Below are 43,032 nucleotides of genomic sequence, written 5' to 3'. Positions count from 1 at the left end.
TGAAATATAAGTTTTCAACTGTGAGGGATGGCGAGGCCGTCTATTCTTGAAATATAGGAAAGTATAAGTTTTCATCTTATATTTGATCCTATATTTCACCGTGATATGGCACATCCTTAGCCAAGGACGCGCAGCGTTTCTTCTTGTATGGGCTGAAATCTAACGAAGCGTGGCAGTGTTATTATGCGAAAAATGCCTTTTTTGAAAATTTTAACGAATCTATATGTTCTTATTGAGGATAAAAGGTCCTCTAAACAAGTGTTTATTCACACATAGAGCATCTGATCTGCGTTAGAAATTAATATCAACGAAATTTGCTTAAATAGCGCTATCAGTCTACATTTTCAGTTCGTACAGTCGGCGCCGTTAGGCGTTTTTGTTGTGCAGAAAATAAAAAAACGTTCTAATAGGCAGCGGATATGAATATGATCCATTCCATCTATCACTTACTTAATCCCTGTCAGGGATACACCTTCTATAAAGCGTTTTTGAGCAAGGAAAAAAACGATTAAAATCGGTAAAGCGGACACAACCGAAGCTGCCATAATGAGATGCCATGAAGTGCCGTTAATATTGGAAAACATCGATAAACCAATAGGCAATGTAAACAGCCGATCGGAGTTTACGTAAATAAGCGGACTAAGGAAATCATTCCAGCTGTTTAAAAAGGTGAAAATGGATAAAGTCGCTATTGCCGGCAGGCACATAGGCAGCATGATCGTATGGAAGATGCGCCATGGTGTGCAGCCATCGATTTTTGCTGCTTCATCGATTTCTTTTGGCACTGTAATAAAGAACTGCCTCATTAAAAAAACGCCGAATGCGCCTCCTGCTCCCAGCATAGGGGGAACGATTAGCGGGAAATGAGAATTAGACAGCTTCAGCTTTGCGAACGTAGTGAATAGAGGGATAATGGTTACTTCTACCGGAATCATCAGTCCGCTTAACAACAACAAAAACAGTCCGTTTTTTAAGGGGAATGATATTTTAGCAAAAGCATAACCAGCCAGTGCGGAAAGAACACAGGTACCCGCAGTAACAATTACTCCAATGTATAAGCTGTTCCAAAAATAGAGAAGGAACGGCTGCTGTTTAAAAACCTCGATATAATTTTCCCAAACAATCGGATTAGGAATCCACTGAGGAGGAAACATAAAAACTTTTGTCTGATCCTTCAATGAGGTGATTACCATCCACAAGAAGGGGATCATGATGAAAACGGAAACGATGATTAGGACCAAGTACACGAAAAGCTTATTCATTAAATTAGCTTTAGTTTTCAAAATGCACCCACCTTTTCCTCATGTACCACTGTATAATAGTAAGGGCCAAGATGATGGCGAACAGTACACACGCAATCGCAGATGCGTAACCAAATTCATATAAATTAAAGGCCTGCTGATAAATGTAGTACACTAATACCATCGTACTGTTTGCAGGACCCCCGCCAGTCATGACATAGACTTGTCCAAATACTTGCAAGGAGCCAATTAAGGTTATGATCAATGCTAAAAAGATAGATGGAGAAATTTGCGGCAGTGTAATATGAAGCAGTGTTTTCCATTTAGAAGCGCCGTCAATGCTTGCGGCCTCATAATATAATCGGGGAACGTCCTGCAGCCCTGCCAAAAATATAACCATATTGAGCCCCACATTTTTCAGTACACTAATCACAATTACAACTGGCATAGTCAAATGCATATCATAAAGCCATACAGGACCATCTATACCGAATAAAGATAAAATGCTGTTAATAAGCCCGTCTGTAGCAAAAATATATTTCCATACAATCGCCCATACCACGATGGAAACGACGACAGGTGTGAAAATCGCCGTTCTGAACAAGCCGATTCCTTTAATGTTCCTGTTTAACAGTAAAGCCAGAGAGAGGGCGAGCAAAATGTTTAACGGCACTAATCCAACTGAAAAATATAAAGTATTAAATAAAGATTTTTTGAAAATGGCATCTTGATTCAAAAGCTTGTCATAATTGCTCCAGCCAACCCAGGACAGTTCTCTTGTAAACGACCAATCTGAAAAACTCATTACCATTGCAGTAATGATAGGAATTAAAAGAAATATTATATATCCTGCAACCATAGGCAGTACAAAGGCATAACCATACCACATATCGCGTCGTGACAGCTTCAATATAGGCCTCCTCTCGCATTGCGAATTTCACCAAGCCAAGGCTTGGTGAAATTCGCTGTTTTATTTAGTTTGTAAGTGATTATTAAGGCGTAATTAGAGCGTTGAGTGCAGTCTCCAATTCAATAAGCACATCTTTAACCGTTGCTTGCTGGGTGTTCAATTTATCAATAATAGATTGAGCGGTAACATTAATTTGCTGCCATTTTACATGAGATGGGCTGACGCGGGCATCCTTCATCTGATCCAATACAGCAATTTGAATACTTTCTGGTGAGGGCTGCTGATCTGGTTTCATAAAAATCTCGGATTCAAGAATAGATTTACGCCCTGGCACGAAATATTGTGCAGTTACGCTCATGGAGTCCTTGCTGCTTAGAAACTTTAAAAATTGTGCGGCTTCTTCTGGATGCTCTGTATCGGAAAAAACACCAATGCCCGCATAGCCCATAAGTGTGCCTCTTCCTTTAGGACCTTCTGGCAAAGGAGCGACATCCCATTCGAAATCAGTAATTTTTCTAGCTTTTGTTACGAAGCTGTACATATCCTTGAACATGGCAACCTGTCCGGATTCAAACGTAGATTGGCTGTCGCCTGGCTTAGGATGCACCTTATCCTTGAACAGCATGTCATAGTAAAATTGAATCGCTTGTTCGGATTCAGGAGAATTAATAGCAATCGCTGATTTGTCATCGTTAAACAAATCTCCGCCATATGCCCAAACTAGCGGCAATAAAGTAGAAGACCAGTACTGCCAGGCATGCAAGTAATCCGCCCCATAAATTCCTTTTGATGAATCTGTCAACGCTTGAGCTGCTTTTAAATATTCTTCAAGTGTCCAATTGCCTTCGGCATAAAGCTCTGATGGCGTTTTCAATCCTTTTTCTTTAAACATTGTTTTGTTGTAAAAAATCATCGTTGTCGGAGTAGAAAATGGCACACCGTAGTTTTTTCCCTCGTTAGTCAGCAATTCCAAAGTGGCCGGATAAAAATCATTAAAGTCATATTCCTTATCCGCTTTTAATGCTTCTGTTACATCCAAGAGTTGGCCAGCTTGAAATAATGTTGGAATAGTACTTTCGAACACCCAGCCCAAATCAGGTGCTTCACGGGAAGCCATCATAATAGAAAGCTTACGATCGTAATCTTCATTTACAACATTCATGACCTCAACTGTCACGTTAGGATGAAGCGTAGTAAATTTTGCTGCTAAATCTTCGTACATTTTTTTGTGCTCATCACTGCCAGCAATACTGAACGTAAGATTAACCTTTTTTCCAGTAGACTGATCAGGCTTCTCCGAGTCTTGTCCATTGTTTTCATTGCTGCATCCGAGTACAGCAGTGAACGCGAGAACAATTACAAGAATGCCTCCTATCCATTTTTTCATACCTATATCCCCCTTATAAACAGTCGTGTCCTGTGGACAAATTAAGTATAAAAGATATGTCTTACCGGCTAAAATCCAACAGAATCGATAAAAGGTATAAAATTTCGAGGGATTATAATTCTCGATATTGAGAAGGAGTTACACCTGCATGCTGTTTAAACACACTCATAAAATATTTTTCATGTGTATAGCCGCACATAACTGAAATTTCCCTAATTTTCAAGTTAGTATCTTTTAAAAGCAGTTTTGCTTTACCGATTCTTTCTTCAGTTACAAACTCACCGTAATTTTGACCGGTTTCACACTTGAATAAATAGGATAAATATTGTGCATTCAAATAAACCTTTTCAGCTACTTCCTGTAGCGTAATATTCTGGTCAAGATGTTGCTGGACGTATTCCTTAACTTCGCGTATGATCTTACGGCTGCTTCGGCTGGCGCCAGCTTTACCATCTCTATTTTCTGTACCTGCTGTACGTTCTTCCTCCTGGATATGCTGCGCTTGTCTTTTTTCTTTATAACGCTCAAGTGTTTGCGCAAGCTCAATTCTGCTTATCGGCTTAAGCAAGTAATCGGTCACCCGGTAGCGCAGCGCTTGCTTTGCATATTCAAATTCCTCATATCCGCTTAAAATGTAAATATCAACGTCAGCGAATTGCTCGCGAATGCTTGAAATCATTTCAAGCCCATCCATAACAGGCATGCGAATATCGGTAATAATAATGTCGGGCCGTAATGCTCTGGCCAGCTCCAGGCCTTCCTTGCCATTAACGGCGACACCGGCAATTTTAAATCCGCCAATTAAATTTTCGATTAACTGACGGAGGCCTTCCCGTATTTGCTTTTCATCCTCAACGATCAATACGCGATACATCCTGATCCTCCTCTCGATGATGCCTTTGATTAGGCAGCTCCCAACTAAGCGGCAATCTTAAATAAACAAGGCTGCCTTGCTGGACTTTGCTATCAATGTATAATCCATAAGGCTCCCCATAAAGCAGCTGTATTCTATGAAATAAATTGTACAGAGCATATCCCCCGCGTCGTGTGCCGAAGGCTGAAGTTTCCTGCTTGTTTTTGCTGTGTTCCTCATAAAGTCCGGCATAGATCTTTTTTATATCCTCTGGCGTCATGCCTTTGCCATTGTCCTCGATTGCGAGGATCAGATCGCCGTTCTCGACTTCTGCGCGCACTCGAATTTGCCCGCCGCTATCGCCGACGCCGTGTTGAATTGCATTTTCGATAATAGGCTGGAGTATGAGTTTGGGTACCCAGCATTGCTCGAGCTCAGGATGCAAATCGATGGAGTACACGATGCTGTCGCCGAATCGGAATGACTGAATTTGCATATAAGCTTCTACAAAGCGGAATTCATCAATTAAGCGGACTGGCATGCGCTCCTTGTCTACCGTATATCGCAGCAGTTTTCCAAAGCTCGACGTTACATCTGAAATTTCCAAGCTGCCTTGCTGCAGCGCCATCATATTAATCAGTTCAAGCGTATTGTACATAAAATGTGGATTGATTTGACTTTGAAGCGCAGTAATTTCGGACTCGCGCTCCTTTACTCTGGTTTCATAAACTTCATGCACAAGTCGCTCAATTTCGCTGACCATTAGGTTGAAGCCTACCGCAAGCTGACCCATTTCATCCGTTGCAGAAACCGCCACCCGCTCAGTAAAAGAGCCGCGCGCAATCCGCTTCATAGACATTTGCAGCTTGCGAATAGGCTTGACCAGCTGATTTGAAAACAAAGCAGCGATAATATAAGCAACCACCAATGATAAAATAGATAAATACAATGTGGAGAGCACCAGCTTCTCGGCATCCTTATGCAGCTCATTTTTAGAAATACTCCCAACAATGAAAAGATTAGAATAGCTGGAAAAGGCCTTTTCAATTAAATCTCCCGTGTCACCGGCAAACGGGGTGACCTGATTGTTTTGCTGTGATATTTCACCACTTAGCTCTGGGTAAAACATTCTGCCATCCTTGTCCATAATCTGCACCTTGCTTCCATTGCCTAATTTAACAGTTTCCAAAAATTCCAAAAATGCTTTTTCATTTAAATCAATTTTTATCGTGCCCAGCGGTTTATTGGTCCCTGGTTCCCGTATTAAACGGGCAACAGAAAAGACATGTGCCGGGCGTTTATAATAATAAGCGATATGTGGCGGCAGAATAACCAGTTTCCCATCGGCTTGATTGACAGTGTCAACAGCTGCGGCATCTAGCAAGGACCACTTTGAAGCGCTGATGTCGTTGGAATCGCTGAAGAGGCTTCCGTCATTAGCTAACAAAACGAGCCCGACAAAATTTTTTCTGCTTTGCGAAGAAAGATAGAGGTTCATATTAAGCTGCTCTTCCTTGACAGCATATACATTTTCGCTCCAAGGCTTATTATGCTTGGCCAATGTGGCAATAACCGCATTCTGGTAATAAGGTGTCAACGTAATTTTGTCCAGCTCATCGATATAGTTGTCCAGATTCATACGAATTTGATCTGTAATCTGCACGACATAGTTTCTTGTATCCTTTTCTACAAAACTGATATATTGCTTATACGTAATTAATCCGCTGATCATAAAAGGAACGGTAATCACCAGCACGCATACTAAAAAATATTTTAAACGCAATGACATAAGATCACCTGCTGTTCATAACTTATTTTTACAGGGAAGCCGCTACCGCAGCTGGTGCTAAAATCGAAAGTTAGTTATTCAATATTGTGGGAGCGCTCACAAGTGTGCTATGTTTAATTATTATATCCCCTTATAAAGTCAACGCAAGATTTAATTTATTAAAGATGAGGAGAATAAGCATGAATTCTGATGCAATTGAAGTTCGCAGCGTTGAAAATCGCGAGGAACTGGAAGGCGTTTACGACATATTGGACAAGGTGTTTCCTAACGGCAAGCACTTTTTTCAGCAGCGTCTGGATTATGATCAGACATATTCATTTTCGACGACCTGGATAGCGAAATGCGATGGGCAGCTTGCTTCAACTGTACAAATTTTCCCATTCCACTGCCGAATTGAGGATGTGGAAATAAAAGTTGGAGGATTAGGCAGTGTCGCTACTCTTCCTGAATATAGAGGGAGAAGGCTTTGTCAAAAGATTTTAAACCGTCAAACGGAGTGGATGTCGGAGCAGGGCTTTGACCTGTCCTTGCTATTTGCTGTAATTACACCATTTTATGAGAAATTAGGCTGGAATGTTGTTCCTGAGCCTGTCTATGCAATAAAAAGCGCGTTAGTTCCGCCTGTACAGCTGCAAACAGAATACGAAATCATTTCATTCCATTCAGATTATATTGAAGCGATGTCAGATATGTATGCGGCTTTTAACCGAAATCGATCGTATTCAGTGGCAAGGCCGGAATCTTTTTGGCGCGATCAATTGCAATGGCCAAGATGGGAAACGTCCGCTTGCTTGATCGCTTTGAAAAATGGCCGGCCAGCAGCTTATGGACAAATCAGCAAGACGATGGAAGGCAGAGCTCATATCGAAGAGCTGATCTATTTGGCAGGGGATGAGAAGGCAGCAGTGCCATTATTTCAATCTTTAATGCAGCTGCGTCCGGATGCAGTCGACATTCATGCGAAGCTGCCTAGCGATCATGTGCTGATTAACGCTCTAACTGAGTGGGGCGCGCAGCAGCAGCTCATTCAATACGCGATGTGGAAGGTTATAGGGTTATATCCGCTTCTTAAAAAAATGACGGGAGTTTTTACAAGAAGGCTGCAGCAAAGCGGGGAGTATGGAAATAAAAACTGCTGTTTACGTATAACATGCGGTTCGCAGCACGCATACCTTAATATTGCCAGTGGAACGGTCAGTGTAGAGCTGCATGCTCAGTCCCATATTGCATATAACGAGCTTGAGCTTAGCCAGGAGAAATTTATTACGTATCTTTTTCAGGGAGCAGACGAAGCTTCATCTATGACATCCCATTCAAAGCTGCTGCAGGCGCTGTTTCCGAAGCAGCCTTTCGTTTTTTATGTTACAGATAAGTTTTAATTTTGCAGAACGGTTAGAAATAGTGGTAAAATAGCGGGGGAAATAGAATGCAACCAGTATGGATGAAAAAAAATTCAAAAAATGATCGAATATCCTTGACATTGATGGTAGCAAGATGTTAATATATCGAAGTGTGCCTAATGACAAGGCTAAAGGTGTGCTTTTGTTCATTTATGAACCGCCTGGCTCTGTGGGCTTAAATAAGGGTTAAATGTCTACCACATAAAGACATGAATTGGGGAAGGAGGTGGCATTATGCCAACAATTAACCAGCTCGTTCGCAAAGGTCGTCAAGCGAAAGTAGTTAAGACTAAATCGCCAGCCTTGCAAAGAGGTTATAACGCTCTAAAACGTGAAATTACAAGCATTAGTGCTCCGCAAAAACGCGGTGTTTGTACTCGTGTAGGAACAATGACTCCGAAAAAACCGAACTCAGCTCTTCGTAAGTATGCCCGTGTGCGTCTTACTAACCGTGTTGAGGTTACAGCTTACATTCCGGGTATCGGTCACAACCTGCAGGAACACAGTGTTGTTCTAATCCGTGGTGGACGTGTTAAAGACCTTCCGGGGGTTCGTTACCATATCGTTCGTGGTGCTCTTGACACTGCAGGTGTTAATAACCGCAACCAAGCTCGTTCTAAGTATGGAACTAAACGTCCAAAAGCTAAAAAATAATAAACCCCTCATGTATAACAGCTAAGGGGATTCTACTCTAAAAGGAAGGGGGATTTTTCATGCCACGTAAAGGTCCTGTTACAAAACGTGATGTATTGCCGGATCCGGTTTACAATAGTAAATTGGTTACTCGTCTGATCAACCGCATTATGATCGACGGTAAAAGAGGCGTTGCACAAACATTGCTATATGATGCATTCAAGCTAATTCAAGAGCGTACTGGCAAAGAGCCAATGGAAGTTTTTGAAGCAGCTTTGAAAAATATTATGCCAGTGCTTGAAGTTAAAGCTCGTCGTGTCGGCGGTGCGAACTATCAAGTACCTATCGAAGTTAAACCTGAGCGTCGTACAGCTCTTGGTCTTCGTTGGTTGGTTAACTACTCGCGTAACCGCGGGGAGAAAACAATGGAGGAGCGTCTAGCAGCAGAAATTATCGACGCATCCAACAACACTGGTGCTTCCGTTAAGAAACGTGAAGACACTCACAAAATGGCTGAAGCTAACAAAGCTTTTGCTCACTACCGCTGGTAGGATTAAGAGAAACGAAAGGAGACATAATTATGGCAAGAGAGTTCTCCTTGAAAAATACGCGTAACATCGGGATTATGGCGCATATTGACGCTGGTAAAACCACAACAACTGAACGGATCTTGTTCTTTACGGGGCGTACTCACAAAATTGGGGAAACTCATGAAGGTTCTGCTACAATGGACTGGATGGAGCAAGAGCAAGAACGCGGTATTACAATTACGTCTGCCGCTACGACCGCTCAATGGAAGGGTCACCGCATTAATATTATCGACACCCCGGGACACGTTGACTTCACAGTAGAGGTTGAACGTTCCCTGCGCGTATTGGACGGGGCCGTTGGTGTTTTCAGTGCTAAAGAAGGCGTTGAGCCACAGTCTGAGACTGTATGGCGTCAAGCTGACCGTTATGGTGTTCCTCGTATCGCTTACATTAACAAGATGGACATTATCGGTGCAGACTATCTGAATGTTATTAAAGACATGCGTGAGCGTCTGCAAGCTAATGCTGTTGCGATTCAACTGCCGATGGGCGCTGAATCTGACTTCATCGGTGTTATCGATTTGATCGAGCGTGTAGCTTACACTTACAAAGATGATCTTGGTAAAGATCCTGAGCAGGGACCAATTCCTGCTGAGTACGCTGATCAAGTAGAAGAGCTTCGTCAAGATCTTGTTGAGCGTGTAGCTGAACTTGATGAAGAACTAATGATGAAATATCTCGAGGGAGAAGAAATCTCCGTCGCAGAAATTAAATCAGTACTTCGCAAAGGTGTTTGCGAAGTTAAAATCTTCCCGGTTGTTGCCGGCTCATCTTACCGTAACAAAGGCGTTCAGCCAGTTCTGGATGCTGTAGTTGCCTACTTGCCTTCACCACTTGATGTACCAGCTATTACTGGTGTTCTTGAAGATGGTGAAGAAGGTGTACGTCCTTCCTCTGACGAAGAGCCGTTCGCGTCTCTAGCGTTTAAGGTTATGACGGATCCTTATGTTGGCAGATTGACATTCTTCCGTGTTTATTCCGGTACTTTGAACTCCGGTTCATACGTTCTTAACGCTACTAAAGGTAAGCGTGAGCGTATCGGCCGTATTCTTCAAATGCATGCGAACAGCCGTGAAGAAATCTCAATCGTTTACTCTGGTGACATCGCTGCTGCAGTTGGTCTTAAAGATACAACGACTGGCGATACACTATGCGATGAGAAACATCCAATTATCCTTGAGTCAATGAACTTCCCTGATCCAGTTATCTCGGTTGCCATTGAACCAAAAACAAAAGCTGACCAAGATCGTCTTGGTATTGCAATTTCCAAATTGCAAGAAGAGGATCCTACATTCCGTGCTCATACGGATGAGGAAACTAACCAAACGATTATTTCCGGTATGGGTGAGCTTCACCTTGAAGTATTGGTAGATCGTATGCTTCGTGAGTTTAAAGTAGAAACAAATGTTGGTAAACCACAAGTTGCTTACCGTGAAACATTCCGTTCTGCTGCTAAAGTCGAAGGTAAGTTCGTTCGTCAGTCCGGTGGTAAAGGTCAATACGGTCATTGTTGGGTTGAGTTCATCCCTCAAGAGCCTGGCCAAGGCTTTGCATTTGAAAACAAGGTTGTTGGTGGTGCAATTCCTCGTGAGTACATCGCTCCAATCCAAGCTGGTATTGAAGAGTCGATGAAAAACGGTGTTATTGCCGGCTATCCTCTAGTTGACGTTAAGGCTGTCGTTTACGACGGATCTTACCATGACGTTGACTCCTCTGAGATGGCGTTTAAAATCGCTGGTTCCATGGCGCTTAAAGCAGCTAAGGAAAAGTGTAACCCTGTAATCCTTGAGCCGATTATGAAAGTTGAAGTAACGGTTCCTGAAGAATACATGGGTGATGTTATGGGTATGCTTAACTCTCGTCGTGGACGTATCGAAGGTATGGATTCCCGTGCAGGTGCACAAATTATCCGTTCCAAAGTGCCTCTATCCGAGATGTTCGGTTACTCCACAACGCTTCGTTCTGGTACTCAAGGACGCGGTGTGTTCTCCATGGAGCTTTCTCATTATGAAGAAGTTCCAAAATCAATTGCTGAAGAAATTATCGCTAAGCATAAAGGCGAATAATTACTGCTTTTAACGAAGCGCAGCATGTAACTGGTTTGCAATTGGCCGGCATTAGGGTTTGCTAGCATACTCGGTGTCGGTCCCACACATAAAAAATATGAATTTAATTTGAGGAGGTTCAAGTTCAATGGCTAAGTCTAAATTTGAACGTAACAAACCACACGTTAATATTGGTACAATCGGTCACGTTGACCATGGTAAAACTACTTTGACAGCTGCAATCACTAAAGTTCTTTCCACTCGCTACGGCGGTGCTGCAATGGACTACGACCAAATCGATAAAGCTCCAGAAGAGCGCGAGCGCGGTATCACAATCTCAACTTCTCACGTTGAGTATGAAACGCCTAACCGTCACTATGCACACGTTGACTGCCCAGGTCACGCCGACTATGTTAAAAACATGATCACTGGTGCTGCTCAAATGGACGGCGGTATTCTAGTTGTATCCGCTGCTGACGGCCCAATGCCACAAACTCGTGAGCACATCTTGCTTTCTCGCCAAGTTGGTGTTCCTTACATCGTTGTATTCTTGAACAAATGCGATATGGTTGAAGACGAAGAGCTTCTTGAGCTAGTTGAAATGGAAGTTCGCGACCTTCTTTCCGAGTATGAGTTCCCTGGCGATGACACTCCAATCATCCGTGGTTCCGCTCGTGAAGCTCTACAAGACCCTAACGGTCCTTGGGCTGACCGCGTTGTTGAATTGTTCGAGCAAATCGACAGCTACATCCCAACTCCAGAGCGCGACACAGCTAAGCCTTTCCTTATGCCAGTTGAGGACGTGTTCACAATTACAGGCCGTGGTACAGTTGCTACAGGTCGCGTAGAGCGCGGTGTGGTTAAAGTTGGCGACGAGATCGAAATCGTTGGTCTTGCTGAAGAAGCTCGTAAGTCTGTAGTTACAGGCGTTGAGATGTTCCGCAAATTGCTTGACTCCGCTCAAGCTGGTGACAACATCGGTGCTCTTCTTCGTGGTGTTGACCGTGCTGACATCGAGCGTGGCCAAGTTTTGGCAAAGCCGGGTTCTGTTAAGCCGCACACTAACTTTACAGCTCAAATCTACGTTTTGACTAAAGAAGAGGGTGGCCGTCATAAGCCTTTCTTCACAGGCTACCGTCCACAGTTCTACTTCCGTACAACTGACGTTACAGGTATCATCAACCTTCCAGAAGGTTCTGAAATGGTTATGCCTGGCGATAACATCACTGTTACAGTTGAGCTTATTTCGCCAATCGCTGTTGAAGAAGGTACTCGCTTCTCCATCCGTGAAGGCGGCCGTACTGTAGGCGCTGGCGCAGTTGCTTCTATCCAAAAATAATGCCTTGCGGCTATAGCCGCAAAGCATATTGGGACTCTCACTTCGGTGAGAGTCTTTTTTATTTCATGGATCCGCTTATGAACGAAATTTTGGCATTTGATGGTATGGAAAAATGCTAACGAGATATGAGGCAGCTGCCGATTCGACGATGAGCAGCTATTTATAAGTATGATAACCTCGGACAAGATCTTCCCTTGATAAAATCCGCTAACGGTTGCAAGTGAGGCTATTTCGGTTATTTTTGGTTATTTGAACATGTAACGGTTGCTATGAGCGTTAATGTACCGATTTTCGAAGAATTCAGTAGTTTAATGAATAGTTAAGCGCGATAGCAACCGTTAGAAAAATTAATCCGTAATTTTAGCCTGAATAGCGTTTGTGGCAACCGTTAGAAGTTAATCATCGCTCCAGTGATCCTTTGTTTCACTTATACTGCAATGAGGTTACCGATTAATGACAATTAGTCGCTTCCTGGTAAATATGTGATAACATTTGCTTTTATTTTGAGAATAATTAACTTTTATTCACTGTAGGTTGGACGCTAGAAATTAAAGAAATGAAAAACTCATGATACTTTTGGCGTATGCTGTACATTTTTAGTTAAAATTTGGAGTATTTTGATGAAATAACTTGGCATTGACGGAAACTCGATATCCCTTATAATTAAAATAGTCATAAAGGTTTGTTCACATCAACGACAAAAAGAGACAGTTGAGAGAAGTATTATACAAGACAATGAGAGGGGTATTATTTTGAAGAAACGAGTTTGGGTTGGACTAGCTTTAGCAGCAGTAATGGCATTTTCTGCAGGGTGCAGCAGCAGTAAAGTAGACTATACGATTTCTGTATCGCAATATGGTGAGCATCCATCTTTGGACGCCACATTGGAAGGCTTTAAGGCAGCACTGAAGGATGCGGGTCTTGAAGACAAGAAAAACATTAAAATCGATTACAACAGTGCGCAGTTCGAGCCATCAAACAGTAAAACAATAGCTCAAAAGATTGCAAATGGAAAAAGCGATCTGGCTCTAGGGATCGCTACAAATCCAGCATTGGATTTGGCGAATACTGTAACAGACAGACCCGTGTTGTTTGCGGCGGTAACGGATCCTATTGAAGCAGGTGTTGTTAAGCAATTACAAGCTCCGGGCGGCAATGTAACAGGTGCAGCAGATACAAATCCAGATGCTATTGTTCAAACGATGGATTTTATCGCTGCTGAGTTTCCAAATGTTAAGACAGTAGGAGTAATTATTAACGAAGGCGAGCCAAACGCAGTAGTAATGGCCAAAATAGCTGAAGAACAGCTTGCTAAGCATGGCATTAAAATGACTAAAAAAGCGATTGCTAAGTCAGCCGAAGTAAAACAAGCGGCAGACGCTTTGGTAGGAAAAGTTGACGCTATTTACATCACACTAGACAACGAAGTAGTAAGTGGTGTTTCTTCCATTATTGAAGTTGCAAACAAAAATAAAATCCCATTCTTCTCCGCTGACCGTGATTCTGTTGAGGCTGGTGCATTTGCAGCAGTTGGATTCAAATACTATGATCATGGCTATGAAGTCGGCCAAATGGCAGTGGAAATTTTGAAAAATGGCAAAAAGCCGGGTGAAATGGATGTAACCGTTCCTCAAAAGCTAGATTTTATTATTAATTTAAAAGCAGCAGAAGCTCAAGGGGTCGAAGTGACAGATAAAATGAAGCAATATGTGAAAGATCAAAATAATATTCTTCAATAATTAATTCCAGATTTGCTATTACTAATAACGATCACGATGGGGTGAGCGGACACGCCGCATCGCCCCATTGATCGTTATAGACGGGAGTTTTATTATGTATGGGTTGATGGTCGGTGCCGTTGAGTACGGTTTGGTTTATGCGCTAATGGCGCTTGGAGTATTTATTACATTTAGAATTCTAAACTTTCCTGACTTAACGGTTGATGGAAGCTTTACTACTGGAGCAGCAGTAGCTACGGTGGCGACTGTTTCCGGAACACCGCCATGGTTATCGATTATTTTTGCGTTTGCAGCTGGTGCTCTCGCAGGCACCTGTACGGGCTTGCTTCATACTAAAGGGAAAATTAATGGTCTTTTGTCGGGTATTATTATGATGATTGCTTTGTATTCCATTAATCTTAGAATTTTAGGTAAGCCAAATTATCCATTCCGTGATACGGAAACTTTATTTTCGAGTTCAAATGTATTACTAGTTATGATTGTCATCGTAATTGTAGTGAAGTTATTGTTGGATTTGTTTTTCCGTACGAATATTGGCCTAAGTTTGCGTGCTACAGGAGATAACCCCAAAATGATACGTAGTTTTGGCGCTAATACTGATATGACTATTATTATGGGCGTTGCGCTTTCCAATGCTTTGGTAGGCGCTTCCGGTGCATTTGTTGCTCACTACCTCAAGTACGCGGATAACGGCATGGGTGTCGGTATGATCGTAATCGGTTTGGCTTCTGTTATTATTGGTGAAGCTATTTTTGGCAGTAGATCAATTTTCAAAGCGACTATTGCAGCTATTCTTGGTTCAATTATTTATCGCATGATTACAGCACTTGCTGTATATGTAGACTGGCTTGATGCTTCTGACATGAAACTAATAACAGCTATCATTGTTATTTTCGCTCTAGTTATACCTTATATGAGAAGTGTATCCAAACAGAAATCAGTAGCACGAAAACGTACGTCAGAGTTACTGTCCTCATCGACAGGTGAGCAGATTGGAGGCGGACGTTAATGCTTGAAATAAATAATGTATCTAAATTGTTTAACCCGGGTACGATAGATGAAAAGATTGCTCTTATGAATGCTAATCTGGTTTTAAAGCCAGGAGATTTCATAACTGTAATTGGCAGCAACGGTGCAGGGAAATCTACTTTGATGAATTTGATTTCTGGAGTATTGAAGCCGGATGCTGGTGAAATACGGATTAACGGCAAAGATATTAGCAGACTATCCGAGCATAAACGCAGTCAATGGATTGGACGGGTATTCCAGGATCCGATGGCCGGTACTGCGCCTAGAATGACGATAGAAGAAAATTTGGCGATGGCCTATACGCGTGGCAAAATAAAAGGACTTTCGCTTGGCGTAACAAGTGCCAAACGTACTTTATTCAAAGAGCATTTGTCTCGTCTTGGCATAGGGCTTGAGAATCGACTGAATGCTATGGTCGGCATGCTCTCAGGCGGCGAGAGACAGGCTTTAAGTCTCTTGATGTCCACTTTTACAAAACCTCAAATATTGTTGTTGGACGAGCATACGGCGGCTCTAGATCCGGCACGTGCCGAGCTCATTACGGAACTGACAGAATCCATTGTAAGCGAGATGAAGCTAACCACGCTTATGGTTACTCATAACATGGAGCAAGCAATTCGTCTTGGTAACAGGCTAATTATGATGGACAAGGGGCGTATTATACTCGAAGTGAATGAGGATCGCAAGAAGCACTTGACCGTTGAACAGCTGCTTGGCGAATTTGAGCGGATTAGCGGTAAGAAGATGAGCGATGACCGTGTTGTATTGGGTTAATCGGGATATCATATAGATACATGAAATCCGTCTAGAACCGTTTATTCGGCAAAAAAAGAGAATCTAAATGCATAAAATGTACTTAGATACCACGTTGCGCAAGCATATCGGGCTGAAACCGGATATAGTGAGTTTATCTTCGCAACGTGTTTCTTCTATTAATATTAGTGTGTTGGAATATGTGGCATATGCTGCAATAACTGAGTCGTTTGCGATTTTAGAATTGCAGTTATTATGCTCCAAGGATTCCAGTTATATAAGTAGATATGTTTTTATGAAACTGTAGAGCCGGCTCTGCAGTTTTATTTTTGTATTTGGTGGTAATTATTGTAATGGAGGCATTTGTGGCGGAGTGTCGGAAGAGCGCGAGTAACTTTATAGTGACACATGTTCCACTATTAAGCTAAAAATGGCTATTTTAACAGTAGCTCATTAGCGACTCAATGGCCGGGCAAATGCCACAAAACTCCAGTTGAATAGAGGCTGCGCTTAAGCCATTCCATAGCTCAGCTGCACTATGAAAACTTTTTTGAAAAAGCATGAAAAAATAGTTGCAATTGCCCATCCACTCCTATATAATATTGACTGTTGGTCTGACGTTGCGTTGATGTGAGAGGTTGCCGACACACCCGGCCCCTTTGCCATGGGGCAGTGGAGGGTTTTTCTCACGGAGTATGTCCGATAATAAATTGGGCGAAAGAAGGAGGGACTTATATGGCAAAGCAAAAGATTCGTATTCGTTTGAAAGCATACGATCACAGAATTCTTGATCAATCCGCAGAAAAAATCGTGGAAACTGCAAAACGTTCGGGTGCAGGTGTATCTGGGCCGATTCCGTTGCCAACGGAAAAGCAAATCATCACTATTCTACGTGCGGTACACAAGTACAAGGATTCCAGAGAGCAATTCGAGCAACGCACTCATAAGCGTTTGATCGACATTGTGAATCCTACGCCGCAAACTGTAGATGCGTTGATGCGTTTGGATCTGCCATCCGGTGTAGATATCGAAATTAAGCTGTAATATCACATAAGTGAATGATAGAGAGGAAATGAGGTGTCAACATGAAAGGTATCTTAGGGAAAAAACTTGGTATGACTCAAGTCTTTACTTCTGAAGGTAACGTAATCCCGGTAACGGTTATCGAAGCTGGTCCTTGCGTAGTTCTTCAAAAGAAAGATCAAGAGACTGACGGCTACGAAGCTGTTCAATTGGGTTTCTCTGATAAGAAAGAAAGCAGATCGAATAAGCCTGAAGCAGGTCATGCTAAAAAAGCTAATTCGACGCCTAAGCGCTACGTTCGTGAAATTCGCGGTATTAACCTTGGTGAGTATGAAGTTGGCCAAGAAGTGAAGGCTAATTTGTTCGCAGAGGGCGAATTCGTTGACGTAACAGGTATTTCTAAAGGTAAGGGCTTTGCAGGCGTTATTAAGCGCTGGGGACAAAGCACTGGACCAAACAGCCACGGTTCCCGTTACCACCGCGGACCAGGTTCCATGGGTTCTATCCAAGCGAACCGCGTACCTAAAGGCAAACGCCTTCCAGGTCATATGGGTAGCGAAACAGTAACAATCCAAAAGCTTGAAGTTATTCGCGTAGACGCTGAGCGTAACGTGATTCTAGTAAAAGGCTCCATTCCTGGACCTAAAAACGGTTTTGTGAAAGTTAGAGAAACAGTTAAGAAATAATTGCTTTTGAAGAAAGGAGGAACAAGAAATGCCTAAAGTTACAGTATTCAACGTGAGTGGTTCGCAAGTTGGCGAAATCGAATTGGCTGAGAACGTATTTGGTATCGAGCCAAACACTCATGTTATGCACAGCGCAGTAGTATTGCAACAAGCTGCTGAGCGTATGGGAACACACAAAACTAAAGTGCGCTCCGAAGTTCGCGGCGGCGGCCGTAAACCTTGGAAGCAAAAAGGCACAGGCCGTGCTCGTCAAGGTAGCATTCGCTCACCACAATGGGTAGGCGGCGGAACAGTATTTGGTCCGACTCCTCGCTCATACGGCTTCAAATTGCCTAAAAAAGTTCGTCGTCTTGCAATTAGATCCGCATTGTCTTCCAAGGTGATTGCTGGCGAATTGATCGTTCTAGATCAACTGGCTATGGCAGCTCCAAAGACAAAGGAATTTGCAGGCATTCTTACAAATCTTAAAGCAGATCGCAAAGCTCTAATCGTTACAGCTAACTATGAGGATAACGTTGCACTATCTGCACGTAACATCCCTGGCGTTAAGTTTGTAGCAGCTGACGGCATTAATGTTCGTGACGTATTGCTTTATGATAAGCTGATTATCACTAAAGAAGCTGTTGAGAAAGTACAGGAGGTGCTTGCGTAATGAAAAATCCTCGCGATATTATCAAGCGCCCGGTTATTACAGAACGTACAAGTGATTTCATGGCTGCAAAGCGTTATGTTTTCGAAGTTGATCTTCGTGCGAACAAAACTGAAATCAAAAATGCGATTGAGCAAATTTTCAATGTTAAAGTAACCGGCGTAAACACAATGCGTGTAGCAGGTAAACTAAAGCGTTATGGCAGACATAGCGGATACAGACCTGATTGGAAAAAAGCTATCGTTCAATTGAGCGATGACAGCAAAGAGCTAGAGTTCTTTGAAACGTCTGTATAGAAAAGGAGGGAAAACTAGTGTCTATCAAAAAGTATAAACCGACCTCTCCTGCACGTCGTAATATGTCCGTATCTACTTTCGAAGAAATTACGACAAGCACACCGGAGAAATCGTTGCTAGCGCCTCTTAACAAGAAGGCTGGACGCAACAACCAAGGTAAAATTACTGTTCGTCACCAAGGCGGCGGACATAAACGTAAATACCGTATTATCGACTTCAAACGTACTAAGGATGGCGTAATTGGTAAAGTTGCTACGATCGAATACGATCCAAACCGTACTTCCAACATCGCACTTATCCACTACGTTGACGGTGCTAAAGCTTACATTATCGCACCTAAAGGTTTGAAAGTCGGCGATCAAATCGAGTCCGGACCGGATGCAGACATCCGTGTTGGTAATGCATTGCCACTAGCTAATATTCCAGTGGGTACACTTATCCACAACATCGAATTGAAGCCAGGCAAAGGCGGACAGCTAGTTCGCGCAGCTGGTACAGAAGCTCAGCTTCTTGGTAAAGAAGAAGCTTACGTATCCATTCGTTTGAGCTCAGGCGAAGTTCGTCGTATTCTTAATACTTGCCGTGCAACTATCGGTTCTGTAGGTAACGGCGACCATGAGCTTATCAAAATTGGTAAAGCTGGCCGCAGCCGCTGGTTAGGCAAACGTCCAACTGTTCGCGGATCTGTTATGAACCCTAACGATCACCCGCATGGTGGTGGTGAAGGTCGTTCCCCGATTGGACGCAAGTCTCCAGTATCTCCATGGGGCAAACCGACTCTTGGATACAAAACACGCCAGAAGAAAAAAGCGTCAAGCCAATATATCATTCGTAAGCGCACGAAGTAATAGAAGCTTGAAAACTTGCGCGTAATGATGGTGGTTATCCACAGTACGCCAGCGTTTTCGTGAAGGGAGGATATCACATGGGTCGCAGTTTGAAGAAAGGACCGTTTGTCGACGGTTACCTGCTTAAAAAAGTCGAGGATTTGAACGAAGGAAATAAAAAAGTCGTTGTAAAAACTTGGTCTCGTCGCTCGACCATTTTCCCGCAATTCATCGGTCACACATTTGCTGTTTATGATGGACGCAAGCACGTGCCGGTATATGTAACGGAAGATATGGTTGGACACAAGCTTGGTGAATTTGCACCAACTCGTACGTACAAAGGCCATGCCGGTGAAGATAAAAAAACGGGCAGACGTTAATTTGCCCTTTATCACTTTCTTGAATGAGAGGAGGTTCCTACATGTCAGAAGCTAAAGCGCATGCTAAATTTATTCGTATTGCTCCTCGTAAAGCTCAGCTGGTTGCGGATTTGATTCGCGGTAAGCAAGTTGGTGAAGCAATCGCAATTTTGCGTCACACGCCAAAGGCTGCATCCCCAATTTTGGAGAAGTTGCTTAACTCGGCTATTGCTAACGCTGAACATAATTTCCAGATGGACGTAAGTAAATTGGTTGTATCTCAAGCTTTCGTAAACCAAGGTCCAACTATGAAACGTTTCCGTCCGCGAGCTATGGGTCGCGCAAGCCGGATTAATAAAAGAACCAGCCACATTACCTTGGCGGTATCAGAAAAATAAGGAGGGATAACGCGTGGGTCAAAAGGTAAACCCTAACGGTCTTCGTATCGGGATTATCCGTGATTGGGAATCCAAATGGTACGCTGGTAAAGATTTCGGTGATCTTCTTTTGGAAGATGTTAAAATTCGTGAATACCTGAAAAACAAGCTGAAAGATGCTGCTGTTTCCCGCATTGAAATCGAACGCGCTGCAAATCGCGTGAACGTGACGATTCAAACGGCGAAGCCAGGTATGGTTATCGGTAAAGGCGGTTCTGAAGTAGAAAATCTACGTACAGAACTAGGCAAGATTACAAAAGGCAAGAAAGTTCACATCAATATTTCTGAAATTAAACAAGCTGATCTTGATGCTATTCTAGTAGCTGAAAGCATCGCACAACAACTTGAGCGTCGTGTATCTTTCCGTCGTGCATTGAAACAAGCGATTCAACGTTCTATGCGCGCAGGTGCTAAAGGGATTAAAACTGCTGTTAGCGGTCGTCTCGGCGGTGCGGAAATTGCACGTTCTGAAGGATATAGCGAAGGTACAGTTCCGCTTCATACGCTTCGTGCTGATATTGACTATGGCACAGCTGAGGCTCATACTACTTACGGCCGTCTAGGCGTAAAAGTATGGATCTATCGTGGCGAAGTCCTTCCAACTAAGAAGAAAGCTCCCCAGGAAGGAGGCAACTAATCATGTTGGTGCCTAAACGTGTCAAACACCGCAAACAACAACGCGGTCACATGAAAGGTCGCGCTAAAGGCGGCACAACAGTAGCGTTCGGCGAATACGGTCTACAAGCGACTGAGCCGTCATGGATTACGAACCGTCAAATTGAAGCGGCTCGTATTGCTATGACTCGTTACATTAAACGTGGTGGTAAAGTTTGGATTAAAATATTCCCAGACAAGCCGATTACTCAAAAGCCTCTAGAGGTTCGTATGGGTAGTGGTAAGGGTAACGTTGAAAAATGGGTTGCAGTTGTAAAACCTGGTAAGATCATGTTCGAACTTGCGGGTGTACCGGAAGAAGTAGCTCGCGAAGCACTGCGTCTTGCGGCTCACAAACTACCGGTTAAAACGAAGTTCGTGAAACGCGAAGAAGTGGGTGGTGAAGCAAATGAAAGCTAGTGATATTCGCAACCTGACCTCTGTTGAGATTGAACAAAAAATTGCTGGTTTTAAAGAGGAGCTTTTCAACCTTCGTTTCCAATTGGCAACAGGGCAGCTCGACAATCCAACTCGGATTCGTGACGTGCGTAAGGAAATAGCTCGTGCTAAAACCGTTTTGCGTGAAAGAGAACTCGGAATAAGCGGCTAATTAAAGGCCTTAATCCTATAGTATGTTCACGGAAAAAGGAAGGAGGAAGAACATGAGCGAACGCAATGCCCGTAAAGTTCAAATCGGCAAAGTTGTAAGCGACAAAATGGATAAAACAATCGTTGTAGCTGTAGAAACCTACAAGGAGCACAATTTGTACCATAAGCGTATTCGTTATACGAAAAAGTACAAGGCTCACGACGAGAACAATCAAGCGAAAATTGGCGATACTGTGAAAATCATGGAAACTCGTCCACTTTCCAAAGACAAGCGCTTTAGACTTGTTGAAATTGTAGAATCTGCGGTTGTTCTATAAAATATACCTATGCAACATAGGAGCACTTTTTCCGAAAGGAGGACGCTAAAATGATCCAACCATTTTCGCGATTGAAAGTTGCAGACAACTCTGGTGCTAGAGAGCTTATGTGTATTCGTGTACTAGGCGGTACTGGACGTCGTACAGCAGCTATTGGCGATTTGATCGTTTGCTCCGTCAAACAAGCAACACCAGGCGGCGTTGTCAAAAAAGGTGACGTAGTTAAAGCGGTTATCGTTCGTACGAAGCGCACTGTTCGTCGTAAAGACGGTTCATACATCTCTTTTGATGAGAACGCAGCAGTAGTTGTTAAAGAAGATAAGAGCCCACGCGGTACACGTATTTTTGGACCTGTTGCTCGTGAGCTTCGCGATAAAGATTTCATGAAAATCATTTCGCTTGCACCAGAAGTAATCTAAGAAACTCTATATAAGCTTGAAAGCACAAGCGTGCAGGAGGTGTAACTCATGCCAAGGCTAAAGAAAATTAAAGAATCGTACAATAACAAATTGCACGTTAAAAAAGATGACACGGTTATCATCATTACCGGTAAGGATAAAGGTAAGAAGGGCCGCGTAATCGCAGCGTATCCACGTGAAAACCGCGTGCTCGTTGAAGGTGTTAACATGGTGAAGAAGCATACTCGCCCTTCTCAAGTTAATCCACAAGGCGGTATCATTGAGCAAGAAGCGCCAATTCACGTTTCTAACGTTATGCACATCGATCCGAAGAGCGGAAAAGTAACACGAATCGGATATAAAGTGCTTGAAAACGGCAAAAAAGTTCGAATCGCTAAGCGTTCCGGCGAAGTGATTGACTAATCGTTCTGGTAGGAAAGGAGGTCCAAAACAATGACAACAAGACTGAAAGGTCGCTTTCTTAATGAAATTACTCCTGCTCTAATGCAGAAGTTCAATTATACATCGGTTATGCAAGTACCGAAGGTTGAGAAAGTAGTAATCAATATGGGTGTTGGTGAAGCTGTTTCCAACTCCAAAATACTAGATGCTGCTGTTGAAGAGCTGCGCATCATTTCTGGTCAAAAGCCGGTTGTTACTCGTGCTAAGAAGTCCATTGCAGGCTTTAAGCTTCGTGAAAACATGCCGATCGGGGTTAAAGTGACATTGCGCGGCGAGCGCATGTACCACTTCCTAGATAAATTGTTCAACATTTCGCTTCCACGCGTTCGTGACTTCCATGGTGTATCAACAAAAGCGTTTGATGGCCGTGGTAACTACACGCTTGGTATGAAAGAGCAATTGATCTTCCCTGAGATTGAATATGATAAAGTTGATAAAGTGCGCGGTATGGACATCGTCATCGTCACGACGGCACAAACAGACGAAGAATCTCGTGAATTGCTGACCCAATTGGGCATGCCGTTTGCGAAGTAATCCACTTGTAGGAGGTGTAATACCCAGTGGCAAAAACTTCGATGAAAGTGAAGCAACAACGCACACCGAAATTCAAAGTACGCGCTTATACGCGTTGTGAGCGTTGCGGACGTCCTCACTCTGTTTTGCAAAAGTTTAAAATTTGCCGGATTTGTTTCCGCGAATTAGCATATAAGGGCCAGATTCCTGGCGTTAAAAAAGCAAGCTGGTAATCGACCTAGTTCGGGAAGGAGGTTAACACAATGGTTATGTCTGATCCGATTGCAGATATGTTGACACGCATTCGCAATGCGAATACAGTTCGTCACGAAACCGTGGAAATGCCCGCTTCTAAAATCAAGAAGCAAATTGCTGAAATTTTGAAGCGCGAGGGCTTTATCCGCGATGCTGAATATATCGAGGACAACAAACAAGGGATTATTCGTATTTTCTTGAAATACGGCCCGAACCAAGAGCGCGTAATTACAGGTTTGAAGCGTATCTCCAAACCAGGTCTGCGCGTGTATACTCAAGCTGCTGAAGTACCTCGTGTACTAGGCGGACTCGGAATCGCAATTATTTCGACTTCCAAAGGAGTTATGACTGACAAAGAAGCACGTCAAGTTAAATCCGGCGGCGAAGTAGTTTGCTACGTTTGGTAAGAAACAAGTTAGAAAGACTGGAGGTGTAACAATGTCTCGTATTGGTCGTAAACCGATCGCAGTTCCTGGTGGCGTAACTGTCAACCTGGATAACTCGGTACTTACAGTAAAGGGACCGAAAGGCACGCTTACTCGTGAATTCCACAAAGATATTATTATCAAAGTTGAAGGCAGCGAAATCGTGGTAGAACGTCCGTCTGAAAATAAATTGCATCGCTCTTTGCATGGTACAACTCGCAGCTTGATCGCTAACATGGTTGGCGGTGTTACAGAAGGTTTCTCCAGAAATCTTGAGCTAGTAGGCGTTGGTTACCGTGCAAGCAAGTCCGGTGATAAAGTGGTTCTTAACGTTGGATACTCACATCCAGTTGAAATCACTCCAGAGAACGGTATTGAGTTTGAAGTTCCTTCCAACACTAAGATTACTGTTCGCGGTATTGATAAAGAGCGCGTTGGCGCTATGGCTGCTCAAATCCGTTCCGTACGTGAGCCTGAGCCTTACAAAGGTAAAGGTATCAAATACGAAGGTGAGCGCATCATCCGTAAAGAAGGTAAAGCTGGTAAGAAAAAATAAGCAAACTTACGGTTTGCTTGAAATAGCATCTTAAGGCAGAAAGAAAGGAGGGAACCAAGCATGATTACGAAAGGCGATAAAAACAAGGCTCGTCTGAAAAGACACCTGCGTGTTCGTAAAAAAATTAGCGGTACAGCGGCTCGTCCACGTCTGTCTGTATTCCGTTCCTCCAAGCACATGTATGCACAATTAATTGATGATGTTGCTGGTATTACACTAGCTTCTGCATCGACTAAGGATAAAGAGCTAAGCGGAGTAGGCAACGGCGGTAACGTTGAAGCAGCTGCTAAAGTTGGCGAATTGATCGCTAAGCGCGCTCAAGCTAAAGGTGTAACTGAGGTCGTATTCGATCGTGGCGGTTACTTGTATCATGGAAGAATTCAGGCGCTTGCTACAGCAGCACGCGAAGCAGGCCTGCAATTCTAATCATCCAATAAGGAGGTTAAATGACTTGCGTGTAGATCCTAATACGTTAGAACTGACTGAAAAAGTTGTGCATATCAATCGCGTTGCGAAAGTTGTTAAAGGCGGTCGTCGCTTCAGCTTTAGCGCGCTTGTAGTAGTCGGCGACGGCAAAGGCTACGTTGGCGCAGGGATCGGTAAAGCAAGCGAAGTGCCTGATGCGATTCGCAAAGGCATTGACGATGCTAAGAAAAACTTGATCCATGTACCACTAGTAGGAACATCGATTCCTCACCTTGTAATTGGTCGCTTTGGCGCAGGCGAAGTTCTTCTAAAACCTGCGAATGAAGGTACTGGAGTTATCGCTGGCGGACCGGTTCGTGCGGTTCTTGAGCTAGCTGGTGTAGGCGACATCTTGACTAAATCGCTCGGTTCTTCGAACTCCATGAATATGGTAAATGCAACTCTAGAAGGTTTATCCCGTCTTAAACGTGCGGAAGATGTTGCTAAACTTCGTGGAAAAACTGTCGAAGAGCTGTTAGGTTAAGGAGGGAATAACGATGGCAAAATTGCAAATCACCCTCGTTCGCAGTTTGATTGGTCGCAACGAGAAACAACGTGCAACGGTTGAATCGCTCGGCCTTCGTAAGCTGCATCAATCGGTCGTTAAAAACGACAGCCCGGCTATTCGCGGCATGATTAATCATGTCAGCCATATGGTAAAAGTTGAAGAAGTACAATAATAGACCGATTTACACGAAATAAATAAGGAGGTGCACGAACGATGAAATTGCATGAGTTAGCACCAGCAGCTGGTTCTACCCAAGTAGCTAAGCGTAAAGGTCGCGGTATCGGATCTGGCAACGGCAAAACAGCGGGTAAAGGCCACAAAGGTCAAAATGCACGCTCCGGCGGCGGCGTTCGTCCTGGATTTGAGGGCGGCCAAAACCCATTGTACCGTCGTCTGCCTAAGCGCGGTTTCAATAATCCATTCCGTACCGAATACGCGATTGTCAACATTGAAGATCTTAACAGCTTTGCAGCAGGTACTGAAGTCACACCAGAAGTTCTTCTTGAACAAGGGATTGTGAAAAATCCACTTGCCGGAATTAAAATTTTGGGCAATGGCGAAATTAATGTAGCGCTTACTGTTAAAGCTAAAAAGTTCTCTCAATCTGCGGTAGAGAAAATCCAGGCTGCCGGCGGTAAAACCGAGGTGATCTAATTGTTTACAACCGTATCCAATATTTGGAAGGTTACGGATCTACGTACACGGATCCTGTTCACACTGTTTATTTTATTCATCTATCGTATCGGTGCGTTCATACCGGTACCAGACGTAAACAAAGAAGTATTTAAGCAAGCCAATGAGCTCGGCAACGATATATTTGGCTTGTTAAACACCTTCTCAGGCGGTGCATTGTTCCAATTCTCGATTTTCGCGATTGGAATTACACCGTACATCACAGCATCCATTATCGTACAGCTATTGTCGATGGATGTAATTCCTAAGTTTGCTGAATGGCAGAAGGAAGGCGAAAACGGGAAACGCAAACTAGCGCAAATTACGCGTTACGGTACAGTTATTCTAGGTCTTGTACAAGGCTTTGCAACTGCGATCGGCTTTAACCGTTTATATCAGCAAGAAATGATTGTTGATGCAACTTTCGTTGATTACCTGATTATCGCTATTATCTTGACTGCTGGTACTGCATTCTTAATGTGGTTAGGGGAGCAAATTACAGAAAGAGGTATCGGAAACGGTATTTCAATTCTAATTTTTGCTGCGATTGTAGCTGGTATTCCAGGTCACATTCGTACGATCGTTGAAGATCAATTTGTCGATACAGATAAATTATTCCTTAACATTGGCAAGATGGCGCTTGTTCTAATTGCGATTATCGCGATTATTGTAGGTGTTATCTTCATTCAGCAAGGTATTCGTAAAATCCCGGTTCAGTATGCTAAGCGTGTAGTTGGACGTAAAATGTACGGTGGTCAATCCACTCACATTCCGATGAAAGTGAACGGCGCAGGTGTTATTCCTGTTATCTTCGCAGTTTCATTGATTACATTCCCAATTACGATCGCTAACTTCTGGAGCACCCATAATTGGGCGAAGTGGATTATTGATAATATGAGCTATGACAAGCCGCTTGGTATGGTCTTGTACGTATTGCTCATTATCGGATTTACCTTCTTCTATACTTTCGTGCAAATTAATCCTGTGCAAATGGCAGATCAGATGAAAAAGAATGGTGGATATATTCCTGGCATTCGTCCTGGCAAACCGACATCTTCTTACTTAACTCGCGTTATGTCGCGTATTACGTTAACGGGTGCGATTTTCCTAGCGGCAATCTCTGTTCTACCGGTGTTCTTCGGATCACTTGCCGGATTACCGCGCTCAGTGCAGCTGGGCGGTACCTCACTGTTAATCGTTGTCGGCGTTGCGCTTGATACGATGAAACAGATCGAGAGCCAGTTGATCAAACGCCATTACAAAGGGTTTATCAATAAATAACAATAGGTTCTGATCGGGCTGCCGCTTCGGTGTTGGTGCGGTGCCCGAATGAGCCTATTGTGTTTAAAGCGAGGAACATGATAATGAATATTTTATTTATGGGTCCTCCGGGAGCCGGTAAAGGTACACAAGCGGAGAGAATTGTACAAGAGTTTGGTATTCCTCATCTATCAACAGGCGATGCATTTCGCTTGGCGATGAAGGAAGGCACTCCTCTTGGGCTTAAAGCGAAAGAGTATGTCGATCAAGGCCTTCTCGTTCCTGATGAGATTACGAATGGAATCGTAAAGGAACGTTTGGCACAAAGCGACTGCGAAAAAGGATTTTTGCTCGACGGCTTTCCACGCACGCTGCAGCAAGCTGAAGCACTTGACGGCATGCTGGCTGAGCTGGGTCGCAGCATTGATCATGTAGTAAATTTAAAAGTTGACCGCGGATTGCTTCTTGCTCGCTTGACGGGCAGACGCCTCTGCAAAACTTGCGGAGCAACCTATCATGTAATGTTCAATCCTCCAAAGCTTGAAGGAGTTTGCGACAAGGATGGCGGAGAGCTGTATCAGCGTTCAGATGATACAGAAGCGAAGGTAGGCACTAGATTGGATGAATATACATCCAAAACTGCGCCGCTTCTTGACTATTACAGAGGTAAAGGTTTATTGCGAGAAGTCGACGGCGAGAAAGATATTAACGTTGTATCTAGCGATATTATCTCTTGCTTGAAAGGTACATTGTAATGATTATATGCAAATCCCAGTCGGAGCTGACATATATGAGGGAAGCTGGCCGCATCGTAGCTGCGACGCACCAGCTTATGAAACAAAATGTTAGGCCTGGTATTACTACAGCCGAGCTTGATAAAATTGCCGAAGACTTCATCCGGAGTCAGAAGGCTGTTCCATCCTTCAAAGGTTACAATGGTTTTCCTTCCAGCGTTTGTGCTTCAGTCAATGACGAGCTGGTACATGGCTTCCCAAGTTCGCGCAAGTTAAACGAAGGTGATATTGTTAGTCTCGATATCGGAGCACAGTTTGAAGGCTATCACGGAGATTCAGCTTGGACCTATGCGGTTGGAGCAGTATCCGATGAGGTTCAAAGACTGCTGGATGTGACGGAGCAATCGCTATATGCGGGGCTTGCGCTCATCAAGCCTGACGTTAGACTTTATACAATTTCACATGCCATTCAAAAGGTCGTAGAAGATGCAGGATTTTCGATTGTTCGCGAATACGTGGGGCACGGAATCGGCGCGGATCTGCATGAAGAGCCGCAAATACCGAACTACGGCATTCCAGATCGAGGCCCTCGTCTAAAGCCGGGAATGGTGCTTGCCATCGAGCCAATGGTTAATATCGGTGAACGATATGTCAGAACGCTTGAGGACAATTGGACAGTCGTAACACAGGACGGTTCCTGGTGTGCTCACTTTGAGCATACAGTCGCCGTTACGGAGGACGGCTTTGAAATTTTGACCATGCTGCCGCAGCAGCCATAGTTATGGCTACGGATGTACAGCCGCAGGTTGGTCAATTTGTCAAAGTGCTTCGCGGCAAAGATGAAGACAGCTATGCTGTTATTATAAAGATTGTCGATGAGAGGTTTGTGCTGATTGTCGATGGTAAAAAGCGTAGATTTGATCAAGCGAAGAAAAAGAACGTTCTGCATCTTGAGTTACAGCCTGCCATTAGTCAAGAGGTAACAAGCAGCTTGCTAGAAACAGGCAGGGTGACCAATGCCAAGTTACGTTATGTGATTCAGAAGTACGCGCATGCGAAAGGAGAATGACGGTGGCTAAGGAAGACGTCATTGAGGTCGAAGGTACGGTAGTAGAACCGTTGCCGAATGCCATGTTCAAGGTGGAGCTGGAGAACGGACATCAGATTCTCGCACATGTTTCCGGTAAGCTTAGAATGCATTTTATTCGTATTCTGACAGGAGACAAAGTGGTTATACAGTTATCGCCTTATGATTTAACAAGAGGGCGCATCACTTATCGGAAGTAGGCTGTCATAGGCCTGCCGACGAGAGATTCGGGAGGTAATCACAATGAAGGTTAGACCTTCGGTTAAGCCGATTTGCGAAAAATGCAAAGTTATTCGTCGCAAAGGCAATGTTATGGTCATTTGTGAAAATCCGAAACACAAACAAAAACAAGGATAAAAGGAGGGAAATAGTCCATGGCACGTATAGCTGGTGTAGATATTCCGCGTGACAAACGCATAGAAATCGCCCTGACGTACATCTTTGGTATCGGTAAGAAAACTTCTCAAAAAATTCTTGCTGAATCAGATGTTAATGCTAACACTCGTGTTCGCGATTTGACTGAGGATGAATTGGCTCGTCTTCGTGAAACAATCGATAAAACAGTTAAAGTGGAAGGCGACCTACGTCGTGAAATTTCACTTAACATTAAACGTCTAACTGAGATCGGCTGCTACCGTGGTCTTCGTCATCGTCGTGGATTGCCTGTTCGCGGTCAACGCACGAAAACGAATGCGCGTACGCGTAAAGGACCTCGTCGTACTGTAGCTAACAAGAAGAAATAAGAAGGGAGGATAATGGACAATGGCTAAAGGTAAAAAAGTCGTTCGCACGAAACGTCGTGATCGGAAGAATATTGACTCTGGCGTTGCGCATATCCGCTCAACGTTTAACAATACAATTGTTACAATTACAGATCCGCATGGCAACGCAATTTCATGGGCAAGCTCTGGTAACCTTGGATTCAAAGGTTCGCGTAAGAGCACACCTTTTGCAGCTCAAATGGCTGCTGAAACTGCAGCAAAAGCAGCGATGGAACATGGCATGAGAACGGTTGAAGTCATGGTTAAAGGCCCAGGCGCTGGCCGCGAAGCAGCAATTCGCTCGCTTCAAGCAGCTGGATTGGAAGTTAACCTCATTAAGGATGTAACACCAGTTCCGCATAACGGATGCCGCCCACCGAAACGTCGTCGCGTATAGTAGCTTAATCCGCGGTGGTATCAAATAACCGCAACTTGTGAATAATGGTTGTGAAGGTTTGGCATACTACTAGGTTTAACACAAGATCGACAAGGTAACACGGAGTGACGTTTGAAGGAGGGTACTATTAGTGATTGAGATCGAAAAGCCGAAAATCGAAACCGTAGAATTAAATGATGAAGGAACTTATGGGCGCTTCGTAGTCGAGCCGTTGGAACGCGGATACGGAACAACACTTGGCAATTCGCTACGCCGAATTTTGCTGTCGTCGTTGCCGGGTGCTGCAGTAACATCGGTTCAAATTGACGGAGTGCTTCACGAGTTTTCTACGATTCCTGGAGTGATTGAAGACGTAACGGAAATCATTCTAAACCTGAAGCGCCTATCGCTCAAAATCCACTCTGACGAAGAGAAAGTGTTGGAGATCGATGCTGACGGTGAAGGAAACATAACAGCGGGAGACATTCGAGCGGACAGCGATGTCGAGATTTTAAGCCCTGATCTTCACATTGCAACCTTGGCCTCCGGCGCACGACTCCATATGCGAATTTTTGCTAATCGGGGACGCGGATACGTACAGGCGGACCGGAACAAGAGTGATGATCAACCGATTGGCGTAATTCCAGTTGATTCGATCTACACGCCGATTACTCGTGTGAACTACAGCGTGGAAAATACTCGCGTAGGTCAAGTTACAAACTATGACAAGCTGACGCTTGAAGTTTGGACTGACGGCAGTATTCGTCCAGAAGAGGCGGTAAGCCTTGGCGCAAAAATTCTAACAGAGCATTTGGATTTGTTTGTAGGATTGACGGATGAGGCCAAAGACGCTGAGATTATGGTCGAAAAAGAAGAAGATAAGAAAGAAAAAGTTCTGGAGATGACAATCGAGGAGCTGGATCTTTCTGTACGTTCATACAACTGCTTGAAGCGTGCGGGTATCAATACAGTTCAAGAGCTAATTACGAAATCCGAAGAGGATATGATGAAGGTGCGTAACCTTGGTCGCAAATCACTCGAGGAAGTTCAAGAGAAGCTTGAAGAGCTTGGACTTGGTCTACGTACGGAAGAGTAGGACTCAGCATTGTTTAGACAAACGAGCAAGGGAGGGGAAAACAAATGGCATATCAAAAATTAGGACGTGACTCCAGTGCACGTAAAGCATTGTTCCGTGACCTTGTCACAGACTTGTTCCTATATGAGCGCATTCAAACGACTGAAGCAAAGGCGAAAGAAGTTCGTTCTATCGCTGAAAAGCTGATCACTAAAGCTAAAAAAGGTGATTTGCATGCACGTCGTCAAGTTGCTGCTTTCGTTCGTCGCGAAACTGTAGACGGCGAAAAGGATGCAATTCAAAAGCTGTTCTCCGAACTGGCTGAGCGTTACGCTGAGCGTGCTGGCGGATACACGCGTATCCTTAAGCTGGGACCTCGCCGCGGTGATGCTGCGCCTATGGTGTATTTGGAACTGGTTGATCGCGGATAAGCGATCATTCCTGTTTTAAGTAACAATTTTCGAAGAAGCCCTGTCGACTCTAATAGGTAGGCAGTGTAGTTTCTTCTTTTTAAAAAAGGGTGGACCTTAGCGGCCACCTTTTTTTGAATTTATGGGTGTATTGTATTGCAATGATAACAAAGAGGAGGCTGGAATCTCTTGCGCAACATCGCAGTACGAGTGAGCTATGATGGAACGAATTTCAATGGATTCCAGTCACAGCCTTATGGCAGAACCGTGCAGGATGAAATTGAGAAAGCGCTAGCCAAGCTTGTTCATGAACCGGTTGTTATTCATGGTTCGGGACGGACGGATGCGGGCGTGCATGCGGAAGGACAAGTATTTCATTTTCAGACAGCTTCAAAAATTCCGATTGACCGCTTTGCTATTGCACTGAATACGATTTTGCCTGATGATATCGTTGTGCTCTCGGCAGCAGAAGCGCCGGACCGATTTCACGCCCGGCACTCCGCTATACGCAAAACGTATCGTTATACACTTGATACAGGTAAATTCCCTGCTGTGCTCGGCAGGCAGTACAGGCTTCATCACCCTGTCAAATTGAATTTTGACGCGATGAAGGAAGCATTGACCTATATTGTTGGCGAGCATGATTACACGTCTTATACATCAACAAGGTCAACGAAGGCTCATCATGTTAGAACCGTTTATGACGCTTCTTTGGAGCGAGAAGGCGTTTTCTGGCATATGGTGATTACCGGCAATGGTTTTACGTATAACATGGTGCGAGCTATTATGGGGACTTTGCTTTGGGTCGGACAAGGCAAAATAGCGCCAATTGATATGAAGCGGATATTAGAGGCGAAGGACCGCTCCAAAGCCGGTCCAACTGCGTTAGCCCAAGGATTAGTATTGGTCGATGTGCAATATGATATAGAAATATAAGCAAGACCGACACTTCATAGGAAGAGTCGGTCTTTTTCAATGTATAACAATAATCGACTGCCAAAATTGCCATAACGGTTGTCATCAAGGCTATTTCGATGTTTTTAACCTAATTAATATTTTAACGGTTGTCATGTACGCTATTGCACCATTTTGCTAAGAAATCAGCGGTTTTTAAGATATTAAGCACGATAGCAACCGTTAGAAAATTCAAGCTGTCATTTTTGCACAAATAGCGTTTGTGGCAACCCTTAAAAGTTCATTACTGTCTTTGTAAAAAGTTATATAGAAGCTAGCTAGTTTACTGCAGAGTGAAGTTGCCAGAAGATGTTTTTACATTTAGAGCAATGCTTCCTTCGCCAAACGCACCTTTGAAGGAATTGTTATGCTTGCCTTCATACGTATATTTAAAGCCGTCCTGCTTAATTCTGCCAGTTCCAGAGCTTCCTTCGTAATTAATCGCCAGGTCAACAGGAGCTTTCTTTAAATTTACGGTGATGTTGCCGCTTGTGACTTGCAGCTTGGAGTCGCCGATAATTTCATCAGCAGTCAACTTTACGTTTCCCGACGTAACTTTCCCGTCTACCACAATAGTTTCCCCGTTAATAGTTACGTTGCCGCTTGTAGATTTGAACTGTATTTGTGACGCGTCCATGATGTTTGCTGTTATACCACCGCTATTTGTCTTTAGGGACAAGGAGGCGATACGGCTATTTGTTACCTTAAGATTTCCGCTTGTTGCATCCAGATCCGCCTTTTGAGAGATCAGCTGATCTACGGTAAGATTGCCAGAGTTTAATTTAATTTGACTCTCAGCCGCTTGTAAGTGGTTTAGCTTAATATTGCCGCTTGTGCTGTTTACAGTAACTTTGTTCCATACTTTTTCAGGCAGCTCGATAACAAGCTTGGCGCTGAAATAGCCTATGCCAATACTGTTATGTTTACTGCGGATAACTAGCTTATTTTGCTGCTCATCTACATTCAGCTCCACCTTTTTGCCAAACAGTCCGGCCACTTTGCCTGTTAGCAGAGCGCGCCCTTGGTTATCCTTGCTTTGCACAAACTCAATATTTGTGCTGCTTGTTTCAATATCAAGCTCTTCAATTTTTTCAACCGCAAACTGTCTTTCATAATTAATATCCTTTGAAATCTTGGACCATAACGAATCCCAAGAAAATGATGAGCTGGTTAATGTAAATAAAAAGAATACGCCAATAATAATAAGCAGTAATCCGAGCAATGATGAACGTCGCATAAAAAAACTCCTTTTCGTAATCGTTACCTTATTGTAGCAGTACTATTCAGTTTAAGTTAACCGTCTATTGATGTAGTTGAATCTACGACTAAGGTCCAGTGGCATAGATGCCTTATAATAAGCATATATTATGAAACGGAAAATTTGTAAATATTTTCAGACTTTATTTATAGTAACAAATCGCTTTTGAACGTTTGAGTTAGATATGAGACGAAAGTATGCAATCGCTAAAAATAATGACGAATTTATAAGCGAAAAATGCACGGAATAGCTTGCACTTGATACGCCCATGTAGTAGAATATTAGTTGTGCTTTCTTAGTGGCTCTCCCACAGCCCCGACTAAGAATGGCCATTCAACTATGTAATTGCAAATATATTTCGAAGGTAAGTCATTTACCAATCGATCTAATAGTAATGAGCACGTTAAAGATCGGATGTGCCTCATAAGAGGACGTACGGATTCTTTTTTAAAATGCTGCTATAAAATGATTAAGGTAAGAGAATGAAGGAGGATCATCCATGCGTACCACTTATATGGCAAAGACAAACGAAGTTGAGCGTAAATGGTTCGTTGTAGACGCAACTGGTAAAACGCTAGGTCGTTTGGCTACAGAGGTTGCTAGCCTTATTCGCGGCAAGCACAAGCCACAATTCACACCGCATGTGGATACTGGCGACTTTGTAGTAGTAATCAATGCTGAAAAAATTGTTCTTACTGGCAACAAATTGGCTGACAAAATGTACTATCGTCACTCTGGCTACTCAGGCGGATTGAAAGCTACTCCAGCTCATGAAATGATCAGTAAAAAACCTGAACGTGTTATCGAGCTAGCTGTTCATGGCATGCTGCCTAAAAACCGTCTTGGCGAGAAAATGAAGCTTAAACTTAAAGTATACGCAGGTGCGGAGCATCCACATCAAGCACAAAACCCAGAAGTTTACGAACTTCGCGGTTAATAAAGAGGAGGACAAGGTTCATGGCTCAAGTGCAATACTATGGAACCGGTCGTCGTAAACACTCTGTAGCACGCGTACGTCTTGTGCCGGGTGAAGGACGAATCATTGTTAATAAACGCGATTTGAACGAATATTTCGGATTGGAAACTTTGAAATTAATCGTTAAGCAGCCGCTTAACCTAACAGATACATTGTCCAAGTACGATGTTCTTGTTATTGCTAATGGCGGCGGTATGTCCGGACAAGCAGGAGCAATCCGTCACGGTATTTCCCGTGCTTTGCTTAAAGCTGACCCAGAATTCCGTCCAGCTTTGAAGCGTGCGGGCTTCTTGACTCGCGATCAGCGTATGAAAGAGCGTAAGAAATACGGTCTTAAAGCTGCTCGTCGTGCTCCACAGTTCTCGAAGCGTTAATATTTCTTGTATTTCAAAAAGTTTCAGCCCTTGGCCTTTATTGGCCAAGGGCTTTAATTTTATGCGTAGCGGCTATTCAAACAATACAACTGTTGACTATGGGGGCTAATTATACTACAATGCAAGTAATCACTTGCATTGTTTGAAAGGGTCAGATCATTATGCAATCTACCGCTGATCGAATTATTGAGGCAGCCATTGAATTAGTTAGCTTAAAGGGCTACACAGCAGCGACAACAAAAGCTATTGCTGAGCAGGCCGGGGTTAATGAAGTTACGCTTTTTCGTCACTTTGGCAATAAAAGAGGCTTATTGCGAGCGATCATACAGAAATTTTCATATGGACCCGTGCTGCGGAAAGTCGTTCAAGAGAAGGTTTATTGGGATTTGGAGAAAGACTTGTATCATTTTTTCCTTGAATATCAAGCTTATATGATGTCGATTAAAGACTTTGTATTAATTGGCTTCAAAGAGGCAGGGGCTTTTCCTGAGATTGATGAGGAAATTGCTAACATTCCCTTGGAGATTAAGCAAGAGCTGATGAATTATTTATTGGAGATGAGCCGTAAAGGAAAGCTGATCGATACAGATATAGAAGCGGTCGCTATGGCTCTCATTCACTTCAACTTTGGTCATTTCCTGTCACGAGCCCGATTAGGTGCCAAAGTTACGCAGCTTTCAACCGAACAAATATTGAAAACGAATGTATCTATTTTTTCTAGGGCATTAACCCCCTAGAATTATTTTTTAAACAACATGCAAGTATGTACTTACTTTCTTTAGGAGGAGATCGTATGGTGAAAGGTTTAAAAGCAATATTTAAAATTAGAGCAACTTATATTGGCATAGCAGCAGCTATTGCCTTTCAACTCATTTTCTTTACGGTCTGGATGACAGCTTATGATGGGGTAAGCGACAGATTCAATCATTTAAAGGTTGGCTTGCTGAATGAGGATGCTGGGATTGGGCAGGACATCGCTCAAAGAATAAACGAAAGTCTGCCTTTCCAAATTGAAACCTACAGCTCCCTGGAGCTTGCTCAGACGGATATGAACGATCGTAAAATCGAAATGATTATCCAAATCCCTGATTCACTTTCAAATAGCATGCAGTCAGGTGCAGAGGCAAGTATTGTCTACTGGGTTAATCAATCCAATTCATCACTGACAAAAACGATGATGGAAAATACGGCATTTCATCTCAATGAACAGATTAATCAGCAATTGTTTGCTTTTCAGAAATCAGAAGCGACGAGTGTATTTGGCCAGCAGATAAGTAATGCTGCTATCCCGAAGGAACTGGCAGATTCTATTGGAAGTTCTGTGAAAATGTTGGTTGAACATATGAAGGATAAGCCTATTGGAGCAGATATTAAAAAGGTTAACAATGCGGAAGGGTTTGCGGCTAATTTTGTGCCATTTATGATTATTATTTCTTCATTTGTCGGAGCTATGGTCATGATAATGCAGCATCAGGATGCCTTACAATTAGTTAAAGGGTCCGTTTCAAAATGGGGGCTATTTGCCAGCAGGCAGATTATAAATATCGGGGTAGCTTTTATACTCCCTATACTAACAATAGGGCTTATGTCGATCTTTAATATCGCTAGCGAAGTAAACACTTTTTCTATTTACTTATTTCAATCCATCATGTTCTGGGCGTTTTTATCATTAGCGCAAATCTTTGTTTTATTATTCGGAAATTTAGGGATGCTGTTCAATATATTAGCTCTTTCCCTGCAGCTTGTAACATCAGGGGTACTTGTGCCGAAAGCAGCGCTTTCTGAAGGGTATATAAAATTAGCTTCTATATTGCCAGCTACATATGGTGCAGATGGTTATTATACGATTATTTTTGGCGGCGGCGATGCAAGTATTAGAAGTAACATTGTCTCTCTCTTAGGCATTGTAGCGGTAACCCTGCTAATTTCTTCAGCAGCAGTTGCACTAAAGAAAGATTATAACAAGCATATTGAGGTCGCATCGTCACTGGTTAAATAGAGCTGCCGAAAGACAACCCGCAGATATTATAAGGAACAAACATAAATAAATGCCTCGTCCCATATAAATAATAAGGACAATAGCTTAGACGAGCTTATTGCATTACTGATATGTAGGATGAGGTGGTAGGTCGATGCGCCGAATTAGCCGGCACTTTGTTGTATGGATGTCTTATAAAGGTGCTGTCCGTGTTATGCTTGCTGCGGTCGTCATTACACTTGTAACTATTTTGCTTACGCAAAGAATGGCGCCTGCAAGCTCATGGACGTATTGGACATTGCCATTATCGGGAAAAACAATTGTTATTGATGCTGGCCATGGCGGTGTAGATGGCGGGGCAATAAGCAAGCAAGGGTTGATTGAAAAAGATTTGAATTTAGCGATCGCCCTGCAGCTGCGTGATTATTTGCAGCAGTCAGGAGCACTTGTCATTATGACGAGAGAGGGAGATTATGATCTGGCCAGTGAAGGACAACGATCCTATAGCAAGCGTAAGACGGAGGATTTAAAAAAGAGGGTAGCATTAATTGAAGAACAACAGCCGGCCGCTGTTATTAGTATTCATATGAACAGCATTCCTTCTTCGAAATGGTCAGGCGCCCAAACTTTTTATCATCCTAATAGTATAGCTGAAAGCCGGACGCTAGCTACGCTAATACAAAATGAATTGCGTGATAACCTGCAAAATACGACGAGAATGGCCGGTGAAGTAACGGAGGTTTATTTATTGAAAGCATTAGAGAAAACTCCTGTTGCGTTAGTTGAGGTAGGCTTCTTATCAAATCCTGGTGAAGCGTCCAGACTGGCAGATTCAGAGTATCAGCGGATGGTTGCGGCATCCATCTACAAAGGTATTCTTCGCTTCAGCTCAGGAGAAACGATTCAAACATCGGCGAAACCGTAATTGCTTGATTCGTATTGACCTATGATATAATAGAGACAATCATACAGGAAATAATCAAAGGGTGGGACAGAGTTTATGTTGACGCGTGAGCAGGCAGTAGAAGCCATTGAGCTTGTGATGGCACAATATAGCAAGGATCAAGTCAGTTTTCGTGATGTGATGGTACGTGAGCAGCAGGTTTCCGTCACAGTAGTAGGAGCAGGCGAGCAAGCCCAAGCAGCAATTGAAGCCGCGCTTCACAAAGCGCTTGCACCGCTAGGTGTAGAAGCAGTACACTGCCGCTTTCGCGGCGGTGAGTCAGAGGAGCAGGCAAGCGGCTCCCGCGCAGCAGGTCAAAATGCAGCGGCAGGCGGTCAAAATAAAAAGCAGGGCGCAGGAACGATTGAAGGACATGGCGCAGGCTTGGACAGCACCTTACTTGATGAGGGCAGCAAAACAATCTTTATCGCAATTGCAAGCGGCAAGGGCGGCGTAGGCAAATCGACAGTTACCGTTAATTTGGCTGCAGCGCTGGCTCGTGAAGGCAAGCGGGTAGGTATTATCGATGCAGATATTTATGGCTTCAGCGTACCGGATATGATGGGGATTGAAGAGCGACCGGAAGTTATTAATGAAAAGGTTATCCCAATTGAGAAATTTGGCGTCAAAGTGATGTCCATGGGCTTTTTCGTAGAAGATAATAGTCCGATCGTATGGCGCGGTCCGATGCTCGGAAAAATGCTGCGCAATTTCTTCCAAGAAATTGCGTGGGGAGAGCTGGATTATTTACTGCTCGATCTGCCTCCAGGCACAGGTGATATCGCCTTGGATGTACACCAAATTATACCGCATAGCAAAGAAATTATCGTGACTACACCGCATGCTACAGCAGCATTTGTCGCTGCAAGGGCTGGCGCGATGGCAATCAAAACCGAACATGAGATTATCGGTGTAGTTGAAAACATGTCTTATTACTTGTCGCCTTCCACTGGGGAAAAGGAGTACGTCTTCGGAAGAGGCGGCGGCGGACGCTTAGCAGAAACGCTGAATTGCGATTTGCTCGCGCAAATACCGCTAGGGGCGCCAGAAAACCATCCAGCTGAGCCGGATTTTTCTCCTTCTGTATATAAGGAAGAAACAGAAACAGGTCAATTATACAAAGAGCTTGCCCAAGCAGTTATTAATAAATGCGAATAGCTGAAAATAGAACCCCTTCCATCACCTGATTCGGGTGTGGAGGGGGTTCTTTTTTTCAAAGTACCTCAGCACTATTGCTGATCTTCGGATTGCTCCATATTCGAGTCTTCGCCTTCACCCTCACCTTGGCCTTGGCCACCTTGACCCTGTTGCCCCTCTTGCTGCTTCTTCACCTTTTCATCAGGCTTGACCTGCAGCTCTTCCTTCACGGCTGTCTTCATCAAATCAAGCAGCTCCAATCTGAAGATTGGGTTTTGCATGGCATCCTGCATAATAGACATTAATTCTTTCCGATATTGCGTGCTCTTGAGAACTTCCAAAATAAGCTTATCCATTTCTGGCGTTTTTAAGGTTTTGATCATTTCCGCCTGATATTGTGGGTCCTTAATAAGCTCTTTATGAATATCCTTGTTTTCCTTATTGACCGCTTTGGCAAACTCACCTGCAAAACGGGTATCAGTCATTAACTTTTTAATCACTTTGTCATAATCCGGAGAACTGATAACATCTTTAACCGCTAATCTAACCTCTTCTTGGTCTTGAATAGAAAGCAGCTTAGAGGAGTGGGCGGAATATCCGGACATCTGCTCAGAGGATTGCTGTAACGCCTTTTGCGCATCTTCTGTTTTTAAAATGTCGATGACCATTGATTTCATATCCTTGTAGCTTGTTTGCTGAGAATTGTTGGATGGTTCTGATCCGCAGCCTGCCACTAGCATCGTGAATATCGTTAAAATTAATAAAAACATCCAGCGAACGCGCATCATTTTACTCCTTTCGTAAGTACAGCCTTGTTTAGTACAACTTGAATAGTATTCATATTATGCTCATTGTTCACCGTATTATCATGGAATACAGTTAGCTTTTTGTTGTGATCGTGGTAAAATAAAGGCAAAACCTCTAGGGGGATTATTGGCGTGACGTTAAAAAAATGGTTCTTTTTATTTTGGAGCACGATGGCTGTAGGCGCAGTTGTCTGTGTAATCGTAGGCTCGATCATGCTGCTAACGGATCAGGAGTTTGGTTTTCTTGGGATTGAAGTTACGGGCTTCAATGCTTTAATGATGGCGATCTCAGGTCTAATGATTGGCGCCTTTAGCCAAATGGGCTTTTTTGCTTATTTGACCTTGAACTATATAGCACTAAGCGTACTGCGTAAAAAATACCTATGGAATACGCTGCAAGGCTATACAACTTTGTTTGCCGTTTTTGGACTAGGATATGTTTTGTACGAGGATCGGACTAATAACTGGTTCTTTTGGACGCTTCCGTTAATCTTATTCGTGATCTCCTTGCTTGGCGCATGGATTAAAGTCAAACAAACGAATCGGTCCGCATTTATTCCGACTATGTTTTTAATGTTTACGGTAACATTTGTTGAAGCTTGGCCAGCATTGCAGGGGAAAACGAATGTTGCAGCGATTGTATTTATGCTTAGTCCTTTATTTTTGTGCAACGCTTATCAAAATATGATGATGCACCGCTTGCTAAAAAAGGAAGAAGCCAGTCCTGCAGCAGCAGCTGCAAAACCGGCTAAGCAATAAATATGATAAGCATTAAGATGCTGAATTAGATTCATTATCTGATGCGCTTAGTTCAGAATAAATATAAGTGGTTTTATCTTGTACGGGTTTGCCTTGTACTTCAGTCTGCGATAACAGACCGGATACGGAGGCAAACTCGTATCCTTTTTCACGCAATTGATCAATAATAAGCGGAAGCGCTAAATGTGTTTGCTTTACGGTGTCGCTTGCATGCAAGAGTACAATATCGCCTGGATGCGCTTTGTCGACGACGCGTTTCACTATTTTTTCAGTGCCAATATTCATCCAGTCCATCGAATCGGTACCCCATTGTATAACCCTGTATTGCAGCTCATCGGCAATTTGAAGGACACGCTTGTCGAAATCGCCATTAGGCAAGCGAAGCAAGGTTGGCTTTTCGCCTGTCAATTTAGATAATATCGTATCCGCAGTAATAATTTGCTTGCGTATATCCTCTTCGTTTAACTTACTGTAGAAATCATGCTTGTGGCCATTGCTGCCGATTTCAAAGCCTGCCTCTTGAATTTTTTTCACTAGCTCTGGCTGTGATTGTGCCCACAATGAAGATACAAAGAAAGTTGCTTGTGTTACGTTTTTTTCTTTCAGCACCTGCAGGATAGGTTCAAGCTTCTTGTCTCCCCAGCTAATATCAAAGGTTAAAGCAATTACATTTTTCTCTGTTGGCACACTATAAATAGCAGAAGTTTGCTGGTCGGGGGCGAAAACAGTAATATTGTCCCTTTCCGCGTAAATAACACCGACAGAGAAGACTAGGGCGATCATGATGAAGAAATACTTTTTCAGCTTGCGTCCGTTCAATACATAAAACATATTCATGGGGACAGGCTCTCCTCTCTTTTAAAGCTAATATTCGTCGAATACCATTGCAGCAGCAAGGGCTGCTGATGTTACAATGGCACTGTACGATTTTTTGCTTGTACTACAATCTATGCTCGTACAATCGAGATATTCATCTTGTCCATAATATTTGCGAAGATAAGGAGATATTTATGTTCAAATGGACTGCAATTCGGGATCATTTTAGGCAAATGTCCCGCTATATTGGGCTAGGCACTATTATCTTTTTGGCAGGAATAATTATTGGAGGCATAAATCCGGCATTTCGGCAGTTTTTAGATGGCCAGCTGGAAGGCCTGGATCAACTTGTCAGAGGAATTGAAAACTCAACTAATCCGACATTGACGATGTTGCTCGTTATTTTTTTCAATAATGCTATAAAAGCAGTATTAATTATGTATTTTGGGGCGCTGCTCGGGATTTTGCCTATTGTATTTCTTGTTGTTAATGGAATGGTATTGGGGTATATGATGCAATTAAATGCGGAAAAGTACGGAGCCATGCAAACTGTTGAATTGATGATAAAAGGAATTTTGCCGCATGGATGGATTGAAATACCAGCAATCATTATTGCAAGCGCGTATGGCATTCGGTTTGGTGTCATTATGCTGAAGCTGCTTGGAAGCGGGCTATTTGCCAGGTCAAAAGCGGCAGCAAACGTAAAAAGCTTGGAATACTTTTTAATACGCTCAGTGCCTGTTACGGTGCTATTAATTGTAGCCTTGGCAGTTGCTGCTGTGATCGAAAGTACAGTAACGGGATGGATTTTAGGAAAATAAAATTAGATGTAATATTTTTTCCAATATTTGAGCATAACAGTAAAGCGGTGTCTACGCAGAAATCTAGACGCTGCTTTTTTGTTACATAGTAGAAGCCAATGTGATGTTCTCAAAGGAGGCCCTTTACGGTTATGCTCGGAATATTATTTAATGACAGAGAATGTAAAGAACTGGATTATGTGCTCCGCAAAGAGCTGGATGAGATGTTGAGTGATCTGAATGATTCGAGGCTGGATGGAGATATTAAGCAGGCCATATCGAGAAGATATAAAATCATTTTTAGAATGTATGCACGTATTGCTTCTCCAAAAGAATTGTCACGCTACGCAATCAATTCACGAAATTATCGTTAAATGTTCCTTACGATTTCTACTGGGAAACGCTGCTTCCTTAAGTTAAGGACAAGGAAAGCGTTTCTTCTTGTTAAATGGAACTGAATAGAGACAAACGCAATATATAGTTGGAGACCGATAGCAGATATCTATATATACAAAAAAACGGATGGGTAAATAGCACAAATTCAACTCTATCAAGGCTTGGAGTCACGCCTATAAAAAAAGTTTTTAAAAAAGGGTTGCATTTACTTAAAAGCCTGTGATATATTATAAAAGTCGCCGCTGAGACAACGCGGTGCACACGCTGAAACGAGCACCTCATACTTACATAAGAGATGGTACGTTTCAACAAA

Annotated in this window: 57 protein-coding genes; 49 read left to right on the top strand and 8 right to left on the bottom strand. The window is 43.2% G+C overall.

The genetic code is table 11. The annotated features are described in order from the left end of the window. Window positions 1-446: 446 nt before the first annotated feature. From V1L65_RS25505 to V1L65_RS25485, 5 genes are all read right to left on the bottom strand, one after another. Entirely contained in the window at window positions 447-1,283 is an 837-nt protein-coding gene (locus V1L65_RS25505) for a carbohydrate ABC transporter permease (protein WP_331702103.1), read from the bottom strand. Then, the gene (locus V1L65_RS25500) at window positions 1,273-2,151 is read right to left on the bottom strand and encodes a carbohydrate ABC transporter permease (protein ID WP_331702102.1); all 879 of its coding nucleotides are present in this window, start codon (window positions 2,149-2,151) and stop codon (window positions 1,273-1,275) included. The genes V1L65_RS25505 and V1L65_RS25500 overlap by 11 nt, the downstream gene beginning before the upstream one ends. Before the next feature lie 82 nt (window positions 2,152-2,233). Continuing rightward, the gene (locus tag V1L65_RS25495; RefSeq protein ID WP_331702101.1) at window positions 2,234-3,538 is read right to left on the bottom strand and encodes an ABC transporter substrate-binding protein; all 1,305 of its coding nucleotides are present in this window, start codon (window positions 3,536-3,538) and stop codon (window positions 2,234-2,236) included. A gap of 112 nt (window positions 3,539-3,650) precedes the next feature. Further along, window positions 3,651-4,412 carry a response regulator transcription factor gene (locus tag V1L65_RS25490; RefSeq protein ID WP_331702100.1) on the bottom strand — a complete coding sequence of 254 codons (762 nt, stop codon included), beginning with the start codon at window positions 4,410-4,412 and terminating at the stop codon, window positions 3,651-3,653. After that, on the bottom strand, window positions 4,390-6,180 hold the full coding sequence (locus V1L65_RS25485; protein ID WP_331702099.1) for a cache domain-containing sensor histidine kinase: 1,791 nt from the start codon (window positions 6,178-6,180) through the stop codon (window positions 4,390-4,392). The genes V1L65_RS25490 and V1L65_RS25485 overlap by 23 nt, the downstream gene beginning before the upstream one ends. Before the next feature lie 179 nt (window positions 6,181-6,359). Here V1L65_RS25485 and V1L65_RS25480 point away from each other — a divergent pair, with 179 nt between their 5' ends. The 40 genes from V1L65_RS25480 to truA all read left to right on the top strand — a co-directional run bounded on the left by V1L65_RS25480 (window position 6,360) and on the right by truA (window position 32,458). Continuing rightward, on the top strand, window positions 6,360-7,559 hold the full coding sequence (locus V1L65_RS25480; protein ID WP_331702098.1) for a GNAT family N-acetyltransferase: 1,200 nt from the start codon (window positions 6,360-6,362) through the stop codon (window positions 7,557-7,559). Between the two features lie 255 nt (window positions 7,560-7,814). Next, window positions 7,815-8,234, top strand: a complete 420-nt coding sequence (gene rpsL / locus V1L65_RS25475; RefSeq protein ID WP_331702097.1) for a 30S ribosomal protein S12 — start codon at window positions 7,815-7,817, stop codon at window positions 8,232-8,234. 59 nt (window positions 8,235-8,293) lie between these two features. Next, the gene (gene rpsG, locus V1L65_RS25470) at window positions 8,294-8,764 is read left to right on the top strand and encodes a 30S ribosomal protein S7 (protein ID WP_331702096.1); all 471 of its coding nucleotides are present in this window, start codon (window positions 8,294-8,296) and stop codon (window positions 8,762-8,764) included. Window positions 8,765-8,793: 29 nt separating this feature from the next. After that, on the top strand, window positions 8,794-10,869 hold the full coding sequence (gene fusA / locus V1L65_RS25465) for an elongation factor G (RefSeq protein ID WP_331702095.1): 2,076 nt from the start codon (window positions 8,794-8,796) through the stop codon (window positions 10,867-10,869). A 127-nt stretch (window positions 10,870-10,996) separates the two neighbouring features. Then, on the top strand, window positions 10,997-12,187 hold the full coding sequence (tuf, locus tag V1L65_RS25460) for an elongation factor Tu (protein WP_331702094.1): 1,191 nt from the start codon (window positions 10,997-10,999) through the stop codon (window positions 12,185-12,187). A gap of 752 nt (window positions 12,188-12,939) precedes the next feature. Continuing rightward, window positions 12,940-13,926 (top strand): ABC transporter substrate-binding protein, encoded by a 987-nt coding sequence (locus V1L65_RS25455; protein WP_331702093.1) that lies wholly within the window; start codon window positions 12,940-12,942, stop codon window positions 13,924-13,926. 94 nt (window positions 13,927-14,020) lie between these two features. Further along, entirely contained in the window at window positions 14,021-14,935 is a 915-nt protein-coding gene (locus V1L65_RS25450; RefSeq protein ID WP_331702092.1) for an ABC transporter permease, read from the top strand. Continuing rightward, window positions 14,935-15,729, top strand: a complete 795-nt coding sequence (locus V1L65_RS25445; RefSeq protein WP_331702091.1) for an ABC transporter ATP-binding protein — start codon at window positions 14,935-14,937, stop codon at window positions 15,727-15,729. The genes V1L65_RS25450 and V1L65_RS25445 overlap by 1 nt, the downstream gene beginning before the upstream one ends. Window positions 15,730-16,443: 714 nt before the next feature. After that, window positions 16,444-16,752 carry a 30S ribosomal protein S10 gene (gene rpsJ / locus V1L65_RS25440; protein ID WP_017692074.1) on the top strand — a complete coding sequence of 103 codons (309 nt, stop codon included), beginning with the start codon at window positions 16,444-16,446 and terminating at the stop codon, window positions 16,750-16,752. A 41-nt stretch (window positions 16,753-16,793) separates the two neighbouring features. Next, window positions 16,794-17,417 (top strand): 50S ribosomal protein L3, encoded by a 624-nt coding sequence (gene rplC / locus V1L65_RS25435; RefSeq protein WP_331702089.1) that lies wholly within the window; start codon window positions 16,794-16,796, stop codon window positions 17,415-17,417. 28 nt (window positions 17,418-17,445) lie between these two features. Next, window positions 17,446-18,069, top strand: a complete 624-nt coding sequence (gene rplD, locus V1L65_RS25430) for a 50S ribosomal protein L4 (RefSeq protein ID WP_331702088.1) — start codon at window positions 17,446-17,448, stop codon at window positions 18,067-18,069. Beyond that, window positions 18,069-18,362 carry a 50S ribosomal protein L23 gene (rplW, locus tag V1L65_RS25425; RefSeq protein ID WP_331702087.1) on the top strand — a complete coding sequence of 98 codons (294 nt, stop codon included), beginning with the start codon at window positions 18,069-18,071 and terminating at the stop codon, window positions 18,360-18,362. The genes rplD and rplW overlap by 1 nt, the downstream gene beginning before the upstream one ends. Before the next feature lie 17 nt (window positions 18,363-18,379). Continuing rightward, window positions 18,380-19,210, top strand: coding sequence for a 50S ribosomal protein L2 (gene rplB / locus V1L65_RS25420; RefSeq protein ID WP_331702086.1), 831 nt, complete (start codon window positions 18,380-18,382; stop codon window positions 19,208-19,210). A gap of 77 nt (window positions 19,211-19,287) precedes the next feature. After that, complete coding sequence (gene rpsS, locus V1L65_RS25415; protein ID WP_331702085.1) at window positions 19,288-19,569, top strand: 30S ribosomal protein S19; 282 nt, start codon at window positions 19,288-19,290, stop codon at window positions 19,567-19,569. Window positions 19,570-19,610: 41 nt separating this feature from the next. Beyond that, the gene (gene rplV / locus V1L65_RS25410; RefSeq protein ID WP_331702084.1) at window positions 19,611-19,946 is read left to right on the top strand and encodes a 50S ribosomal protein L22; all 336 of its coding nucleotides are present in this window, start codon (window positions 19,611-19,613) and stop codon (window positions 19,944-19,946) included. 13 nt (window positions 19,947-19,959) lie between these two features. Beyond that, complete coding sequence (gene rpsC / locus V1L65_RS25405) at window positions 19,960-20,622, top strand: 30S ribosomal protein S3 (protein WP_331702083.1); 663 nt, start codon at window positions 19,960-19,962, stop codon at window positions 20,620-20,622. A 2-nt stretch (window positions 20,623-20,624) separates the two neighbouring features. Next, on the top strand, window positions 20,625-21,059 hold the full coding sequence (gene rplP / locus V1L65_RS25400) for a 50S ribosomal protein L16 (protein ID WP_331702082.1): 435 nt from the start codon (window positions 20,625-20,627) through the stop codon (window positions 21,057-21,059). Then, window positions 21,049-21,249, top strand: coding sequence for a 50S ribosomal protein L29 (rpmC, locus tag V1L65_RS25395; protein ID WP_331702081.1), 201 nt, complete (start codon window positions 21,049-21,051; stop codon window positions 21,247-21,249). Before rplP ends, rpmC begins: the two co-directional genes overlap by 11 nt. A gap of 52 nt (window positions 21,250-21,301) precedes the next feature. Beyond that, window positions 21,302-21,565 (top strand): 30S ribosomal protein S17, encoded by a 264-nt coding sequence (rpsQ, locus tag V1L65_RS25390; protein WP_331702080.1) that lies wholly within the window; start codon window positions 21,302-21,304, stop codon window positions 21,563-21,565. Window positions 21,566-21,615: 50 nt separating this feature from the next. Continuing rightward, on the top strand, window positions 21,616-21,984 hold the full coding sequence (gene rplN, locus V1L65_RS25385) for a 50S ribosomal protein L14 (protein ID WP_331702079.1): 369 nt from the start codon (window positions 21,616-21,618) through the stop codon (window positions 21,982-21,984). 48 nt (window positions 21,985-22,032) lie between these two features. Then, the gene (gene rplX / locus V1L65_RS25380; protein ID WP_331702078.1) at window positions 22,033-22,386 is read left to right on the top strand and encodes a 50S ribosomal protein L24; all 354 of its coding nucleotides are present in this window, start codon (window positions 22,033-22,035) and stop codon (window positions 22,384-22,386) included. A 30-nt stretch (window positions 22,387-22,416) separates the two neighbouring features. After that, window positions 22,417-22,959, top strand: a complete 543-nt coding sequence (rplE, locus tag V1L65_RS25375; protein ID WP_331702077.1) for a 50S ribosomal protein L5 — start codon at window positions 22,417-22,419, stop codon at window positions 22,957-22,959. A 26-nt stretch (window positions 22,960-22,985) separates the two neighbouring features. Next, on the top strand, window positions 22,986-23,171 hold the full coding sequence (locus V1L65_RS25370) for a type Z 30S ribosomal protein S14 (protein WP_013312154.1): 186 nt from the start codon (window positions 22,986-22,988) through the stop codon (window positions 23,169-23,171). A 30-nt stretch (window positions 23,172-23,201) separates the two neighbouring features. After that, window positions 23,202-23,600 carry a 30S ribosomal protein S8 gene (rpsH, locus tag V1L65_RS25365; protein WP_331702075.1) on the top strand — a complete coding sequence of 133 codons (399 nt, stop codon included), beginning with the start codon at window positions 23,202-23,204 and terminating at the stop codon, window positions 23,598-23,600. Between the two features lie 31 nt (window positions 23,601-23,631). Further along, on the top strand, window positions 23,632-24,174 hold the full coding sequence (rplF, locus tag V1L65_RS25360) for a 50S ribosomal protein L6 (RefSeq protein WP_331702074.1): 543 nt from the start codon (window positions 23,632-23,634) through the stop codon (window positions 24,172-24,174). A gap of 60 nt (window positions 24,175-24,234) precedes the next feature. After that, window positions 24,235-24,600: a 50S ribosomal protein L18 gene (gene rplR, locus V1L65_RS25355; RefSeq protein WP_331702073.1), complete on the top strand. Its 366-nt coding sequence runs from the start codon at window positions 24,235-24,237 to the stop codon at window positions 24,598-24,600. A 25-nt stretch (window positions 24,601-24,625) separates the two neighbouring features. Next, window positions 24,626-25,123 (top strand): 30S ribosomal protein S5, encoded by a 498-nt coding sequence (rpsE, locus tag V1L65_RS25350; RefSeq protein ID WP_331702072.1) that lies wholly within the window; start codon window positions 24,626-24,628, stop codon window positions 25,121-25,123. A gap of 13 nt (window positions 25,124-25,136) precedes the next feature. Further along, a complete protein-coding gene (gene rpmD, locus V1L65_RS25345; RefSeq protein WP_331702070.1) occupies window positions 25,137-25,319 on the top strand; it encodes a 50S ribosomal protein L30 in 183 nt (60 codons plus the stop codon). A gap of 41 nt (window positions 25,320-25,360) precedes the next feature. Beyond that, on the top strand, window positions 25,361-25,801 hold the full coding sequence (gene rplO, locus V1L65_RS25340) for a 50S ribosomal protein L15 (protein WP_331702069.1): 441 nt from the start codon (window positions 25,361-25,363) through the stop codon (window positions 25,799-25,801). Then, window positions 25,802-27,100, top strand: coding sequence for a preprotein translocase subunit SecY (gene secY, locus V1L65_RS25335; protein WP_331702068.1), 1,299 nt, complete (start codon window positions 25,802-25,804; stop codon window positions 27,098-27,100). An 83-nt stretch (window positions 27,101-27,183) separates the two neighbouring features. Further along, entirely contained in the window at window positions 27,184-27,834 is a 651-nt protein-coding gene (locus V1L65_RS25330) for an adenylate kinase (RefSeq protein WP_331702067.1), read from the top strand. Continuing rightward, a complete protein-coding gene (gene map, locus V1L65_RS25325; RefSeq protein WP_331702066.1) occupies window positions 27,834-28,592 on the top strand; it encodes a type I methionyl aminopeptidase in 759 nt (252 codons plus the stop codon). Before V1L65_RS25330 ends, map begins: the two co-directional genes overlap by 1 nt. 2 nt (window positions 28,593-28,594) lie before the next feature. Then, complete coding sequence (locus tag V1L65_RS25320) at window positions 28,595-28,882, top strand: KOW domain-containing RNA-binding protein (protein ID WP_331702065.1); 288 nt, start codon at window positions 28,595-28,597, stop codon at window positions 28,880-28,882. 2 nt (window positions 28,883-28,884) lie between these two features. After that, window positions 28,885-29,100, top strand: a complete 216-nt coding sequence (gene infA, locus V1L65_RS25315) for a translation initiation factor IF-1 (protein WP_116065578.1) — start codon at window positions 28,885-28,887, stop codon at window positions 29,098-29,100. A gap of 43 nt (window positions 29,101-29,143) precedes the next feature. Continuing rightward, window positions 29,144-29,257 (top strand): 50S ribosomal protein L36, encoded by a 114-nt coding sequence (gene rpmJ, locus V1L65_RS25310; protein WP_003333770.1) that lies wholly within the window; start codon window positions 29,144-29,146, stop codon window positions 29,255-29,257. A gap of 17 nt (window positions 29,258-29,274) precedes the next feature. Further along, a complete protein-coding gene (rpsM, locus tag V1L65_RS25305; RefSeq protein WP_331702063.1) occupies window positions 29,275-29,643 on the top strand; it encodes a 30S ribosomal protein S13 in 369 nt (122 codons plus the stop codon). Window positions 29,644-29,662: 19 nt separating this feature from the next. Further along, window positions 29,663-30,058, top strand: coding sequence for a 30S ribosomal protein S11 (gene rpsK / locus V1L65_RS25300; protein WP_331702062.1), 396 nt, complete (start codon window positions 29,663-29,665; stop codon window positions 30,056-30,058). Between the two features lie 130 nt (window positions 30,059-30,188). After that, entirely contained in the window at window positions 30,189-31,133 is a 945-nt protein-coding gene (locus tag V1L65_RS25295) for a DNA-directed RNA polymerase subunit alpha (RefSeq protein ID WP_331702061.1), read from the top strand. 44 nt (window positions 31,134-31,177) lie between these two features. After that, on the top strand, window positions 31,178-31,543 hold the full coding sequence (rplQ, locus tag V1L65_RS25290; protein ID WP_331702060.1) for a 50S ribosomal protein L17: 366 nt from the start codon (window positions 31,178-31,180) through the stop codon (window positions 31,541-31,543). A gap of 168 nt (window positions 31,544-31,711) precedes the next feature. Then, entirely contained in the window at window positions 31,712-32,458 is a 747-nt protein-coding gene (gene truA / locus V1L65_RS25285; protein WP_331702059.1) for a tRNA pseudouridine(38-40) synthase TruA, read from the top strand. A gap of 301 nt (window positions 32,459-32,759) precedes the next feature. Here the strand turns inward: truA and V1L65_RS25280 are convergent, their stop codons facing one another. Next, window positions 32,760-33,713, bottom strand: a complete 954-nt coding sequence (locus V1L65_RS25280; RefSeq protein ID WP_331702058.1) for a DUF4097 family beta strand repeat-containing protein — start codon at window positions 33,711-33,713, stop codon at window positions 32,760-32,762. Window positions 33,714-34,233: 520 nt separating this feature from the next. On the opposite strand from V1L65_RS25280, the gene rplM reads away from it, so the two are divergent. The 6 genes from rplM (at window position 34,234) to V1L65_RS25250 (ending at window position 39,163) form a co-directional block, all read left to right on the top strand. Further along, window positions 34,234-34,671 (top strand): 50S ribosomal protein L13, encoded by a 438-nt coding sequence (gene rplM / locus V1L65_RS25275; RefSeq protein ID WP_331702057.1) that lies wholly within the window; start codon window positions 34,234-34,236, stop codon window positions 34,669-34,671. A 20-nt stretch (window positions 34,672-34,691) separates the two neighbouring features. Continuing rightward, window positions 34,692-35,084, top strand: a complete 393-nt coding sequence (gene rpsI, locus V1L65_RS25270) for a 30S ribosomal protein S9 (RefSeq protein WP_331702056.1) — start codon at window positions 34,692-34,694, stop codon at window positions 35,082-35,084. A 161-nt stretch (window positions 35,085-35,245) separates the two neighbouring features. After that, on the top strand, window positions 35,246-35,821 hold the full coding sequence (locus tag V1L65_RS25265; protein WP_331702054.1) for a TetR/AcrR family transcriptional regulator: 576 nt from the start codon (window positions 35,246-35,248) through the stop codon (window positions 35,819-35,821). A gap of 56 nt (window positions 35,822-35,877) precedes the next feature. Continuing rightward, window positions 35,878-37,083, top strand: a complete 1,206-nt coding sequence (locus V1L65_RS25260; protein ID WP_331702053.1) for a YhgE/Pip domain-containing protein — start codon at window positions 35,878-35,880, stop codon at window positions 37,081-37,083. 133 nt (window positions 37,084-37,216) lie between these two features. After that, window positions 37,217-37,987, top strand: coding sequence for an N-acetylmuramoyl-L-alanine amidase CwlD (gene cwlD / locus V1L65_RS25255; RefSeq protein ID WP_331702052.1), 771 nt, complete (start codon window positions 37,217-37,219; stop codon window positions 37,985-37,987). A 75-nt stretch (window positions 37,988-38,062) separates the two neighbouring features. Continuing rightward, on the top strand, window positions 38,063-39,163 hold the full coding sequence (locus V1L65_RS25250) for an Mrp/NBP35 family ATP-binding protein (protein ID WP_331702050.1): 1,101 nt from the start codon (window positions 38,063-38,065) through the stop codon (window positions 39,161-39,163). A gap of 71 nt (window positions 39,164-39,234) precedes the next feature. Here V1L65_RS25250 and gerD read toward each other — a convergent pair whose 3' ends face one another. After that, a complete protein-coding gene (gerD, locus tag V1L65_RS25245; RefSeq protein ID WP_331702049.1) occupies window positions 39,235-39,927 on the bottom strand; it encodes a spore germination lipoprotein GerD in 693 nt (230 codons plus the stop codon). Window positions 39,928-40,080: 153 nt separating this feature from the next. Between gerD and V1L65_RS25240 the strand changes: the two genes are divergently transcribed. Then, window positions 40,081-40,707, top strand: a complete 627-nt coding sequence (locus V1L65_RS25240) for a KinB-signaling pathway activation protein (protein WP_331702048.1) — start codon at window positions 40,081-40,083, stop codon at window positions 40,705-40,707. A 12-nt stretch (window positions 40,708-40,719) separates the two neighbouring features. Here V1L65_RS25240 and pdaB read toward each other — a convergent pair whose 3' ends face one another. Next, window positions 40,720-41,544 (bottom strand): polysaccharide deacetylase family sporulation protein PdaB, encoded by an 825-nt coding sequence (gene pdaB, locus V1L65_RS25235; protein WP_331702047.1) that lies wholly within the window; start codon window positions 41,542-41,544, stop codon window positions 40,720-40,722. A gap of 173 nt (window positions 41,545-41,717) precedes the next feature. Here pdaB and V1L65_RS25230 point away from each other — a divergent pair, with 173 nt between their 5' ends. Beyond that, the gene (locus V1L65_RS25230; protein WP_331702046.1) at window positions 41,718-42,344 is read left to right on the top strand and encodes a stage II sporulation protein M; all 627 of its coding nucleotides are present in this window, start codon (window positions 41,718-41,720) and stop codon (window positions 42,342-42,344) included. 131 nt (window positions 42,345-42,475) lie between these two features. After that, complete coding sequence (locus tag V1L65_RS25225; protein ID WP_331702045.1) at window positions 42,476-42,697, top strand: hypothetical protein; 222 nt, start codon at window positions 42,476-42,478, stop codon at window positions 42,695-42,697. Window positions 42,698-43,032: the final 335 nt, after the last annotated feature.

The organism is Paenibacillus sp. IITD108 (assembly GCF_036541265.1).
In the GTDB taxonomy this organism is placed as follows: domain Bacteria; phylum Bacillota; class Bacilli; order Paenibacillales; family Paenibacillaceae; genus Pristimantibacillus.
Note: the sequence above shows the minus strand (reverse complement) of the source record. Positions and strands in the feature narration are given on the sequence as shown.

Bases quoted from the DNA above. Each gene is read 5' to 3' on its own strand.
- V1L65_RS25495 (WP_331702101.1), bottom strand. From the start codon at position 3,538: ATGAAAAAATGGATAGGAGGCATTCTTGTAATTGTTCTCGCGTTCACT.
- V1L65_RS25490 (WP_331702100.1), bottom strand. From the start codon at position 4,412: ATGTATCGCGTATTGATCGTTGAGGATGAAAAGCAAATACGGGAAGGC.
- V1L65_RS25485 (WP_331702099.1), bottom strand. From the start codon at position 6,180: ATGTCATTGCGTTTAAAATATTTTTTAGTATGCGTGCTGGTGATTACC.
- V1L65_RS25480 (WP_331702098.1), top strand. From the start codon at position 6,360: ATGAATTCTGATGCAATTGAAGTTCGCAGCGTTGAAAATCGCGAGGAA.
- rpsL (WP_331702097.1), top strand. From the start codon at position 7,815: ATGCCAACAATTAACCAGCTCGTTCGCAAAGGTCGTCAAGCGAAAGTA.
- rpsG (WP_331702096.1), top strand. From the start codon at position 8,294: ATGCCACGTAAAGGTCCTGTTACAAAACGTGATGTATTGCCGGATCCG.
- fusA (WP_331702095.1), top strand. From the start codon at position 8,794: ATGGCAAGAGAGTTCTCCTTGAAAAATACGCGTAACATCGGGATTATG.
- tuf (WP_331702094.1), top strand. From the start codon at position 10,997: ATGGCTAAGTCTAAATTTGAACGTAACAAACCACACGTTAATATTGGT.
- V1L65_RS25450 (WP_331702092.1), top strand. From the start codon at position 14,021: ATGTATGGGTTGATGGTCGGTGCCGTTGAGTACGGTTTGGTTTATGCG.
- V1L65_RS25445 (WP_331702091.1), top strand. From the start codon at position 14,935: ATGCTTGAAATAAATAATGTATCTAAATTGTTTAACCCGGGTACGATA.
- rpsJ (WP_017692074.1), top strand. From the start codon at position 16,444: ATGGCAAAGCAAAAGATTCGTATTCGTTTGAAAGCATACGATCACAGA.
- rplC (WP_331702089.1), top strand. From the start codon at position 16,794: ATGAAAGGTATCTTAGGGAAAAAACTTGGTATGACTCAAGTCTTTACT.
- rplD (WP_331702088.1), top strand. From the start codon at position 17,446: ATGCCTAAAGTTACAGTATTCAACGTGAGTGGTTCGCAAGTTGGCGAA.
- rplW (WP_331702087.1), top strand. From the start codon at position 18,069: ATGAAAAATCCTCGCGATATTATCAAGCGCCCGGTTATTACAGAACGT.
- rpsS (WP_331702085.1), top strand. From the start codon at position 19,288: ATGGGTCGCAGTTTGAAGAAAGGACCGTTTGTCGACGGTTACCTGCTT.
- rplV (WP_331702084.1), top strand. From the start codon at position 19,611: ATGTCAGAAGCTAAAGCGCATGCTAAATTTATTCGTATTGCTCCTCGT.
- rplP (WP_331702082.1), top strand. From the start codon at position 20,625: ATGTTGGTGCCTAAACGTGTCAAACACCGCAAACAACAACGCGGTCAC.
- rpmC (WP_331702081.1), top strand. From the start codon at position 21,049: ATGAAAGCTAGTGATATTCGCAACCTGACCTCTGTTGAGATTGAACAA.
- rpsQ (WP_331702080.1), top strand. From the start codon at position 21,302: ATGAGCGAACGCAATGCCCGTAAAGTTCAAATCGGCAAAGTTGTAAGC.
- rplN (WP_331702079.1), top strand. From the start codon at position 21,616: ATGATCCAACCATTTTCGCGATTGAAAGTTGCAGACAACTCTGGTGCT.
- rplX (WP_331702078.1), top strand. From the start codon at position 22,033: ATGCCAAGGCTAAAGAAAATTAAAGAATCGTACAATAACAAATTGCAC.
- rplE (WP_331702077.1), top strand. From the start codon at position 22,417: ATGACAACAAGACTGAAAGGTCGCTTTCTTAATGAAATTACTCCTGCT.
- rpsH (WP_331702075.1), top strand. From the start codon at position 23,202: ATGGTTATGTCTGATCCGATTGCAGATATGTTGACACGCATTCGCAAT.
- rplF (WP_331702074.1), top strand. From the start codon at position 23,632: ATGTCTCGTATTGGTCGTAAACCGATCGCAGTTCCTGGTGGCGTAACT.
- rplR (WP_331702073.1), top strand. From the start codon at position 24,235: ATGATTACGAAAGGCGATAAAAACAAGGCTCGTCTGAAAAGACACCTG.
- rpmD (WP_331702070.1), top strand. From the start codon at position 25,137: ATGGCAAAATTGCAAATCACCCTCGTTCGCAGTTTGATTGGTCGCAAC.
- rplO (WP_331702069.1), top strand. From the start codon at position 25,361: ATGAAATTGCATGAGTTAGCACCAGCAGCTGGTTCTACCCAAGTAGCT.
- V1L65_RS25330 (WP_331702067.1), top strand. From the start codon at position 27,184: ATGAATATTTTATTTATGGGTCCTCCGGGAGCCGGTAAAGGTACACAA.
- map (WP_331702066.1), top strand. From the start codon at position 27,834: ATGATTATATGCAAATCCCAGTCGGAGCTGACATATATGAGGGAAGCT.
- V1L65_RS25320 (WP_331702065.1), top strand. From the start codon at position 28,595: ATGGCTACGGATGTACAGCCGCAGGTTGGTCAATTTGTCAAAGTGCTT.
- rpmJ (WP_003333770.1), top strand. From the start codon at position 29,144: ATGAAGGTTAGACCTTCGGTTAAGCCGATTTGCGAAAAATGCAAAGTT.
- rpsM (WP_331702063.1), top strand. From the start codon at position 29,275: ATGGCACGTATAGCTGGTGTAGATATTCCGCGTGACAAACGCATAGAA.
- rpsK (WP_331702062.1), top strand. From the start codon at position 29,663: ATGGCTAAAGGTAAAAAAGTCGTTCGCACGAAACGTCGTGATCGGAAG.
- rplQ (WP_331702060.1), top strand. From the start codon at position 31,178: ATGGCATATCAAAAATTAGGACGTGACTCCAGTGCACGTAAAGCATTG.
- V1L65_RS25280 (WP_331702058.1), bottom strand. From the start codon at position 33,713: ATGCGACGTTCATCATTGCTCGGATTACTGCTTATTATTATTGGCGTA.
- rplM (WP_331702057.1), top strand. From the start codon at position 34,234: ATGCGTACCACTTATATGGCAAAGACAAACGAAGTTGAGCGTAAATGG.
- rpsI (WP_331702056.1), top strand. From the start codon at position 34,692: ATGGCTCAAGTGCAATACTATGGAACCGGTCGTCGTAAACACTCTGTA.
- V1L65_RS25265 (WP_331702054.1), top strand. From the start codon at position 35,246: ATGCAATCTACCGCTGATCGAATTATTGAGGCAGCCATTGAATTAGTT.
- V1L65_RS25260 (WP_331702053.1), top strand. From the start codon at position 35,878: ATGGTGAAAGGTTTAAAAGCAATATTTAAAATTAGAGCAACTTATATT.
- cwlD (WP_331702052.1), top strand. From the start codon at position 37,217: ATGCGCCGAATTAGCCGGCACTTTGTTGTATGGATGTCTTATAAAGGT.
- V1L65_RS25250 (WP_331702050.1), top strand. From the start codon at position 38,063: ATGTTGACGCGTGAGCAGGCAGTAGAAGCCATTGAGCTTGTGATGGCA.
- gerD (WP_331702049.1), bottom strand. From the start codon at position 39,927: ATGCGCGTTCGCTGGATGTTTTTATTAATTTTAACGATATTCACGATG.
- pdaB (WP_331702047.1), bottom strand. From the start codon at position 41,544: ATGAATATGTTTTATGTATTGAACGGACGCAAGCTGAAAAAGTATTTC.
- V1L65_RS25230 (WP_331702046.1), top strand. From the start codon at position 41,718: ATGTTCAAATGGACTGCAATTCGGGATCATTTTAGGCAAATGTCCCGC.
- V1L65_RS25225 (WP_331702045.1), top strand. From the start codon at position 42,476: ATGCTCGGAATATTATTTAATGACAGAGAATGTAAAGAACTGGATTAT.